Here is a 55,604-nt window from a genome sequence, read left to right on the forward strand (position 1 = left end):
TCAAAACGTCCCGGATCATTGATCATATGCATCGCCGCTGCATCTACTAAATAGGAATATGTCGTAACGTCTGGATAATCTTTTGCGATTTCTTCAAATAACTCATCCCAAAAGACCATAGAATACTGCAAAGCATTTCCTTTACTAATACTCGTTAACGTTTTCTTTTCACGACGCGCTAGTTCAAATGCATAACGCATGACACGCTCTGTTCCGTGACGTGAGAATACTCCTGTTTGTAAAGCGACTTCTTGAGGCTGACCACGATACAACCATTCTCCCGCTCCCGCATACTCACCTTCTGTATTTTCGCGAATAAAGGTCATTTGAATATTATCAACCGTTCCTTCTTTCAATACAGTCGGTGCACCATTCAATAAACGAATCGGGCGTAAATTAATGTATTGGTCAAATTGCTTCCGAATAATTAATAATAAATCCCATAATGAGACGTGATCCGGTACACCAGGATATCCAACTGCACCTAAATAAATAGCGTCAAACTCACGCAATACGTCCATGCCATCTTCAGGCATCATCCGTCCTTCACGTAAATAATATTCACAACCCCACGGTAAATGAACGAATTCAAATTGAATTCCCTTTTCTTGCAGTGTCGTTAAAGCTTCAATTGCCTTAATTCCTTCAGCAATCACCTCAGGACCAATCCCGTCCCCTGCAATTACTGCAATTCGATAAGTCATGTTCTCTCCTCCTTTTCTTTCATCTTGTCACATCAAGCCTTGTTATAAAAGTCTTTTATTTTACGCACCATACAAGAAACAGATAAGCCATATTTCTCTAATAATTGTTCATTAGGAGCCGATTCTGCATTGCGGTCTTCCACACCGATTCGTAACATCTTCGTTGGGTGCTGTTCGCCAAGCACTTCTGCTACTGCGCTTCCAAGCCCACCTAAAATACTATGTTCCTCAGCCGTTACGACGAGATTTGTTTTTTGAGCCGTTGCTAAAATCGCCGCCTCATCTAAAGGTTTAATCGTCGGCATGTGCACAACTTCAACTGAAATTCCTTCATCTGCTAACTGTTTTGCCGCTTCCAACGTACGACTTGTTTGTGTTCCAGTCGCAATAACCGATACATCTGTCCCTTCTTTCAATGTTACCGCTCGGCCAATTTTAAAATCATAATCCTCAGCAAAAAGATAAGGATACTCATCTCGAGCTAAACGAATATAAACTGGTCCATCATAATCATTCGCAGCACGCATCGCTTTCTCCACTTCCACATTATCAGCAGGTGCAATGACGACCATATTTGCTAATGTTCTAAAAATCGCAATATCTTCTAAAGCTTGATGCGTCTTCCCTGTTAATCCTGTCAATAAGCCACTATAAGCGCCAACCATTTTAACATCTAATCGTGGTTGAGCGATTTGTACTTGAATTTGATCCAACGCACGTTTTGATAAAAATGCTGCAAATGTTACAGCCCACGGTTGCAAACCTGTTGAAGCTAAACCTGAACAAACACTTAACATATTTTGCTCCGCAATTCCCATCTGTAAAAATTTTTCTGGTTTTTGATTCGCAACTACATCTGTTTTTGTTGAATTTGCTAAATCTCCGTCTACTGCGTACACCCGTGCATCTTTTTCAGCAAGCTCTAAAATGACTTTACTAAAGCGATCACGCATTGCGCCTTTTTGAATTTTTGTCATCCTTCCATTCCCTCCGTTTCTAATTCAGTTAATGCGAGTTGAAGTTCTTCTTGAGTCGGTACTTTCGAATGCCATAAATAAGCGCCTTCCATGAAACTTACTCCTTTTCCTTTAATCGTATTGGCAATAATGACAGTCGGTTTCCCTTTTGTTTCGCGCGCTTCTTTAAATGCTTGATCTAACGAGTCATAACAATGACCGTCTATAGAAATCACATGCCATCCAAATGCTTTCCAACGGTCTGACGGATCTTCCAGCGGTGCGTTGCGCGTCACTTGATCATCACTCCACCCAAATTGCTGAAGTCGGTTATTATCAACGATACAAACTAAATTATCGACACCATATTTTGAAGCAACATCTGCTGCTTCCCAAATTTGGCCTTCTTGTGATTCACCGTCCCCAATCATGCAGTACGTTCTAAACGATGCATTTTGTGCTTTTGCCCCTAGCGCCATACCTAACCCTGCAGACAAACCTTGTCCTAAAGAACCCGTTGACATATCTAAACCAGGAAGAAGCGTCATATCTGGATGCCCTTGTAAACGTGAATTTAAAGCATCGAAAGTTGTTAACTCTTCCATAGGCAAAAATCCACGATACGCTAATACAGTATATAGTGCGATAGCCGAATGACCTTTCGATAAAATAAAGCGATCTCTATTTTCTTTTCGTCCATCTTTCGAATCAATGTTCATCTCTTTAAAATATAAATAATTCAAAACGTCTACTGCGGATAAAGGACCTCCGATATGTCCCGCTCCTGCATGATGAATCGTTTCAAGAATTGTGCTACGAATTTGCTTTGCTCTCGTTTCCAATTGTTTAATCTCCATTTATACTTCCTCCTCATAAATCGTGTTCATATTTCGCCAAAAAGAATCAAATTGTTCATTCATTTGCAATGTTGAATCATCGTACCAATCTTTTGGAACTTCGTGATCTTTATGAATAACTTGACTTAATGGAACTGTTTGGTAAAGCGCTTTCCCATTTAAAAAATAATTAGAAATCATTTGATTTCTTTTCCCTTTCATCATATGTTGAATGCCATATTGTCCTTGCTTATAAGCTAAGTCGACATCCATTGGAGACAATGATTGAATCGTACACCTTTGAAGTATACCTGGATTTGTATATTTAATATCAATCGTAGAAATTGAAGTTTGTAGTAAACGTTTTAAAGTCTGACCGATTGTTTCATCTCTTTTTTGAGGATAAGCAACGACTCCTTCTGCTACTATGCAAACAATCGATTGCCCTCGCTGAATGGCATATAAAATCTCATTTAATAATTGATCATAAGAAACCGAAACTTCGGGAATTAAAAGAATGGTATGGATTTTTTCATTACTCGCATGAATATATTGTTGGCAACTCGCTGCTAACCATCCGACAGTACGCCCCATCGTTTCCACAATTTCAATGGTTTGACGCTTACGGTAACTCAATATATCGTGCGACATATTGTGCAATGTTTCGGTTAAGTATTTGGCAGAACTTAAATAGCCAGGCGCAATCGTCGTGCCGAATATATCGTTATCGATCGTCTGTGGAAATCCAAAGATGATCGTGTCAGGACAATAATCACCAATCCGCTTTGTCAAACGCATCGTTCCATTGCCACCAATCATACAGACATAACGGATTTCCCACTTTTGAAAAATTGTACAACACCTTTGTAATTGTTCTTCCGATGGGCGATAGCGACTTGTTCCTAAAATAGCTCCTGGCTTTTGTTTAATATGTTGATAAGGGGAAGGAGAAGAAAGAGAAATAATATCTTCATTCAATACTCCTTCAATCCCTCCTAATGCTCCTAAAACATGCATTTCAGAATAATTTGTTTCAATATAATCGACAATGCCTTGTAAAGTCGCATTCATAACTGCTGTTGGCCCGCCAGATTGCACAATGAGTATATTTTTTTTCATAATATGCAGTCCTTTTTATTAAGTAGATTGACGAATCATCAAAGTAGGGTTAAATTTCAAATTTTTATTTTGGACAGGAATCCCTTGAATTTTATTTACGATTAATGAAATACATGCTGCGCCTATTTCTGGAATGGGTTGTGCTACAGATGTTAAAGTTGGCTGAACAATTGTTGCAATCGACGTATCGTCGTATCCGACAATTGCTAAATCTTCCGGAATCTCAAAATCTAAATCTCTTGCAGCTCGAATGGCACCCGCTGCAAGCAAGTCATTACAAGCGAAGATCGCTGTAGGTCGCTTCGCATCACTTAACAAACGACGAGTTTCCTTAATCGCTTCTTCGACATGTTCCACACCTTCAATATATTTAAAATTAGGCCATAATGGAATTTCCTGTTCTTCCAAATAGGTGTTGAAACCACGTATTCTTTCACGGTTTGACCATAAGTCACGTCCGAGTATACCGATATATTGATGCCCCTGTTCCACAAGATGTTGCGCTGCTAAATATCCACCATAGTAATCATCATTTGCTACAGACATAACTGCAAATTCTGGTAGTTCACGTGCTACAATCACAACAGGTATATTCCGTTCAATCAATGTTTCAACAGGTTTCATCTGTTCAAAACCAGATGCTAGTATAAATCCATCCACTTGTTTTTGAATGAGTAAATCAATATACTCGCTTTCTTTTACTGAACTATAATCTGTATTACAAATCACGACATTATAATCAAGATCTTTCGCGCTATCTTCAATGCTTCTTGCGAGTTCAGCAAAGAAAGGGTTTGCTAAATCAGGAATTAATAACCCGAGTGTATTCGTATTTTTACCTGTCAATGCTGTTGCGATAATGCTCGGTCGATAATTTAACTCTTTCATTACCGCCAAAACATTTTCTCGTGTTTCTACACTGATGCGTCCTTTATTATTAATAACTTTCGAAACCGTCGCAATCGACACACCTGCTTTTTCTGCAATGTCATAAATCGTCACTTTCAAAAAACTTACCACCCTTTCACATCACTAGTCGTTCGGTTTCACCACTATCTTAATATCATTATGTGAAAGTGTCGTCGCACGTTGCATCGCTTCTTGCACTTCTTTCATAGGAAATATAGAAGTAATGAGGAGAGAAGCCTCGTGCGGATATTGTTCAAGAATTTTTAAAGCTAACGGGAACGTATGAACATAACGATAAACCGTTTTTAAATCAATTTCCTTTTGAATCATTTGAATAATATCTAATGGCACTTCTTTCGAAGGGAATCCGACTGCTACAATTGTACCACCTTTTTTTGTCACTCGAACAGCTTCATTTAAAGCTACTCCAGATCCAGATGTTTCTATGACGACATCAAATGATTCATCCACACATTTTTCATGGCGAACATTAAGAGCATGCATCGCTCCAATTTTCTTTGCTACTGTTAACCGATCCTCTTGAAAATCTCCTACAGTAATTTCCCCCGCTCCAAAAGCGCGAGCGGCGAGAACAGTCACTAAACCTACAGGCCCCATGCCCGATATATAAACGGTCTGACCAGGTTTCAAATCCGCTCTTCTTAAAGCATGGATTCCTACAGATAAAGGCTCCGCTAAAGTAGCAATTTCAAAATTCAATTCATCTACTATCGGAAATACGACGCGACTTGGCACAGTTACAATTTGCTTTAATAAGCCTGGGTTTGGAGGTGTCGATAAAAAATACATCGCTTCACATAAGTGATATCGTCCTTCTCTACAATAAGAACAAGTTTCGCAATGAATCCCTGGTTCTATGATGACACGATCTCCTACTTGAATAGTCGTTACGGAAGAGTCTACTTCAATCACGACCCCACTTGCTTCATGGCCCTGTACATGTGGAAATTGTACAGAACGCTTGCCAATATGACCATGTTGATAATAGTGCACATCCGAACCACAAATTCCTACCGCTTCAATTCGAATTTTCACTTCTCCTACACCACATACTGGCTCCAATTGTTCTTGCACTTCCACTCGCTCTAAAGCGGTCAATACTGCTGCTTTCAAATCAATCACTCCTTTACTTTAATAGAGAAGGTAACCATGTTGATAATGGTGGGAAATACGTAATAATTAATATATCTAACACTAATATTAAAATTAACGGAATCGCATACCGAGCGATTCGCACGATACTCAAATTGGTTAATTGAGACACGACGAATAAGTCAATCCCAACAGGCGGTGTCACTAATCCTAAAGCTAAATTCACAACCATGATGACGCCAAAGTGAACGGGATCTACACCTAAATTAGTCGCCGTTCCAAACAATAGTGGCACTAATATTAAGATAGCTGCTCCACCTTCTAAAAACATTCCTGTAAAGAATAAAATAATATTAACGACTAGTAAAAATACGTACTTATTCGTAATGAATGAAGAAATTGTGTCGTAAATCATATCCGGTACACTATTGATTCCAATGAAGAAACCAAATAATCCTGCCGCACCGATGACAAGCATAATAATCGAACTACTAATTGCACTATCTTTAAACACGACTGCTAATTGTGGAATTGTAATATCTCGATAAATGAATAAACCGACTACAAGTGCATAAACAACTGCTACGACTGACGCTTCTGTCGGGGTAAAGAAACCAGAATAAATACCTCCTAAAACAATGACAGGCATTAAAATTGCGAAGAAAGCTTCGAAAAATGCTTTCACAATACTTGGAAATGGTTGTTTTTCTGTTCCTTGATAACCGTTTTTCTTAGCGATAAAAAAGGCGCTAATTAATAAAGAAATTGTAATTAAAAATCCTGGTAAAATTCCAGCGATAAATAAATCACTAATAGAAACTTCGGCGGCCACTCCATATAAAATCATCGCGACACTCGGAGGTATAATAATACCTAAAGCGCCTGCAACCGCTTGATTCGCTGCAGCATATTCAATTTTATAGCCTCTTGCTACCATCGCTGGAATTAAAATCGATCCGATGGCTGCAGTAGTTGCAGCGCCTGATCCTGAGATTGCTGCAAAAAACATTGATGTCACAATCGCTACCATCGCTAAGCCACCTGTAAAGTGCCCCACTAAAGAACTTGCAAAATTTACGAGTCGCTTCGACATGCTCCCAGCGCCCATGAGATTCCCCGCTAATATAAAGAACGGAATCGCCATTAAAGGAAATGAGTTTAAAGATACAAAAATACGTTGTGGTACTGTTTCTAAAGGAATCACTTCATGCATCGTAATGCCGAGTACGGTAGAGAGCCCTAATGAAATCGCAATCGGTACTCCTAAAAACATTAAAACGAATAGTGAAATAAAAAATGCGATTAACATGAAGTTTCATCCCCTTTCATCCAATGCTCTATTAAACTCGCGAGAGAATTTAATAACATTAATCCTCCACCAATTGGGAGTGACATATAAATATATTTCATCGAAATGCCTGTTCCAGGTGCAATTTGATTTGTAAAATTAGACGCTAAATTCATGCCGTATACAATTAATACGATAAAAAACACAATCGAAAATAGATGCATCAAATAAAAACTAACTTCTTTCATCCAACCCTTTAATTGTTCAACGACAATTTCTACAGAAATTAATTTGTTTTTCCGATGAGCAATCGCCGCACCTAACATAATCATAAAAATCATTAAAAAACGTGTTAATTCTTCAGACCAACTCAAAGAGGAGCCAATAAAGCGTGAAACAACTTGCCAAAACGTAATCATCGTAGTGAAAAACAAAGACAATGCTAATAAGTAACCGATAATTGTATTCACATGATCCATTAAATTCAAATATACTTTCCCTATTTTTTTCATATATTCCCTCCTCTTGAGTCCTCTGTTCATCATTAATATTCGTAATTTTGAATACGTTCTATTAAATCTTCTCCTAATTTCGGTGCCCACTTATTGTAAACGTCATCTACTTTCGCTTTGAAACTATCCTTATCTGGTTCTGTAATCGTAAGTCCTTCTGCTTCTAAAAATGCACGAGCCTCTTCAATTTTGTCCTGGTTAAATTGTCTTCCTTTTTCTACAGCTATTTGTGCTGCTTCTACTAATGATTTTTGTTGTTCTTCTGTTAAGCGATTAAATGAAGCTGTCCCGATAGAAATTGGCGCTGCACTAAAACGATCTTCTAATAAAGCGACACTTTCTTGCACTTCATAAATCTTTGATGACTTAATCGTCGCTAATGAATTAGAATGACCATCAATGACACCTTGTTGAAGAGCTGTAAACACTTCTGTCCAAGCCATCGGTGTAGGGTCCGCTCCGAATGCTTTCCACGTATCAATTTGAATTTCATTTTCTTGAACACGGATTTTCATTTTAGCGACATCTTCTACTTTTTGAATCGGTTGATTAGATGTCGTCGCAACAAAACCATTTTCAATCCAACCTAAAATTTTAACATTCGCTGCTTCTTCAAACATCGCATTCAATTCATCACCGATTTCACCGTCAAGCACTGCATAAACGTGCTCTCTATTATCAAATAAAAATGGTAAATCTAAAATATTAAATTCTTGATTCCAGTTCCCCATCGGTCCTGCTGACTGAATGGCCATATCGACCGCACCCATTCCCATTGATTCGAACACTTCTCGTTCTCCACCTAATGAGTTATTCGGATGAATTTTCACTGTCATTTGACCATCTGTAATTTTCTCTAACTCTTCTTGAAATGCCTTTGCTGTTAAACCGAACTTCGCATCTTCCGGTTCTGGAATACTCAAATCCAATACGACTTGCTTACCTGTACCTTCTTTTGAACCCGTATCTTTTGGCTTCTCTTCCTTATCCCCTGAACAAGCTGCTAACATAAAAATCACCATTGTCATTAAAAAACCTGATACTATTTTTTTCATTGTAGTGCCTCCCATTTGATTATTCATATTTCAATAACACTTTAGCTTCTTCTTTATTTTCACAAGAAGTAAATGCGTTCTCCCAATTGTCTAACGTTTGAATACTTGTAATAATTGGTTTCAATTGAATTTCATTTTGTTCGTACAAGTTCATCACTTTTTCCCAAGTGGAAAATGAATGAGCCAGCGTTCCAAAGACTTGCAATTGTTTGTACGTAATTAAGTCAAAATCAAAGGAAAAAGCTTCTCCGACAATTCCAACTTGAATATGTTTTCCTAAAGGCTTCAATTGTTCAAAGCATGAACGAATCGCATGAGCAGATCCTGAACAATCAATGGTCACATCCACTCCTGCATTTTGGGTTAAGCGCTTAACCTCTGATGTTAAATCTTGCTTTTCTACATTAATATAATGATGTACTCCCAATTGTTGCGCAATCGTCGTTCTCTTTTCATCAGCGTTCGTGCCAGTCATTATAATACGACAGCCTTTTAACTTTAATAAAGCTAAAGTTAATAAACCAATAGGTCCGGGTCCTGTCACTAACACAGTATCGCTAGCCTGAATTGTCGTTAATTCTTCCACCGCTTGCACAGCGCATGCTAAAGGCTCCGCGAGTGCTCCCTCTTCTAAACTGATATGATCAGGTAGCTTATAAAGGACTTGACTATTAATGGTGACGTATTTTGTAAACCCTCCATCTACACCATGTCCCATCCCTCGCCGCGTTTTACAGAACATATAAAAACCAGTACGACAGTAAGAACAAACTCCACATGTTTGCTCCGTAGATCCTAAAATAGCTACTCGATCGCCGACTTGAATATGTTTAACATCTTCAGCAACACTTTCCACAATTCCTGAACTTTCATGGCCCAAAACGACAGGGGGATAACTTTTAAATGTATCATGAAAAATATGCAAATCGGTTCCACATATACCTGTAAACGCAACTTTCACTTTCGCTTCTCCTAGGTTAAGCGCTTTCTCTTTGATGTTTAAAAGCTTAATATTCCCCTTACCTTCTTGCACTTTTACAATTGCTTTCATGAATTCACTCCTTTTATAGAAAATAAGCACCTATTGGTAAAGCGCTTTCTTTATGTTGAATTCATTTTATCTTTACTTTCTGAAAAATGCAACACTTAATTTCATTTTATTTTAAAAGTGTTTCAAGTAACTATTTTCATGCTTTAAATTTACTTTATTCTACTTCAGTTCTTTGTTATCTACATACAAAAAAACCAGAATGACCGGTATTGGATCATTCTGGTTAAACTTATCGAATCTTGTAGCTGTTACGATTATTCATATTTACGCTGACGTACTACAAACAGTAAACCGATGAACATGAGCGCCAATCCTACATATTTCATCACTACATACAATTCTTCACCCGTCTGTGGTAACTTAGCGACCGTGTTCGTATTCGCTGGTTTTTGTTCATTTTGGATGACTTCTTCTCCACGTTCTTCTTCTGGAGTATTTGGTGTAGTTGGTTGAGAAGGCTGAACTTCTTCATTCTCCTCTTCCTCTTTTGGATCTTCTGGCGTTACAGTTACTGGTTTATCTTCTTCTTCCGGTTGTTCTGGTTCCACAATTTCCGGTTTATCTTCTTCTTCTGGCTCTGTCGGCTCTGTTGGTTCTGTTGGTTCCGTTGGTTCTGTTGGTTCCGTCGGTTCTGTTGGCTCTACAGGTTCAGGTGTTGTTGGAGGAGTTCCACCGCCGCCACCGCCTGAAGAACGTTTCTTGTTTTCTACGGTAAGTTTCGTTACATTTTCTTTATCTGAAATGACAAAGTGTTGTTTTTCTTTATTTAATTGATATCCTTTAGGTGCTTTCGTCTCAAGGAAGTAGTACGTTCCGACAGATAAATTTTTGACAATAATTTTTCCGTCTTCTCCTGTAACAAATGATTTTTCTTCACCAATGATCACTTGAACGTCTTTACCATCCACTACTTGATACAATTCAAATTGCGCACCTGATAAGACACGATCGTGATTTTTCGAATCGACTTTTGTTAATTCCACTTCTGGCTTAGGCTCTTCTGGTTTAACAGGAGTTTCCTCTTTTTTATTTTCAATCGTCACCGTTTTGCCATCTTCAGCAACAACTGGCGCTTGTAACGGTTGATATCCTTCTAACGGAGCGACTTCTACAAAGACATATTCACCTTCTGGTAATTTTGTAAATGTAAGATTACCTGCTGCGTCTGTTTCACCTGTACGCACAACGTCACCATCTGTTGTTTGTAATTGGAATTGAACGCCTTGTAAAGGTTTTTTCGTTTCTGCATCAATCTTATGAACTGCATACGTAAATGTTTTTTCGATTTCTACTACTTTTTCGTTCGTTACTGTGACTTTTCCATTTTGAACGTCATGTTTTTCATCTGATAATTTATAGCCTAGTGGTGCTTTTTTCTCGACGAAATAATACTCGCCTTCTGGTAAATCAGTGATGACAATTTTACCTTCTGCATTCGTCGTATACGTACCTTGACTTTCGTCTTGTTCATTAAACAATTCAAAAACTGCGCCTGCTAAAACAATCGTTTCATCTTTCGCATCTCGCTTTATTAACTCAATCTCATGATTTTGCTTTTGTTCTTCGTATGTGTTCGTAATCGTATAGCCATTTACTTTCGAAGTATAACCTTCTGGCACATTCACTTCTTTAATTGAATATTGGTATGTGTTACCTTTTGCATCATACTTCGGTAATCCGCGAACAATTTTCGTCCAGTTTTCAGACGCTGTTACTTCATGCGCTTTACCAAATGGTTGTCCATTTTGGAATACTTGAACAGAAACTGCTTGAGGACGATGTTCGACTGAATCATTTTTCCACACTTTCGATACTTTAATATCTGTTTTTACTTCATCTTTTAAATGGTTAACAACGGTTAAAACTGTTCCTTTTGTTTCTTCAATGACGAAATAATAACGTTTGTTTGGATCTACATCGTACTTCGCATTATGTTCTCCGAGAATTTCTGTCGCATAGTACACACCCGGCTCTAATTTTTCACCTTTGTCAGGATTCCAAATTGTTGCGACTCCGTTATGGTCTGTCGGATAAAGTGTTGTTGCAACTTCCTTACCTTGCTGGTTGAAAATTTTAAATTCAACGCCTTTAATCCCAGGACCGTTCACGTCCCCTTCAACTTTTACTATTTTCACAGTATTTGGTTTGTCATTTTTACCTCGATCCGCAATTCCTGAGGCCATATTTTTATACTCTGCATCTGAGCCAGCATTATATTTATCATTTGTAGCATCTCCGTGGTTGACCCATTTTGACACATTTTCGTTTGTGATTTTCGTTTTATAATTAATAACTCCACGATATCCACTTAAAGCATCGTTCGAAAATGTTACAGTAAATCTATTTAAATCATCATCTACTGCAATGCTAACTACTCCTTTATCTACACCTACACTACCCTCTTCCAAAATCGATACTTTAATCGACTCTGGAATAATTTCATGACCTGCACCTAACTGGTCTACATAGATTGTTTCTCCAAGGTTTGTTTTTAAATCTCCGTTAATTTCAACAATCCATGGCATCGTACCATCTAAACTCGGCTGACTTTGAGCAGGAAACTTTTGAAGATCTCGATATGTTTGGTGTTGGGATGGTCCACTACCTGGTATTCCAGGGATAATAACTTGTGTATTATTCGTGAAGATATCTCCTTCACTTTCAAATGTAAATGAACCTTCTTCTTCTTGCGGCTCTAAATTTCCGCTATCTTTCGTCGGAAAATACATTGTTTCATACCAAATTTCACCTGAAACTTCTTTCGCATCTTTTACTTTTTGAGTAAATACACAATATAACGTGTAGTTTGATGGAGTACAGACTAAATACTCTCCTGCAAGCGTATTTCTTGGTGCTGATAATTCTTTTGGCAATTGAATTGTAAAAGAGTCACCAGGTTTATAGCTGCCGTCTGAAATAGACCAATTAATATCAACACGCGCTAAACCACCATTACTTAATGGTTCTACTTTCGGATTCAAAGTAATAGAATCGATTGGCTTTTTAGCGTTTGTGCTTTTCGTTTCAATAGTAGCTGTTGTTACAGAAGACGTCATGTCTTCCTCCACAGTTTCTACTGGCACTTGCTTTTCTGGCACAGTCTCAACCTTTTCGGTTTCTTCTTTTTGAGGTGGATCTGTTCCTGAAGTTTGTTCAGGTGTCGGTTCCACTACAATTTCCTCTTCTTTTTGAATCGGTTCAAACACTTCTTCCGATTCCATCATTTCTTCTTCTGGAGGAGTTATCGATTGTTCATCTACTAATTCCTCATCATCTTCTGTAACTTCTTCATTGTCCATCATTTCTAGTTGTTCTACGATCTCTTGCTCTACTGACTCTTCTAATGTCGCAGCAGATACAGTTAGCGCACTTAGTGGGCCTAAAATTAATTGGCCGACTAAAAAGATTGTAAGAATCAACATATTCCCATACTTGTTCATTAGGTTCCTACCTTTCGATATAATATTCAAACAAAGATCAAGTGCATCCCTTCGCTTGCTTGTCTTTCTATATCGTACAACTCATCTAATGAACATTAGGTAAACAAAAATTAAACGATAATTATTGTTTATATCATTCAATAAAATGGGGAATTTACATAATTTATTTTTCTGAAAATTTCTTCTTTATAAGAAGAATCTTGTCATACCAATCTGTTTTATTTTTATTTTAATATTCTGATTATACTTTCTTTTTTGAATCATTCCTTTCGACATTTGACGTTTGGGAATGATTGAAATTATTTTACATAAAACGTTAATTAGAAAACTGATATGTATCGCATTTTGTTCAGCTTTTGTTCATTCAGAAATTTCCTCCTCAATAGAAAGCAAATAAAAAGAGCAATCCCGAAGATTGCTCTTTTTATAAGATTATTCTGTAACTCCAATTTCGTATAATTGAATCTCCGAAGTCGGATCAATGGTATAGTTTGTTACACGTTTATTGACACCGTGAACTGCATAACGGTAAAGTGTCGGTGCGACAGGCACTTCCTCTACCATTAATTCTTGCCACTTGTTATACACATCACGGCGATAGTCTTCATCAAACGCTTCTGGTGAGTTACCCGCTTCTAAAAGCTTATCGTTTTCTTCACTTGCGTAACGTGTATAGTTGAATTTCGCTGTACGTCCGTACAATCCTTCTGGATCTGGGTCCGTACCTGTTCCCCAAGCTCCTTGATAAATATCGATATTCGGATCATCTTTTTCAAGCATGTCGTAGAAAGAGTTAAACTCATGTAAACGGCCGTTCGTTAACTGAACTTTAATCCCGACATCTTCCCAGTTTTGAATATACGCTTGTGCAAGAGGTTCAGCGATATCTCCACCTGACATCGAAGCGAAGTTGACTACAAATTCGTTGCCGTCTGGATCTTCACGGAAGCCGTCTCCATCGACATCGATATATCCTGCGTCATCTAATAATTTCTTCGCTTTTTCCGGATCGTACGCACGTCCTTTATTGCTTGCATCATGGAATGTTTCAAAGAATGGGATAATGAGTGTCGTTGCTGGCGTACGTAATCCATAATAAAATTTCTGTCCGATTGCTTCATTGTTCATCGCATGCCACATTGCTTGGCGTACACGTTTGTCCGCTAATTTTGCATCGGGATCTGGAACGTTTTGTTTCGTTTCTTCATCCCATTTTCCTAATTTAAATCCAACATAGGTATATGAATTTTGAAGTGTCGCAAGCAATTCTGCATTTTCAATATCGATCATACGCTCATATTGGTCTGTCGGTAACTCCGGTGCCACGTCAATGTCACCTCGTTTTAAAGCATCGATCGCGGAAGCTACTGAAACGACTTTCAAGGCTACATTTTTAAGCGCTGGTTCACCTCGCCAATAGTCGTCGTTACGGTCATAAAGCACAGACTCTCCCGGTACGATTTTCGATACTTTGTAAGGGCCAAATCCGATTGGTGACGTGCGAATTTTCTCTGAAGAAACGAGATCTTCCATCGTCAATTCACCTTTCGTTACGTCACCTACGTAATGGCGGGGTGTCGCCGAATCCCAAATCCCTTGAAGCAATGACGGCGCAGGCTCCTTGTACGTAATCGTCAACTCTTTATCGTTAATGATTTCGATACCTGAAATCGTATCTGCTTCACCATTATGGTATTCTTCCATTCCTTCTACATTCGAAATCATAAAGCTATAACGAGTTCCTGTATAGTCTGGGTGACCTAACAATTCATAAGAGTAAAGTAAGTCAGTCGATTTTACAGGTTCACCGTCATGCCAGTTTACACCGTCACGAATTTTGATTGTGATTGTTTTATTATCTTCTGATAACTCGTATTCTGCTGCTCCTGTATTCGTAATCATATAGTCACCGTCACGGTCGAATAAGTTCTCATCGAACCATTTCATAACATCAGCATCCGGCTTCCCTTCATAGAACACTTTATTTAGTGTTCCTTCGAATGGTGAGTCCGAAATTAAACCGACTGTTAATTCACCATCTTTCACTGCCTCGCCATCATTACTTACCGTTTGTGGAAATTGTGCTTCCACATCTTCGACGAACAATTCATCTTTGCCTTTTCCTTTGTCTTGATCCTTGTCTGTTTTTTTCGCTTCATCGTCGCCACTACATGCCGCTAAAAGCAATGTAAGAGCCATCATTAAACTAGCGAAAAGAAGAAACCTTTTCTTTGACATATAATTACCTCCTTTTGATTTTACGCTAAGCGTTGTCTTGCGTCGGATGCACGTTTTACCGCTTGACCGACATAATTTATACTCAACATCATTACTAAAATAAGCAATGCTGCTGGTAACCATACCCACCACTTCGTCGAGATAACATCCGGGTTTTTCGCAAGTGCGATCAATGTTCCAAGTGATGGCGTTCCTGTCGGAAGACCGAACCCAAGGAAGGTAAGCCCTGTTTCAAGCCCGATATTACCTGCAAGTGTTAAAGTCATGTTAACGATGACTAAGGAGCTTAAGTTCGGGAACATTTCGAAGAGCATAATTTTCCAATCCGGTGTGCCGAGCGTTTTCGATGCGTTAATGTAATCGAGTTCGCGCTCTGCAAGCCCTTTCGACCGAATCAACCTAGCTTTCCCAAACCAGGAAAACAAACTCATAATGAAGATGAAACTCGCCACGGAATAGTTCGGTACGATGACGACGAATACGATGATGAACATCAAAGACGGCAAGACCATTAAGAAGTCAATAATCCGCATAATAATGTTATCAACGATTCCACCGTAATACCCCGCAATTAAACCGACCGTCAATCCATAAATCGCTGCGAGTAATGTGACGGCGATTCCGATTGTGAAAGAGTTTCGTGCTCCGAGCATAAGTTGTCCAAATACATCTCGCCCCCCATCATCCGTCCCTAACCAATTGTCCGCAGACGGACTATTATAAATATTGAAAGGATCTACACGTTTCACAGATGCCTCATCGATAAATAACGGTGATATATAAGCTGTCATTAAAATAATGATAAGCAGAATAAATGAGATAAATGCGACTTTATCGCTTTTAATCTCACGCCACACTACTTTCAGAAAAGATGGGTTATTTTTCTTTTCTCTCGCCATGAGCTCTCTTTTTTCTTCGAGTAGCTGTTGTTCTAATTCTTTCATTGTTCATCGTCCCTCCTCTCATCCTATTCATTAATCAATTCGAATACGTGGGTCAACGATACTTAAAATAATGTCTGAAAGCATCGTTCCGACAATAACTGCCGCTCCTGAAATCATCACGAGAGCTGTTACAACTTGGAAGTCACGTAACATAATAGAGTTTAAAAATAGTTGTCCGAGCCCTGGATAACTGAAGATCGTTTCGATAAAGATAGAACCTCCGATTAAGCCAGTAATCTCGTAACCGAGGAATGAAGCGATTGGTAAAAGGGAGTTACGTAAAATGTGACGTGTATACACATGGTTTTCTGGAACTCCTTTCGCCCGTGCTGTTTTGACGAAATCTTTAAACTTCGTATCGATAATGTCGTTACGTAAATATTGAATCGTACTGTACGTCATGAGAAGAGCCCCTGACAATACAGGTAATACTAAATGTTTCACCTTACTGATGTAGTAATCGAACGTTCCTCCTTCTGCTCGTATGTCGACACTCCCTCCGATTGGGAACCAACCGAGTTGAAAGCTGAAGACGAAAAGCATTAAAAGAGCGAAGACGAACATCGGTGTAGCGAATGAAACGTAGTTATAGGTGACGATTAATTTGTCCGCCCAGGAGTCTTGCCATCTTCCCGCAATAATTCCGAGTGGAATCGCGATGAGATAGGTGACGAGCAATGTCACACCTGCAAGTAACAACGTATTCGACAATCGGTCTTTCAACAATACGGTGACTGGTTGCTTATGCGTGTATGACATTCCCAAATCCCCTTGCAAAGCTTTACTCACCCAACGACCGTACTGTTGATACCACGGGTCATTTAAGCCGAATTTTTCACGAATTTTTTCTTCTTGTTCAGGTGAGACGTTCGGATTGTTTTGGAAAGCTCCCGTAACAGCGTCTCCTGGCATTGCAGAGGCAAGGAAGAAAACGATAATACTAAGTAAAATTAATTGCGGAATCATGACGAGCGAACGTCTCAAAATAAATTGAATCATTGTTTCGCACCTCCTTGCAATGCGACAGAATGCGTCTCTGTTAATGACTGTAAATCATACACTCGACCATCTTCACTGTAGTAAGCATCATGTTGTTCACGGTATAAACGGTTCACTTCTTCACGTAAAACCTTTTTATCTATACGTTTTTCGGGTTCCATTTCAGGAATTGCCGCAAGCAAACGTTTCGTATACGGATGTTGCGCATTTTCGAAAATATCGTCACGCGTTCCTTCTTCTACGAGACGGCCATTATGCATAATGCCGAGTCGGTCGCTCATGTGACGAACGATGCCTAAATCGTGAGAAATAAACAAATACGTTAAATCAAATTCTTCTTGAATGTCTTGCATGAAGTTTAGTACTTGCGCTTGAACCGATACGTCAAGAGCAGAAACAGGTTCATCAGCGATAATCAATTTTGGGTTCAGCGTTAAGGCGCGCGCAATTCCGATTCGTTGACGTTGTCCTCCTGAGAACTGATGAGGATATTTATAAATCGATTCCGGCGTCAATCCGACACGCTCGACGAGTTCTTGTACGCGAAGCAGTTCTTCTGTCGGCGATAATCGTTCAAAGTTACGAAGTGGCTCTGCAATGATGTTTAACACATTTTTTCGCGAATTTAATGATGAATACGGATCTTGAAAGACCATTTGAATATCTTGAATATATTTCCGACGGTCGCGATGTTTTAAGCTTACGAGATCTTCACCTTCAAAAATAATTTCTCCTTCTGTAACAGAGTTCAATCCGATGATCGCCCGGCCCGTCGTCGTCTTTCCACATCCGGACTCTCCGACAAGTCCGTAAGTTTCTCCTTTATCAAGTTCGAAACTCACTCCATCGACAGCGCGAACATGATCTTTTACTGTGCGAAAAAAACCACCGCGAATCGGATAATGTACTTTTAAATTATTCACCTTAAGTAGTGACATCGTTCATCTCCCCTTCCTTTTCCTCAGGAAAGTAGAAATGCTGATAGCATGTGCAACGAACGAAATGGTTCGGCTCTACTTCTTCTAATGTTGGATTTTCGTGATGAGCACTTTCTGGAATCCAGGCAATACGCGGAGCAAAACGACAGCCGCTTCGCTCTAAATTTTGCAATGCTGGGACAACACCATCGATGACGTGTAAACGCTCTTTTCCACCCGTATGAGAAGGAAGAGAATTTAATAACGAACGCGTATACGGATGGAGCGGATTTCGTATGAGCTTTGTCACTTCTGCAATTTCAACAATTTGTCCTGCATACATGACCGCTACACGATCCGCCATCTCTGCGACGACACCCAAATCGTGTGTAATTAAAATAATTCCCGAATCCATCTCACTTTGAAGCGCTTTCATTAAATCCATAATTTGTGCCTGAATTGTTACATCAAGCGCAGTCGTCGGTTCGTCTGCGATGAGCAATACGGGATCACAAGCGAGTGCGATGGCAATAACGACACGTTGTCTCATTCCGCCTGATAACTCATGCGGATACTGATTATAAACGCGCTCTTCATTTCGAATACCGACGCGACGCAACAACTCTAATGCATGCAATTTGCGATCGCGTTTCGACAATTCTTTCATATGATATTTCATCGGCTCTTCAATTTGAGCGCCGATCGTTGCAAGCGGATTTAATGCTGTCATAGGATCTTGGAAAATCATTCCGATTTCTTTACCACGAATTTGATTTAATTGTTTCAATGATAAATCTAATAAATTTTGATTTTGGAAATCAATATGCCCTTCAACTTTTGTTTGTTGCATATTATGGAGACCCATGATTGAAAGAGCTAGTGCGCTTTTACCGCTTCCCGATTCTCCTACAATGGCCAACACTTCATTTTTACGTACTTCTAAGTGAACATCGTCAACCGCAGCATAATACTCGCCTTGAATTCTAAACGATGTAGATAAGTTTTGAATCGTTAAAACTGGACGTCCCATCATCCTTCCCCCTCACATTTCAATTTCTTTAAATATGGAATATAGATGTCGCACTTTTCTCAAAACAGCGAAACTATTCATCTACTTGAAAGAAATGACATATTCTTGTTTCAGTTCTCATTCATATGAAAATATATCTCCTTATATATAACAGTATACGTTAGTTACCATTCACGACTTTTTTATAAGAGAAAATTAAATAAATGGTGAATCATTCATGTTAAGAGATCAAATGATAACGCTTTCAAAAAATATGTTAATCTTCTGAAAATAAAGAGCGAAATGCTTTCATACAGTGAATAAGCACTCATTGTAAACTTGTTCCTTAATATACTATACAAAGAAACGATTCACAATACTATTTTTGTGAAATACTAAATCATTCCGAAGACAAAAATCTATTTCCGCTTGTTTCTACCATATTTCGCAAATATATACTTGTAGTTTATCATCGAGATACGTTCTGTTGCAAGACAGAAATTAAAAATAGGTCAAAATTGTCATGTTAAGCTTCCATATATTTTCTTATTCCGAAAAATATTTTGTTTTCTTAATATTATAATTTTTCTTTACATTTTGAATTTTCTTATCTTTTTTAAAAATGAAGCGATGAAAAAAAGCTATCTAAAAAGTGAGAAGTTCCACTTTCCAGATAGCTTTTTCACCATCATTAAATGACAATTTTACTTTTCTTCGCTTTTTCCATAAATCGGTCGCTCGACATGTTGAACAATCGTTTCAATGCAATCCCCGCAATGAAGGATAGGACGATGTACATCGAGATGTAGAACATATTTTTCCAAACGATGGACCATAAAATTCCTCCGACCGCTTCACGCAATAATGTAATCGCATGGGTGAACGGTAAAAATCGGTGAATTTCTTGGAAGAAATCTGGCGCCATTTGGACAGGGAATGTCCCTCCTGATCCCCCGATTTGCATGACGAGGAGAACGATGGAGAACACTTTTCCTGTGTTTCCGAAAATCGACACGAGTGTGTAGACGATTGTAATGAATACTGTACTGATCAGCATTCCAAGTAACACGAACATCAATTTATCGACGACATAGGTGCCCATTATAAAGATGTCTCCAATCGTTACAATAGCTGCTTGGATAATGCCGATTAAGACGAATAAAATCCAACGCCCAAAGTACGCTTCGTAACTCTTATAGTTTTCTTTATCATCGACGTCCACTTTCAATCCTGAAACGAGTAATAGTCCACCTACCCATAATGCGAGCGTCGTATAGAATGGGTTCATTCCAGAACCGTAGTTCGGAATTGGGTACAATTTATGTTCGTCTAGGTTGACAGGTTCTGCGAAAAATTCACTGACCCGCTGTGGATCATTACGTAAAAAGTCAATGAGCTCATCCAAATCTCCTTGGTCTTCCAATTCACGAATCTTGGCGGCGATATCGAGTGTCGCTTGCTTCGCATCTGGGAAGTGCTCTTCCACTTTATCTAATTTTTCACGACCTTTATCAATTGCTTCGTCGACTTTCGTTACCGTATCTCGCATTTTTGGAACGGTTTCATCAACACGGTCGACAATTTTATCGAGTCGATCAACACTCGAATGCGCACTTTCGAACATATCATCAAATTTTTTGCGCATATCTGTATCGACATAGACGGCTGAATCTAATAGAGATTGTTCTAAGTCGTACGCACGACGGTCGATATTGTCAAGCGTCTCTCCAATAGAAGCAGTCGTATCATTTAAACGAGCGATGAAATCATCGATAGACCCTTTAAATTCATCCAAATCTCGTTTTAATTTTTCGATTCGCTCGACTTCCTTATCAAAAAATTCAATATCATCAATACGGTTCATTAAATCTTGAACCGAATCTTGCAAACTCGTTACCGTATCAACGGTATTCCCCACCTGATTAGACAAACGTTCCATTAAACTAATTAAACGTTTCGGGTTTTTCAGTTGGTCTTCAATCGCTTCGACAAGTTTCGTATTGAGTAAAGAAAGCTCGCGCAATTCTTCCATTTTCTTTTCAATATCTTTTTTATGTGACTCTAAATATTCGGTCGTCCGTTTAATACCCTCTATAATTTTATCTTCTTCGTATGTCTTGTTTTCTTCCGGCTCTGCCGCTTTCACTTTTGTACTGAATAAGCTACGAGTATCATTTGCTGCTTGTTCTTCAGTAGGCTTTTCTTCTGTTGGTTTCTCTTCAGGAGCCGGTTCTGGTTTCTCCTCTGGTTGTGAAGGTTCTGGCTTCTCTTCCGGTTTTTCTTCCGGCTTTTCTTCCGGCTTCTCTTCCGGTTTACTTTCTGAAGGTTTTTCCTCCGTCGGTTTCTCTTCAGGATTTGGTTCTGGCTTTTCTTCCGGTGTTTCTATGCCAGGGGTTTCCTCAGGTTTTGTTTCCGGTTTTTCTTCTGGTTTTGGACGTTCTGGTTTCGTCCCTTCCTTCGGACGTATTTCATCTTTGACTAATCCATGAAATTCTCCGATTGAGGCAACGAGCAAGTTCGTCTGTGTAAGCAGACCTTCTTTTTTCGTAATCCAGCCAGTTTCATCTTCAATTTTTTCTTTATTTTCTTTTAGCATGTCTTCTTTTTGTTTGAGTAAAGTTTCTCTATATGCTTTTAAGTCCGCTAACTTTTTCTTATCTTGTTCTAAAGCAATTTGCTTATCCACTGCGATTATTTCATCATTTACTTTATCGAACGTGTGGAGTCGCCCGACTTCACGGCGTAATGTACGCAATTCCGCTAACAAAGCATCCATATCTTTCGCACGTTCCGTTAAATCTGCGATCGGATATACTTCTTTTTCGCCAGGTTTTTTCTCCAATTCGCGCTCATATGCTTTCATAATGAGCAAACGTCGATCTAAATCATTGCGGACACGCGTCGCTTCAATCGTCTTTTCACGTAATAATAATTGCGTCGCTAACAATTCTGATTTTGAAATTTCTTCTGTTTTCCATCGCTCCAATTGTGGAGCTAATGTTGTTTTTAAATAAGGATGAACCGGTTGGTTACGTGGATCTGGTGACTCCACATCTTCGCTATCCTTTTTCAAACGTTGTTTCGTTTTTTCCTGTTCGACAACGGTCGGATCTTCTGGCGTCGACCAAGCGGCTAGATCTTTGTACGTGTCTTTCAATTCTTCCAATAAATCGATGCGGAAATCAACGACGTTCAAAATGATATCTTCTAATGACGTTAAAATACTACCGATCGTTTCATCGATTTTTTCCAATGTTTCTTTCATCGCTTGTATTGTTTTTAAATCGAGTAATTTTCCGTCTTTCAAATCTTGAATATATCCATCGATGTCATACTGCAAGCGCAACAGTCGATCTTTTTGATCATCGAGACGATCCATAACTTTTTGGAGTCGCTCTTTCTCTTTCAAACTCGCATCTGTATCTTGTAAAAACTCGATGAGTTCGTCCAAACGGTCTTTCCCTTCATCGATGCGATCTTGCTGCTTTTCGAGTGAGTCAATCAATCGGTCGACATCTTGTTCACGATCTCGAATTTTGTCTGTCGTATTCGGAATATCACCGACTGTTTCACTCACTTTTATGAAGTTATCGGAAATGCGGTCCAATGTTTCATGTAGTGATTCTTGGCTATCCGTCAAGCGTTCACGTAAGCGTTCATTCGATTCTCTCGCATCTCCCGCTACTTCTCCGACACGGTCTACCGCATCATATGAACGTGTAATCGCCGATTTCGCACGGTCTAAATCACGGTCTGCCGTGTGCATAAGTGATTCGATTTCTGGTAAATTCTCTTCCAGTTCAAAAACAGCATCTCGCACCTTTTGAATGGAATCATAATTATCTTCTAAACTAATGCCTAAATCATTGAACGCACCCATCATCGTTTTATTCACTTCTTCTACGAAATGACTTTGGATATTTTCCACGATGGCACTCGCTCCGGACCCTGCAACTTTCGGAGAAATCGCGTTCACTTTTTCGTTAATGTAATAATCGAGAACAGGTTTTTCAATATCATCTGTAATGACACTCGTCAAATTTTCGGTGAAGTCTTCCGGGATTATAATAGCAGCATAATAATCGCCATGTTTGACACCGTGAATCGCTTCATCTTTTGTTACGAATTTCCATCCGAGTTTATCATTTTTAGCGAGTCCCGAGACAACATCGTCCCCGATATTCAGTTCTTTATCCTCCACGACAGCCCCTACGTCTGTACTGACAACGGCGACAGAAACACCACGTGTATTCGCATACGGATCCCATGATGCAGCAATATTAAGCCAAGCATATAAGGAAGGCAAAAACATCAAAGCGACGATTACAATAATCGACGCTGGGTTTTGCACGATGTTTTTTAAATCCGTTTTAAATATATGGAAAATATTTTTCATATCGATCTCCTCATCTTCACTCATTCCATTACTAAAAAACTTTCCTTCGAGTCTCTTTGAATTGTTCTCATTTTACATGAATTAATGAAGAAAAGCCATTGAACACATATACTCATTCTTTTTATTTATTATTTTGAAATATCAATATGATCAATAATATCCTCATGAAAATTGGCTAGTATGGAGCCCGTGTTACTCTGACTCTATACTAGCCAATTTGCTAAGTACGCTTTTCGTTTTGGAATATTTATGATAAGTATGCTTTTTCTCTCCTATTTATAGGAGGCATTTCATATTATGAATTAAGTAATGTTGGTAAATAAAGTGAAAGACTTGGAATATATGTGATGAGTAATAAGGCGATGAAAGAAGCTAATAAAAATGGCCAAATCGCCTTTATAAGTTTCGGTAAAGGTACATCTGATAACGACGATGCGATATACAAACCTGAACCAACAGGAGGCGTTAATAAACCGATTGTTAAGTTAATACTAATAATAACACCGAAATGAATCGGATTAATTCCATATGTCGCTAAAAGTGGAGTGAAAATTGGAACTAAAATGATGAGTGCTGCAATTCCATCCATAAACATACCGATGAAAAGTAAAAACAAGTTAACAATTAATAAAAAGAGTAATGGATTGTCTGTTAAAGTTACCATCCATTGTGCAATCTTTTGCGGAGCTTGTTCAAACGATAACATCCATCCAAATAAACCAGCCATCGCAATTAATAATGTAATGACTGCTGTTGTCATAACGGTATTAGAAAGTATTTGTGGTATTTTTTTAAAGTTAAGTTCTCGGTAAAAAACACCTCCTACGAAAATAGCGAGAACACAAGCAATGGCCGCTGACTCTGTCGCTGTAAACGTTCCGCTTAAAATACCGAAAATAATCGTAGTCGGTACGAGCAATGCCGGAATGACTTTAATGAAAGATTGTAATACTTCCTTCATTTGTGCACGCTCTTTCACAGGCCAATTCTCTTTCATTCCGATAAGCGTAATGAGTAAAATAAACACGAGCGCTAAAACGAGTCCAGGTAATACTCCAGCCATAAACATCGATCCGATGGAAACACCTGAACCGACACCGTAAATAATAAATAACATACTTGGTGGAATAATCGGGCCTAAAAGTCCTGCTGCTGCTGTTGTCGCTGCACTAAACTCTCTTGAGTATCCTTCTTTTTCCATCGAAGGAACCATCGTGCGACTCATCATCGCAATTTGAGCGGTCGCTGATCCGATAATGGATGCTAGTAACATATTCGCGACGACGTTAACATAAGCGAGTCCACCTTTAAAGTGGCCGATAAACTTTTGAGCGAATTCAATGAGACGTTTCGTGATTCCCCCATTATTCATCAATTCTCCTGCTAACATAAATAAGGGTATCGCAAGTAGTCCGTAGTTTTCCATTGCGGAATATAATCGCTGAGGAGCCGTATCGATTAAACCTGCTGAACCAGATGCAAAAATATAAACAATAGTCGTCATACCGAGCACAAAAGCAATCGGTACATTTAATAGAAGGAATATCGCAAAGGCGATTAAAGCGATCGTCATATTACTTCACCTCCGCTTCATACATCGCGACTTGAATCCATTGAGACAGAACGTGAATAAACATAAAAGTGAAACTGATCGGTATACATAAATAAGCATACACTTTTGGCCATTTTAATGTGCTTAATTGTTGGACGGCAATGTTTGGAGAAGTTAACCATCCAATTGATATCCATAACATAAAGCCAATGAATGCTAACAATAATCCTAAGCTAATCAACTCGACTATTTTTTTCGTTTTTCCATGTAAAGCGTCTGTCAGCATGGATACAGATGGTGACACTTTCTTTTTAATACCCATACTTCCTCCGATAAAAGTAATCCAAGCTAATGAAAATAACGCTAGCTCATCAGACCAAATGAGTGGCTTTTCTAAAATGTAACGGTAGAGTACCCCTAAAGATAATGTCAACAAAATGACTGCTCCAAACAGCATAGCGATCGCCTGTTCAATGCGAAAAACGAAATCGCTTATTTTTTGAACTGCTTTCATCGTCGTTCCACTCCTTTTTAAATCTCTTACTTTACATACAAGAAAAGCGAAGCACATTTCATACTCGAGGCGCTTCGCTTCTCTTTCTTACTACAGCATTTACAAAATCGCTACCGCTGTTTTGTTGGAAATAGCGATCAATTGTTTAATGATTTTTCAATGAATCGTTTAATAATATCTGATTTCTCTGAGTATTGTTCGCGGACAGATGTTGTGGCTTTTTCAAATGTTTCAGGTGAATCGAATGTCGCTACTTCTACGCCAAGCTTTTTCAGTTCCTCTAAATTTGTCGCTTCGCGAGCAACTGCTTCATCCGCTCCCCAGTCAACTGCATTTTTCACTGCCTTCTGAACAATCTTTTGCTCCTCTTCTGATAAACCGTCAAAGATTTTACTGCTCATAACGACAACAGTTGGGAATGTCATATGGTTCGTCAATGTTAAATAGTTTGCATTTTCATAATATTTTTCTGTCATCAATGCGTCTAAATCGATATCCATTCCATCAATGACACCTGTTTGAAGGGATGTATACACTTCTGGAAGTGGCATAGCTGTTGGACCTGCCCCTGTTTCTTCCCAGAAGCTTTGCATTGCTGGGCTACCAATAATACGCATTTTTTTACCTTTTAAATCTTCTTGTGATTCAATAAATCCATCTTTTGATAAAATATGACGATTACCTGCAAAAGCAAAATCTAAACCGACTAATCCTTGTGAGTTTAATTCACTCAACATTTCTTTCACTTCTTCAGATTCGCGCATTTTCACCGCTTCTGTTAAGTCTTCAAAAACAAACGGCATAAACCAACCGTTCAATGATTCTTCTCGTGTACTCATATAAGCATTCGTCAAAAATCCGAAATCGAGTGTTCCTGTTTCTAATTGTTGTACCATATCTGCTTCTAGACCCAATGACGCTGCTGAATAAATAGTAGCCGTCATCTTGCCCTCTGATAACGCTTCCAATTCTTCTTTAAATTTTTCAGCTGTCTTATGCCATACATGTGTTTCTTGAACGACGTGTGAAATTTTAAAATTATGTTCATTGACACCTGTTGCTGGTTCCCCATTTTCTTTACTATTTGTCGCTTCATTTTTATCACCGCATGCAGCTAAAACAAGCATTAAACTAATCATCGCGACGATTAACCAATTTTTCTTCATCATCCATATCCCTCATTTGCTTTATAATTTAACGAATTGCTTTAAATTCGCCTGTTACTTGTTGTTGCCCATTATTTTTTTCCAATTGTTCGCGTTGTTCTAAATCGAAACGCTCCATAATCGGAATATCATTCACAGAGAATAAATAACTGTCTAACATTGCGTGATGCTCTGACCATGCCCAGTTTGGCACAACGAAGTAATCACCTTGTTTCCAGTCGAAACGAATGCCATTAATCACCGTATATCCTTCACCGCGATGGACGTGGTAAATTGTTGAATGTGTATGACGTTGCGCTTTCGTACTAAATCCTTTCGGCAAATGTTGCATACGTGTTCCCATCGTTGGATTCGCTGTTTTTCCAGTGGATGGATTAATATATTCCACTGCATATCCTTCATATTCATCTGGATCGAAATTCATCAATCCTTTAATTGCATCCGTCGTGCGCGACCATTTATAATTCGCTAATGGTGCGACATCAAAACGCTCATCGCCTACTGGACGAACCATCCCTCCACTATAACGAAGTTCCGAGAAATTATCTGGAACATTTGGTTGTTGTAAACCATCTTCATATGGCTCAAAGAACGTCCCACCAATTGAATAAATAGTTGGAATATCTAATGCGTCCATCCAAATCATCGGTTCATCTCCGACATGACCATGTCCGTGCCATAAATTTTTGGGCGTAATTAAAAAGTCTCCTTCTTCCATATAAACACGTTCTCCTTGAACGATTGTATAGGCACCTTTCCCTTCTGAAATGAAACGTAAAGCACTTTGAGTATGACGGTGTGAAGGCGCTTCCTCTCCTGGCAATAAAAGTTGAACTGCTGCATACAATGTTTGAGTCGTCGACGCCCATCCCCACGGTTGGCGATAAGTTAAACCTGGATTTTGGAAATAAATTGCGCGACGTTCTCCCCCACGTTCAGGAGTGAAAATTTCTGAAGCTTCCATTAATTTTTTCTTTAATAATTCTCCACTCCATAAATATGCTTCCGCTTGAGGACGTGGGTTTTTATTCATAATTTCTGGAATCGCTTCCCAAAGTGGTCCTAAGTTATACTGCTGAATGTCTGCAGTAAACTCTTTTACGACATTACTTTTCATAAACTGTTGAACATCTTGCTTATTTTCACTCATTTTATTCTCTCCTTATTTTTATACTCTTTTTTATTTTTATAAGAAGAAGAGAGTAAGTAAGCCTCCAATTTATGAGGCTACTTACTGTCTCGTCTCCATTATTGTTCGTTCCACTTACTAATGTTGCGACGAATTTGTTTCAAATGAGTCGCCGCATGTTCGTCGATGAAATGATCAATAATGAAAGCGACTGGCTTGTTTCCGAAACGTTCGAAATTACGGTGTGGATTTTCTGCCGCTAACTGCTCATCAGTTAAACCGTTAATTTTTTGGGCAACGAGAGTCGGCATCGTTTGTAACTTTTTAAGTTCTGCGCGCCCATTAATGCTTGTCGGGTTTGCCACTGCTTCTAAACGCCCTTCATGTTGAAGTCCACGCCCCCACTTACTACCTGGTGTGGCGATGACATTTTCTACTTCGCTTAACCAGTACGGAATCGCTTCGTTTAAATGAGATAGCACTTGCGCAATGGACCATTCTTCTTCTGAAGGGATGTAGGCAATTACTTTATCATCCAATTTTGAGACGACACCTACAATTTCATTGACATAATTCGTAATCGAATCTATCTTTTTTTGAACGCTCACGCTTAGTTGCCTCCTTGTGCTTTTACACGATTTTCAAGAACACCGACTTTGTCGATTTCGATTGTTACGACGTCTCCATCTTTCAAAAATTGTGGTGGATCCATCGCTACACCGACACCACCTGGTGTGCCTGTTAAGACGACATCTCCCGGTTTTAACGTCATTAAGTTAGAAAGGAAAGCAATGAGTTTTTGAACAGTGAACACTAAGTTTTCTGTATTCGTTTGCTGACGTACCTCACCATTTACTTTCAATGTAACACCGAGTCCTGATGGGTCTGCCAATTCATCACGCGTTACCATCCAAGGTCCAATAGGCGCACTCCCATCTACACTTTTTCCTTGTAACCATTCGAGTGTACGACGCTGAATGTCGCGATAAGTTACGTCGTTGGCGATAGAATAACCAGCTACATAATCAAGCGCATCTTCTTCTTTTACGTTTTTCGCTTCTTTTCCAACGATAAATACGAATTCCGCTTCATAATCTAACTGTTCTGAAATCGGATAAAATGGAATATCATCTTCTGGTCCGATAATTGTGTTTGCAAATTTAGCAAATACGACAGGAAACTCCGGAATTTCTCGTCCCATCTCTAAAATATGCTCACGATAGTTGTGTCCGACACAAATAATTTTTTCTGGGTTGTTAATAGGTGATAAAAATTTCACGGTATCACGTGCATAAATTAATTTTCGTGTCGTTGCATCTTCTTGTTGTTCTGCAAATGCAATGGCTTTTTTTGCTTCTTCTATCGCTTCGTCTCCACCTTGTAAAAACGCTTCCATAGTTGACGGAACGAATGCATTGGCGATTTCTTCATAGCGATATTTATTTTGTGATTGTAAATAAGCTTTATACGATTCATGTAAATCGACGATGATATCCTCTTTTAAAACAGCGCCGATCGCACGATATCCATTCATTTCAAAAGTGATTAGTTTCATAAGAGCAATCCACCTTATCCTTATAATATTTTCCTTAACCACTAATAGTGAATTAAGTTCCTTAATGATATAATACGTTGTTTTATATGTCAATATTCTGAATTTTATTTTTCTTCTACTTTGTAACCATGGAATTGATCGATATACGTAAAGTCTAATGAATCACGACTTTTCATAATCGTATCTCGCAATAAAATTGTTTCAGGCGCTTCCGCATGAATAATCTCTCCCCAAACGCGTGCACTCGTTTGAACGAATGATGCTCTTGGAATCCGTTCTTCTGCATATGCTTCGAAAGCGTCTTGCACTGTCGCTTTTTCTTTCATTTGTTGCGTTAAATAAGCTGCATCTTCGAAAGCTTGACACGCTCCTTGCGCTAAATATTGAAGCATCGGATGTGCTGCATCTCCTAATAAAGCAATATTTCCTTTCGTCCAAGTATCAATCGGATTACGATCATACATCGGCCAACGACGTTGACGCTGAATAAAACTAATGGCATGTTGAACACGATCGCACGTTCCTGTAAATACCGTATCCATCTCTTCTGGTGTCCCCCACTGATCAGTTTGTTCAATTTCTGGTCGATACGATTCACTTTTGAAGACGACGACTTGATTGTACAGTTCTCCTTTACGAACAGGATACTGGACTAAATGTAAGTTAGGCCCAATCCACATGTAAACATCATCTAAATTTCCAATGTCGTTTCCAATTTCTTTTGTAGGAATTGCGCCACGATATGCGACATACTCTGAACACACCGCTTCATCTTGAACGAATTGTTTTCGCACTTCTGACCAAATACCATCGGCCCCGATGATTGATGTTCCTTCATGTACGTCTCCATTAGCACTCGTAACAATAACGCGCTCTCCTTCATCTACAACATTTTTCACTTGTTGATTAGTAACAAGTTCAATATATTCACTTTCAGCACATGCATCATATAAAACCTTGTGCAAATCCGAACGGTGTAGCACTACATAAGGAGCTCCATATCGTTTTTCATAAACTTCTCCTAATTGTAAAGCAGACAATTCTTCGCCTGAAAAAGCATCCATAAGAACGAGACGATTTGGAAATACTCCAATTTCTTTAATTTTGTCCATAACACCGAGATCTTGTAAAACATTGGTTGCATTCGCTGCCAATTGAATTCCCGCTCCTACTTCACCAAACTCAGGGGCTTGCTCTAAAACAATTACGCTCTTTTTCTCTTTTGCTATGCCGAGAGCAATCGTTAATCCACCAATTCCACCGCCGACTACGATTATTTTTTCATTCATCACCATCACTCCTTTTTCTCTTTATAGAGAACTCATTTCTCTATTTAGATAATTATAAAATACTTTTTTTATTTGTCAACTTTCTTTTCGATTGCTTTCTAAATAGTGAGTAGAGTACACTACTGATGGATAGCAAGGAGTGAATCATATGAAAATTGTCAAAGACGGCACAACAATTCAATCTTTAGACATTGGACTACGTGTATTAAACTTAATCGCAACGAGTGATACTCCCCTAAGATTTGTCGACATACAAGAAAAGACGCAAATGACAAAAAGTAATTTATATAAGTATTTAAATACTTTACTTATTTCAGGAGTTGTGACGAAAAGTGAAGAATCGGGATTTTATTACACTGGTCCCAAGTTAATTGAATATGGAGTAGAAGCAATCGCCAATCAAGACGTGCACGAAATCATCTCTCCATATTTACATAAACTAGGAGCTCAATTGAATACTTCAATTTTATTTGCCATTGCGACGTTCAACGGCCCCGTCATCACGAAAATATGGAGTCCAAATCAATCGATTAATATTGGGGCACAACTAGGTACAATCTTGCCACCTCAATCTTCTTCAGGTAAAATTTTTCGAACTTTTTATGAAAATGAAATTTCACCTATTTGGTTTGAGCAAGCTTATGATTTAAGTGCAAAAGAACAAAAAGAAATTTCCGAAAAGAAAGTAGCTTTTTCAAAAGAGCCTTTAATTAAATCAGTCTCTTCTTTTTCATCGCCCATCCTCTCTTTCAATAAAGAATTAATTGGAACATTGATTGCTGTTGGATTCTCAGATCAAATTCCAGACTCAATCGACGATGAAAGAACTGAATTGTTTTTAAATGTTCAACAATCTATATCCAAACAGTTTGGATATCATTCTAAATAATGAAATTAGGTCAAAATCTCTGATAATCCAAGAAACGCATGAAATCAAAAGTTAAAACCTTGATTTCATGCGTTTCTTATTTTGAAAATCTCATATTTGAAAATTAAATCTTATCCTGTGTCTTTGCTTCTTTATCAAAAATACAAATAATTTAATTTTTTTAATATGAAATTAATTCAATAGTCCTTGAATTAGAAGGACTTTAGTTATATAATCTTGGTATCTATAGAACTACTTTAAAGATTATGCCTATTATCCTAATCATAGTAGTCTATAGAAGTCTCTTAATCTCTTTTTTGAACCCTTAACCTGTTTTTAATTTATTTCTTTTCCCGGAAATAAATTCTCCTACTCTGGCAGGTTAAGGGTCTTTTTTTCTTTCTTTCCTTTCCCCTCTTATCCTTTCATTCAAACTTTTCTTCTCTATTCTAATAGCGTGTTGGGCTTCTCTTCTAAACCTTTCTTTTAAATTTCTTTTCCTGCGTATTCTCTATTTCATTTCTATTTTCAAATATAAAAAACTTAAGCTTCAGACCTTTAGTCCTTCACTTAAGTTTTCTTTTTGATTACTATTTTCTTTTTGCTTTCTCTTCGAATGTCGCTTGTTCGATTGTTTCTCTTACAGAAATGGGGGTTTGTACATCGATAGAATGGTAAAACCACAACCATGTTTTCGGGAATAGTAAAAATTGCTGGGACCCGTCTTCATGTTCTACAAGTGCTGGACGGTCCGTTTCATAAACGACTTGTTCTACTTCTAACATTCTTTCTTTTAATTTTTCGAGATCTTGTTGCTTCGTCTTCTCAAAATAGGCAGTTGCCGCTTCTACATCCACAACATCAATTTTTAATTCTCGAAAAAAAGCTACTTGATCATCGTCTCGAATCGTTTGTAAAATAGGATCTCCTGTATGTTTAAATGTCGTAATACTATTCATATAAAAATGTCCTCCTATCATGAAGACAATGATAAATGCGATGATCCAACCGAATTCTCGTTTCACGACTACGCCTCCCTTTCTTTCTACTACCGTTAACATACGAATCGTTTGTGTAGTTTTTGTGTAATTTGTGAAACTGTCAATAGTTGTTCAAATGTCTGTCTTCTCCCTTTTTCTGTAATCGGTATGGGAGATTGAGTTGACCTATGCTATGATAAATAAGTCGAATGATTTTTGACAAATATCGTAAGAAAAGGAGAAAAGAGATGAAGCAATTTTGTACAAATTGTGGGACAGAAGCAAATCCTGACATGAAGTTTTGTTCTACGTGTGGTCAACTGCTTCCGGATCCTCAACTAGAAGAGGTAGCCTCTGACCAAGCTTTGAAAGACGAGGAGGCGCTTCATGATCATGGAGAAGTAGGAGCTCCTGCTGGAATCGGAAACACCCCTTATTCGCATATTCCGAAGCCGCCTCCGTCAACTGAACATGATTCTTCTATCGTTGAAGACCCACAACCTAAACAGCCAAGCAGTCCTCCTCCGATTCCTCCTCAACCATCGCTACCCAAAAAACCGATGTCAAAAGGAGCGAAAATTGGGTGGGGGATTACCGGATTAACGATTGTACTATTGATTATCGCTCACTTTATTATGCAAAGCTTAGTCGACCCGATGAAAAAAATCGATCAAATTGTGACAGCTTATGAAGCAAAAGATGAAGCGATGTTCGATTATTTAACGATTCAACAAGGCATTATTTATGAACCGCAATCATTCTTTCAATATTATGAAAAACAAGGTTTTACGAGCAATGATTTGAAGCGTGAACTTCTTCAAGCACTCAGTATGACAAATGAGGAATTTTACGCGACCGTGAATGATTTAAATGGAGAAACATTCGGATATATCGAACCGAAAAAGTGGCTCATCTACGATACCATTGACGTCGTTCCGAACTCATATGCATGGCAAGCGAATACTGATTTCGCATCATTAAAGCTCGATGTGTACGGAGAAGAGCATACATTAACTGAAGAATTAAAAACGGTCGGTACTTTTTTAGTCGGAGAATATGAAGTGACATTACAAGCGGACGATATTCCGTTTGGCGAAAAAGAAATGCAGTATCCAGTCCAGATCACACCAGCTGGAGAATGGGAAACTACCTTCTCTGCCGAAACATTCGGCATGATCGTTCATACAAATATTCAACACGATTTGTCACCCGGAACACTCACTTTACTCGTCAACGGGGAAAAATCTAAACTGTCTTGGACGTCTATGGATGAACCGTTAACCGTTCCATTTTTTAAAAGCGACAAACCTTTTGAACTTCAACTTCAATTAGAACGTGAAAAGGAAACAATTCAGTCGGCTAAAGTAGTTGTAGACGATAATCATGCTCATTTTATTGAACTACCTTTCGACTCAGCTTTACTTCAAAAAGTATTTCCCGCAAGCTTTACTGCGGAAGAAGCTGAACAACTGATTGTTCATTTCCGAGAAGATTTCGAAAAAGGTTTAAATTTCTCTAGTGGAAATTATATTCAAGAATATTTTCCACCGAATTCGAAAATTCAAAACGAATATATAAAATTCGTCAATGATACGGCAGCGAGTGCTGCCTATCACTTCCATCGTTTCGATACATCTCTATTGTCTGAAACAGACGATACATTCGTCTTCACCTCAGTAGAGGCATTTGATTTCTATGATGGAAAAACGACGCAATACAATCGAACGAAAGAATATACTGTTCAAATAATTGACGGACAGTTATACATCACAGACATTTCAATTAAACAAACGAATAAATCTTAGGAGGCTAACTCATGCAATACTGTTCAAAATGCGGAAATCCGCAACAATCGGGGGCGTTTTGTGGAAAGTGCGGAAATCCGATGGGCGAACAAACCGCTCCAAACACTCCACCACAACAAAACCCACAAGTCGAGGCGTTAAAGCAACAGTCTCAAGTATATTTTCAATTTTTCATGCGCGTATTAAAAAATCCAAGTCTTTCATTTCAAGAGCCTGGGCAACATACGAAACATAGTTTCTTGAATTTGATCGTCCTTTTCTTATCGATGGCATTCGCGATGACGATGCTCATTTATGTGCCAGCAAGTGCTTATTTAGCGTATGTTGGAGAAAGTAAGTTTGCGTTTTTCATTAAAGCATTTTTTGTGTTTTTATTACTGTTTGCTTTATTAGCAGCGCTCGTTCTCGTCGCTGTAGCGTTTGCGACTTTCGTCAGCGGCAAAGGCTTCCAATTTAAAATGATGCTCGAGCATGTCGGCTCTAATGCGTCCTATTTTATTATCACATTTTTAGCGATTGGTCTTTTACGCTTCATCGGCCTGTTACCGACATTTGTCACGATTGTTTTCGTCGCAGCGCTCGCCTTTTTAATGTATATTTTACCTTTCTATTTATTAAATCGTACTATTTTACCGTCACAACCAAAATTAGACCCGGTCATTATGAATATAATATTAATGGTTACTTTATGGATTGTGTATTATGTCTTCCTTCTCATGCTCATCGATCAATCGGTTGCTGGAATTCCAATTAGCGACTTTTTAAATGAATTCAACTATATGTTTTAATTGAACTACCACTAGGCTAAAGCCGTAGTGGATTCCTAAGTACAGAGTTCTAACGAGCTCTAATTGATTAGGCGATCCCCGTAGTCCCTACGGTTAGAAGTCTTTCGGCTTCTTTTTTGAGATTCTGTCCTGCGTTAATATCTCGATTGTGATGTGTATGACATGACGGGCACGTCCACTCACGGAGATTAAGGTTTTTAACGTCTTTGTTTTGGTATCCGCAATTTGAGCATAATTGAGAGCTGGCAAAAGTCTTGGATACAACGATTACTTGTTTTCCGTACCATTCTACTTTGTATTCTAACATCGTTCGGAATTGATACCATGAAACCTCACTAATGGCTTTAGATAGTTTGCGGTTCTTTAGCATATTGGATACATGCAAATCTTCTATTCCGATCACATCGTGGTTTTTGATGATTTCAGTAGAGATTTTATGTAAGTAATCCGTTCGTGCATTGACGATCTTCTCATGTAATCTTGCGACTTTCCATCTTTGTTTTTGATAGTTTTTAGCTTCGCTTAATTGACATTTTCGTTTTATTGCTAAATCTCGTCTTCTGGATAATATACGCTGTTCTTTTGCTAATTTTTCTTCTAGCTTACGAAACCATTTGGGATTACTAAATACTTCACCGTTCGAAAGAATCGCAAAGTCTTTTAATCCAAGATCTACCCCTATGGAAGAATTCGTTTTTGGTAGTTTTTCTACTTGGGTTTCCGCAAGTATAGATATGAAGTATTTTCCACTAGGGTTACGTCTAATTGTAGCGTTTAAAATACGTCCTTCTACTTCTCTACTTTTAGCGAATTTCACTAAACCTAACTTAGGTAATTTAATCTTATTACCTACTATAGCGATGTTCCCATTTGTATGTTTTGTAACATACGACTGAACTCTATTCTTTTTAGACTTAAATCGTGGTGCTTTATTTTGCTTCTTGAAAAATCTACCATATGCGTCAGCAAGGTTTTTAAGGGAAGATTGTAAAGCGATACTGTCTACTTCTTTTAGCCATTCCAATTCTTTCTTTAATTGTGTTAATTGAGAAGAACAAGTCGAATAGGTTAACCCTTTGCCTGTCTCTTCGTACGCCTCTTTCCATTTAGCTAAAAAGTGATTAAATACAAAACGAGAGCAACCGATTGTTTTAGCAATTAAGACTTCTTGGTTTTTGTTAGGGTAAATACGAAATTTATACGCTTTGTGAATAAGCATTGCTTTTCACCTCCTTCATAGCATATACTAAATATATTTCGGGCATACAGTGTATGTCAAGCATATATTTTAAAAAGGGGTGAGGCCGATGAAACGTGTAGCCAAGTTGATTAAGTTTCCGGTAGATTTAGTAGTAGAAATCGAAAAGTACCAAAAAGAAAATTACATTTCAAGTTTCTCTGGTGCTGTATATGAGTTAATACGAAAAGGCTTGAATAAGTGATGAAATACGTTTCTCAACATTTCTGGAAGGAACAAACCTTTTGGAGTGATGGATACTTCTCATGCAGCATTAGAAATGCTAGCAAAGAGACTATTCAACAGTACATTCAAACATAAGGTAGTCAGGGCTTACATCCCCTAGCCTAAAGGCATAGGGGTTTTACGCCCAACCCAATAAAATAACAGACGCCCTCTTCTCTTCCGTAACTTTTGGAGAAAAGGGCGTCTGTTTGTTTTTTTACACAATTTCGGTTATTCATGTGAAGCTACCCAGTGGAGGACAGGCTCACGTAACTTTACTTCCACTTTATTATAAAATACATTATATTTACTAACGTGAACGTCTAAAACGGCACTACCGTCTTCGTGATGGACATATGTATTTTTATTATCACGTTTTGCCCGAGCTGTAATGCGGGTCGTTCGCTTTTTAAACTCGGTTAATGACTGGTTCTTCATATAATCGAGCACATGTTGTTGCGCTTGCTCTTCCAGTTCGAGAGGTGCTCCCACCGCTTCTGCAAACATCGCATAATTATCTTGTTCTAACCCCATGATCATTTGATCAATTTGTTTCGTTGAAGATGTAACTTTATCCATATATACATGAATGAAAATCGGTGCAATTAAAAGAAGTAAAATCACAAAACCCATTCCCCAATACATCCGACGTTTCCATGATTTTAAGGAAGCATTACAATAAGGACATATTTTCTCCGTACGTTTCACCCCTGCTTGACATGTTGGACATACTTTCATTTTCTCTCCTCCTCCTTTGGTTAAAATTTGAAGTTATCCTCTATACTATAACATTTTCCTACTTTTACAAATGCTTTCCTTGTTTTTTATCTGAAAATTTACGTTATTCAATTATATTTTTCATTCTTTAGACGAAATATTGTCAAAATATTTCCGATTGCGGAGAAGCTTTTTTATTTTGAAATCTTATAGAACATTTAAAATTTCACCACTATTTCAAAAGGATGGTCTATTAAAATCGAAGCATAATGAACGTAATCGCAGCACTATCGTTACACAGAACCAAAACAATAAAAAAACATCTGAACGGATTTTATTTCCCATTCAGACGTTTTCTTTATTGTTTATGGCACACGACATGCTTCAATGAATGCTTCAAATAGACGATTCGACTGTTCTCCGTCCGCATTAATCGTCAATTCAGGATGCCATTGCACCCCTAGTGCGAACTTATAATTCGCACTTTCAATCGCTTCGATAATTCCATCCGATGCCCAAGCTGTCGCATAAAAACCGTCCCCTAGCTCTTTCACCGCTTGATGGTGGAAGCTGTTCACACGTACGGCTTCTTTCTCCAAAGTTGTTCCGAGCTTCGATTGTTCTAATAAACGAATGCTATGAATCGGATAGTCTGGCTTCGTCGTTTGGACATGTTGAATCGCATCGGGCACCGCACTAGGGATATCTTGAATGAGCGTACCTCCTGCTGCCACATTCAACATTTGACTCCCACGACAAATGCCAAACACTGGTTTATTTTTCGCTAACATAAGCTGCGTCAAAGCAAGTTCAAACGCATCACGTGTTGGCGTTAATTCTGAAATTTTTTCATGAGGTTCCTCGCCGTAATAGTAAGGATCCACATCATGGCCACCTGTCAATAATAGACCGTCAATCATCTCGGCATAACGTTCGACATGCTCACATTCATGAGGCAACATGATCGGTACGCCCCCTGCTTGTTGAATCGCTTCATTGTTCTTTTTATTTAAAACGAAACGCTCGTCTTCAATCATTAATGTCGTAATCCCGATAATCGGTTTTGTCATCTTATCTTCCTCCCATTCATCTCTTTCACTATTATACAATGTGGAAGAAGAAAAAGGGATTTTCCATGAATATTTACACAAAAAAAGCGCTGAAATATTTTTCAGCGCTTTTTGGATTATTGTACTTTGAATGTTTGAGGTTGAACTCCAAATTTGTTATCGTCACGCAAATATTTTCCTTCATTCGTCACTTCCACGATGAGATTGTCACGGTCAAGAACGCGATTCAATTGAATCGTCACTTGATTACCTGAAACCGACATACTTGTCGCTTCTGCATTTTTGATGGTAAAGATGTCTGAAACTTCGACGTCTTTTTTCACATCTTGACCATTTTCTTTTACAGTCTTCTGTAATAAAAGTAAATCTTCATCGAATGTTAACGTTAATGTTGAATGATTCGGAGCGAGCTCTGCTTTCGTAATCTTCGCTGACGTATTGTCGCGAATAATCGTTGGAATGCGATTTTCTACTAATAATTTTCCTTGTTGGCTCTTCAAGTTCATAACGTCCAACATTGTCGGAGAACCATTGTCAGCATCGCCTATATTAAATGACCCTTCAGGAAACTTAATACTCACTTTCGTTTGTTGCGCATCTTGGAACGCAATAAGTGCTGATTGTGGCAATTTTTCATCATTTAATTCATATGTTGAAAGATTTGCTGCGTCTGTACTCATGCTAGTAGAGTACGTAATAATATATTCTAAGCTGTTCGTATTCGCTACTGTACCTGAATAAATATTGACAACTTTTGGAGCTTCTTTTTCTTCTGGCTTTTCAATACCAGGTGGCAACGTTTCGCCTGGCTTTAATGCTACTTCAAATTTTTCTTCAGAACGTACCATTGCGTTACCATATAAATCTGAAACATATCCTTCTACTAAAGTAATTTTATAAGGCTTTGGAATTAATGGAGTTTCGAAACTAAAAATCAATGATTCTTCATCTTCACCCACTTTAATTCCTGTAACCAACTGACTAATATGATTATGGTCTACAAATTGAAGTAACGCCTCTTGTGTTTTGTCAACTTTAATACGCTCATCGAAATGTAATGTCACTGTTTTGCGATCTTCTGACACCGTCTTATCGATCACTTTCGGAGCTACTGTATCTTTTTTAATCGTAACTGCTTTGACGATACGTTCGTTTTTCAAATCTGTTGTCGATGTCATGACTTTTGGTTCCACGATAATTTGAGCTTTCATTTCATCACGTGTACCGAAGTATTTTTGATCGATGAATGCTTCGTACACATTCGTCGTACCGATACGTTTGAATGATAACTTCGTATTATTTACCGTATTCACTTCTTGTAAATGCGCTTCGAAAGTATCAGACATTAATGGAGTGTTTAATGTTACTTTCACTTTATCTTGACCGACGACTTCTACTTCGTTGAAGTTTGGTTGTACTTTTTGAATGACAGGCGCTGTTACTTTTCCTTTGTATGCACCGTTCATTAAGTTACCTACGACGTCTTTCGCACCATCCACTGAAAGGTCAACCACTTCTCCTGAAGTCAAGACGACTGGAATCAATACTTGCTTGTGATCTTTCGGATTGATTGTCGCCGTTACCGCTTTGTTTTTAACGTAGACGGCATTCGGTGCTGTTCCTAATTTTTCGTTAAATGTTACAATGATTTGACCATCTTCATAAGCTGCTTCAACAACTTTCGGGGCTTCTTTATCGCTATAGCTTACGACATGTCGGTAGCGTTCCGTCTGTTGTACTTTACCTGCGCTATCTTTTGCGACTGCTGTCATCGGCTCGACGATGACCACTTTTTCTGACATTTCAATTGAACTTGCAAATTGAAGAACGACTGATTTACCGTCTGCTGCTCCAAATATTGCCACAGGATGTTGGCCGTCGAATGAATAGTTTTTATACGTTTCGAGCGATTGTTTCGTCATCGCTTGGTTAAATGTCACTTCCGCTTCGACCGAGCTGTTGAAGTTCACTTTTTCAATTTTTGGCGCTACTGCAGTTGGCGCATCGCTACGGAAAAGGAAAATCGCGAAGTCACCGCGCTTTACATTTTGATCTGTGCCGAATTTTGTCGTGGATACACCGTTTGTAATATTGTTCGCAACCATCGCTTGAACCGCTTCAGCGTAGCGTTTGTTAACATCGGTAAATTTCAATTCGGGGCTTCCTTTTAAGTCGTATGCCTTTTGAAGAATGAGTGCCATCTCGCCACGTTTAATCGGATCTTGTGCACCGAAACGTGTTGCTGATTTACCGCCGATAATGCCTGCTGCTTTTAAAGCATTTACTTCTGCACTACGATTTTTAGGCACGTCTGTAAAGCCTGATGCTGGAGCATTTTTCGTATCTAAGTTTAACATTTTCGCAAGCATAACCGCTGCGTCTAAACGTGTAATCGATTTGTCTGTGCCGAATTTTTTATTGCCGATCCCTTGCGTGACATTATTTTGTACTAAGTAATCCACTGCGTCCGCATATTGCTTCGGTACGTCGGTGAAATCTGACGCCGCCATAACCGGTGATACAGCTGATGCGACTAATGCTGTCGTGACAGCGGAGGCTAAAAATTTATTCTGTTTCTTCATCTTCCAATCGCTCCTTCAATAAGCATGCTATTTTTGATACTTCTTTTTCCAACATTCCCGTATTTTCGCTTTATAAAACGTCTAAGGTCATAAGAAGTTATACTCATTATACTTATATCATTTCCTGAATTTCCTAATAATTGAGCATATATTTTATTATATCTATCTCTAAAACCTTACACAAGCAACAGTAAAAAATCTTCTCACTTTTCTCGCTTTCTATCCATACTGTCAGTATAATTATTGGAAAGGAGGTTTTACCCATGATGAAAAAAATATTGTTATCGACTATGTTGAGTGCTTCTCTACTGCTGCCTCAACTCACATATGCAGCCGAGGCTCCGAAAGCACCGATGTTTGAAGATATTTCGCCCGAGTATCGCTTTTTTGAAGATATTCAACTACTGCTCAATCAATTCGTCATCGATCCTGCTTCGAACTTTTATCCGTTCCGTCCGATGAATCGGCTCGATGTAGCGATTGGAATCGCTCGTGCAAAAAATTTACCACCGTCCAAACAGCCGTCCCAATTTAAAGATATTGACGTGACGACGCTAGAAGGACAACTCGTTCAAGCCGTGGCGGATGCCGGATTAATTTCTGGATTCCCTGATGGCACATTTAAGCCGACGAAGACGGTAACACGTGGGGAAATGGCGCTCTTTTTACAACGTTCTTTCCAATTGATTGAGGGAAAACGCATCCACTTTACAGACATGTCTCCACGTGTCGCATCGTATGAAGCGGTACAATCGCTCATCCATGCAGGATATACGACAGGTTTTCCAGACGGAACCTTCCGACCAAGCGCTCCGCTACAACGTGGGGAAGCCGCACACTTTTTAGCGAAAGCAGTACAAGATTCTTTAACAGGCTTCTACTTACCAGGAATTTATATCGCAGCACAAAAGATTCCAGCGGGTGAATATTTATATGTTTCCATTGAAGAGGAAGGGAAATTCACATTGCGTCAACGTTCAGGACAGACGTATACGCGCATGACGCCTGCGAATGCTCCTTATTACGTCACAGTTAAACAAGGGGAACAAATTGAATTTGTGAACGGCTTTTTATACCGCTCGGGATTCATTCGCCATCAACCAAAATTGATTCAAACGACCGGCACATACAAAGTTGGATACGATTTACCGATTGGTACGTACCGCGCTCACGTTGCACCTAACTATAAAGAAGGGACATTACGTATTTTGAATGATTCGACAGTCGAAGCACCGGTTAAATTTCAAACGACACTACAAGATTTCATCATCTTCTCTGTTGAACGAGGAGACTATGTTGAACTCGAACACGTCACGATGGAACCGTATAAAGGAAAATAAAAATCCTTGCATCGTATTGAAACGATGCAAGGATTTTTTATTGTTCAGCCATCCAATCGTCGATTGTTTGACGAACGTCTCGTAAATGCTCATCGACATTTTCTCGCGTCACGCGAACTCCGAACGAACCGTCCAACTCTTCTCCTCGAATAACTGCCTCTAATTGTTTCGCAATCGCATCCCCAACATGCGGATAGAAATGATGCCCGTCCAAATAATTAAGGGAATTGTTCGTATACTCATTCGGATACATGAAGTTCACCACTTCTCCGTTCACGTCTACTAACTCGCGAATCCAACGCTCATAATCGGGATAGTTCCCTTCCTCGACTAATACCGCAAACAATTGGGTCGAAATCGGTGTCGTGAAAAATGTGAACTGTTGATCCTTAAAATTGTTGATGACTTTATTTAATATTTCCGAGTACGCTTCATAAAAGACGAAATTTTCGCCGTAAAACTCCTCTTTAAAACGTTCGATTTTCAGCGATAATTCTTTTGCGCGCGTCTCATCATCTAATTCACGCGCAAAAGCTTCTAATTGTCGATTGTACAGACGATCTTGGGTAATCGAATCTTTCCAAGACAGACGGAAGTTACCCACAGCATAATCAAATACTTTCAATGACAATGCATTTTTCGATTTGTAAAACGAACCTTCGATTTTTTTCTCATAATTCATAATCGAACTCGGCAGTCCCGCTTCTTGCTCACTCGCTTTGAAGAAGTCGACACCTAATAAGACATGCTCAAATTCCGGATGCACTTGTACGCCGTATCGAATCATACTGTCGTATGCACGCATCGACAAATTAGCCACCGAAAAATTAAAAACATCTAACATTTCAAAAGCTGAAGGATGAATGTATGTCGAGCGACTACTTCCAATCAGTAGCGTATCTTCGTTTTGAATCCCATCTCGTAAACGAACAATTTTTTGTTCACGTTCGTCGATCACTTGTTGTACATCATTAAAAGTGTGCGCATGACCATAATGCCACATCGGATCAATCCAAATATTAAACGCTACGACGAACGACGTTAATAAAGCGAAAACAGTGAACGTTACAATCGTAAACTTTTTGTCAGACATGCGACCCCTCCTTAGAAGTTAAAGTATAAAAACTCCGACACTTGCTGCAACTGCATCACACTATAAAACAATATTCCTGCAATAAAGAGCGCAAACGCTACTGTTTTGCGATGCCCTTTTAAAATTTCGATCGAATTGCGCATCCATAAGACGATGAACATTCCAATCAACATGTAAATGAATAAAATGAGTGACGTTTCATTAAATAACGTCATCGCTCCCGTCACTTCGATACCGTTCAATCCGATCATCGCACGGAACACATCCATCGCTTGTTCCATCGACGTCGCTCGGAAAATGACGAACGCTGCGTTAACGAACTGGAACGTAATGAACCATGCGAGCCATTTCGGCAATCGATACGGTGTTTTTTTCCACATGCGCGCTATCATACTCGCTACACCGTGTAACGCTCCCCATATGATGAAAGTCCACCCTGCACCGTGCCAAATTCCGCTAATTAAAAAGATAATTAAAATGTTCACATAAGTGCGTGCTTCCCCTTTACGATTTCCACCGAGCGGAATGTACACATACTTCGTCAAAAATCCAGACAACGTCATATGCCAACGACGCCAAAAATCTTGAATATCTAACGCTTTATATGGAGAGTTAAAGTTGATCGGCAAACGAATATTGAAGAGAAACGCTAATCCAATTGCCATATCCGAATAACCACTAAAGTCGAAATACAACTGCAAACTGTACGCAAGTGACGCATACCAACCGCTGAAAAATGTCAGTGCCTCACTTGCATTAAATCCCGCATTCGCATACACCGCGAATTGGTCGGCGATGACAACTTTTTTAAACAGTCCGATTGCAAAAATGATGAGCCCTTTTGAAATGTTTTCGTATTGAATGCGGTACGTTTTTCGCTCTCCGAACTGCGGCATCATATCGCCATGATGGACGATAGGACCCGCAATTAATTGCGGGAAAAACGAAACGAACAAACCGTAACTGAAAAAGTTGTACTCTTTCGTCTCTAAGCGATACGAATCAACTAAATACGCAATTTGTTGGAACGTATAAAAACTGATCGCTAACGGAAGCAACAACTCTTTTAACGCAAACTCTGTACCGAAAATCCAGTTGACGTTTTCGATAAAGAAATCATAATATTTAAAATAACTAATTAAACCGACGTTAAATAAAATACCGACTGTCAAAATCGACTTCCGATACGTTTTTATTTTATTTTTTGCTAAAATCGATCCGACCGTATAGTTCACGACCATCGAAATTAAAATTAACGGCAAATAGCTTGGATTCCAATAGCCGTAAAAAAATAAAGACGCTAAGAAAAGCCACATGCGCGCAAATGGGATATTTAGTCTACCGACAATGAAGAACACACTCCATACGATAGGTAAAAATAAAAAGATAAATTCAAACGAGTTAAAAATCACTGGCTTCCCTCCGTATCTATTTGACACTCCTTCACAAATAATACCACATATTCTCTATGGCGAAATGACTAAAAAACACCTTCTTTCCGATATGAAAGAAGGTGTTTCTTTTAACGGCTTTCCGAAAGAAGTCTCCCATCCTCAAGGAATGTGAAGGTGCGAATAGCACCAATGAGTAGGTGGGAGATGAATTTCGGTTGGCTTTAGCCAAAGCTATCTTTCTAAGCCTTTTCTCAATAATTCAAGAATAGTCGCTGTTCTTGTAGAGAGTCCATTCTCTTTTTGGTATTGATCTAATTTCTCGATAATTGTTTTGGGCATACGAACTTCTACACGCACTTTATCATTTTTCAAAATTATCACCTCTCACTTGATTGTACGGCATTTCTACGATATAATCAATATATACGATATTACCCCGTACAAAGTGAGGTGAATAGATATGACTAAGCAAAATAAAGCCTTCAAATTTCGTTTGCTACCAAATAAAGAACAGGAAGTATTATTAGCCAAAACTTTTGGTTGTGTTCGTTTTGTCTATAACAAGATGTTAGCGGAACGTAAGGAAACCTATGAAAAGTTCAAGGATGATAAAGAAACTCTTAAAAAGCAAAAGTTTCCGACTCCTGCAAAATATAAAGATGAATTTCCGTTTCTAAAAGAAGTGGATTCTTTAGCTTTGGCCAATGCACAGTTGAACTTGCAAAAAGCCTATAAAAACTTTTTTGAAGGTCGTGCTGAGTTTCCGAAATTCAAAAGTCGTAAACATAAACAGTCTTACACGACCAATCGAGTAAATGGAAATATTGAATTGCAAGACGGTCATATCAAATTACCTAAACTAAAATTAGTAAAAATCAAACAACATAGAGAAATCCCTGCTGATTATAAATTGAAATCTTGCACTATTTCTAAAACAAAGACAGGAAAATACTATGTTTCGATTTTGACAGAATACGAGAAAGATATTCAGCTAGTAAAAATTCAGAAAGTTGTCGGCTTGGATTTTGCTATGGATGGTCTATATGTTGAAAGTGAACAGGGTGAGAAAGCCAATTACCCACGTTTTTATCGACAATCATTAGACAAACTAGCAAAAGAACAGCGCATCTTATCTCGCAAAAAAAAGGGTTCTGCACGTTGGGAGAAACAGCGTTTGAAAGTAGCTAAGTTACATGAAAAAGTAGCCAATCAACGAATGAATTTCCTTCACCATCAATCAAAAGAATTAGTGTCAACCTATGATGCTGTTGTAATTGAGGACTTAGACATGAAAGGAATGTCTCAAGCCCTCAGCTTCGGTAAAAGCGTCCATGACAACGGTTGGGGAATGTTCACTACATTCTTATCGTACAAGCTAAAAGAACAAGGAAAACAGCTTGTCAAAATCGATAAATGGTTTCCTTCTACTAAAAAATGCTCTTGTTGTGGTGCAGAAAAACCAATGAAATTATCTGAACGCACTTACCGTTGTTCATGCGGTTATGTGGCAGATCGTGACTACAATTCAGCAATCAATATCAAAAATGAAGGCATTCGCTTATTAGCGTTATCATAAGTAACAAAAACTTGTGGAACACGAGGGTTAGCTCGGTCAATTTTCGTTGGCTAGTAAAAGCAACGACAAGTCGAGAAGCCCCCACTTCAAGTAGACCGGAAGGTTAACTAAGTGGCGGGTAGTTCACGAATTCACTTTGAAATATAAGACGTGGTCGTCCTTCATCGGTTTCCCTTTCGCGTTCGTAACTGCCGCTGTAATGACGAGAGAATATTCTCCTGCTGGTAAAGCGGTCGTCGCTTGGACACCGACTGTACGATCGTCTTGCTTCGTTAAACGAACAGGGTAGCGCATCCCTTCTCGATTCTCGATATACGTATACTTCGCATCTGTCAATACTGCCATATCCATCGGTTGTGTGAAGCGGACGTTAAATACTTTATTTGCGGGTACCGTCATCGACACTGCGCTCGAACTCCACGTACGTGGCAACGTTTCTGACGCACTCGGATATAAGATAAGCTCATCGAAGCGGACCGAACCGTTCTTCTTATTCGCCCCGTCTGTTTCGACGACGTAAATCGACTCTAATACGGCAGGTTGTGCAATCGTACTTGGCAATGTCGCCTTCACACGCTTCCAACCGTGCCAATTCAACCCTTTCGGCTCAGTGAAGTCGATTGAATGTATTTTTCCATTCGCATCTTTCACTTGACCGCGCACCCAATGATTACCGCCATTACCGTAAATTGCGACACCGACTGCTTCAAAATTCCCTTGCATCGGATAACCTGACTGCCAATCGATATACGCGGCAGACGTCGTTTCATTTTTCGTGAACTGATAATCGAGTTGGACAGAACCTTGGCGATCATACGCATGTTGTTTCGTATTCGCCGTTAACTTTCCTGTCGCATTCGCCGCTCTAAATACTAACCCGTTCGTCGACTCAAATGAACCGACTAATTGTGGTGTGTTCGTAACTGTTACTTTCAATTTCTTTTGCACTGTACCGAACTTCGCTGTAATTTCTCCGACACCTTCAGTCGTGGCTGCTGTGAAGCGACCGTTTTCCCACGTACCGAGTTCAGCCGGAACATTCATTTCAATTGTCGCATTGTTAACGATGACAGGTTTCCCACTCGGCATCGTAAAGTCTGCCGTTAACGCTACTGTCTTGCCTGGCGCTAACGTCAACTCATTTGATGAAAACTTCAGTGCCGTCGGATTCACCACTTCAACAGGTACTTCTTGACGTACGCCACCGTATTCTACAACGACTGAGCCTTTTCCAGCCTTCGTTGCGACGAATTGATTGTCGCGAATTTCTCCGACACCGCCACGCACTTCAATCGGTGTCGCTGTCGCCGTCTGTTGTGGTAAGACGTTCAAATACTCATCCATCATCGCAGAAGCGCGATACCCGACAGATGAACCGACCGCTATGGCTCCTTGTTGCGCTTGTTCGAGCTTCGCGTACTTCGGTTCTCCATAAGGAGCGGTACTTACTGCCGCAAGCGCTGCGTGCACACGTCTTTCACTTCCGGGACGACTCGACTTGTCAGGATATTTATTCCCGACAGGACGGTGTACCATCGTCGTTGAACCGCCACCATCTAAGTTAATTGCTTGCGCTAAACCGAGCTTCGATAAATAGTTCGCAAACTGTGGGAGTGACATCCCTTTTCCACCATTTTGACGACCGACCGTGACGAACATAACGCGCTTACCATCTGCCGTCACACCGACTGCTGAACGGTCCGTCACTTGCTTCGCTCGATCGCTCGTCGTATCGATTGTTAAATGAGGGCGACCGTTTTGAACGAGGAGCGGGCCTGTAGCTAACATGAAGTTCGCATCTTGCCAACGCTCATCGACCGTATACGATAATTCCACTTCTTCACCTTTCTGCATAGCGCGAACGAATTGCGGAATTTCTTTCCCATGAACTGAAATGACGAACCCACGACCGTTCGTCGGAATCGCTGCACTCGTCTTTTGACCGTACGGACGAATGCCTGTAATTTGCCCTTTCACTCGCTCACCTAAAACGACATTTTGTTCGACAGAACGCGGTGTCGACACGACGACTTCAATGCCGAATTGATTCGTACGTGTATGCGTATATGCCCAACTTGACGTATACAAGACACTGTCATCGTCGCTACGTTCTTTATTGTAATTTTTCATCGCATACGATTGTCCTTTATAATGAATCGTCGGCGTTAACTCATACGGCGCAATTTGAGCTTCACCGTTCGCCTTCACACCGAATGCTGCAGGTGTATGCATGAAGTCATTCCGATTCGACGAAACTGAACCTAAATGCGCAATCTTGCCATCCTTCACTAATAAATAACCAGGTAATCCATTATTAAAATGGAAAAACGACGCATTCATCGCACCAACAACGTGATATTGTTCACGCGTTGAACTTTTCGCGATCGAACTGACCGTATGCAATGAGTTGATTGGACTCGGCACTAACATATCGACTGTCGTATACGGCTTATCTAAATTAATCGACATTTGTTCAAAATGACGCCCATCTACTTTTTTCGTCTCATAGTAGACACCATTCGACAAACTTTGCGCCCCGGCAGGTTGTGCTGCCAAAACGACTGTCCATAAACAAACGACAACGAAAACTTTCCAAATCCGCTTCACTCTGAACCGCTCCTTCATCATGTAATACTTTCAACTTCTGGCGCATCTGTCCAATCTTCGCCGTTTTCAAAGTCTTCATCGACTTGAACTAACTTATGCAAAAACAACGCAAATTCTCCACGTTTTAATGTTTCCTCTGCTCCAAAACGTGTCGACGTCTTCCCTGCTGCTACGTTCAATTCGTATAGAGCAGACACATCTTTCACAAAACGTGGACTGACATCGGTAAACGGAATCGGTCGATCGCTTTCCGCTACATTGAACGTAAGGCGCAACAAACGTGTCATTTCTGCACGCGTTATCGCATCGTTCGAACCGAAACGTGTCGCAGTTTTCCCTTGCGTTACTCCGGCATCGACTAACGCCTTCACTGCCCACGCACGATCAGCAGGCACATCGGTAAATGGTACACTTGCCCCTTTACTTTCCGCCCCTAGCACTTTCGCTAAAATAACAGCCGCATCTAAACGTTTCATCGGCGCATCGACACCAAACTGCGTCGCGTTAATTCCATTCGTATAACCTTCTGATACCATATAATCAACCGCCTCTTGATAGCGCGCATTCACATCCGTGAACGCTTGTGCCGACAAAGGCGCCATAGTCAAACTTCCAACGACAAGCAACGAACTAAGCCACATTTTCATAGTACCCTCTCCTTTCGTTTCGTACTTCTCTAGTATAACGCATTCTGAAACATGAAAAAGCACTCTATCAATATTTGTATCTTTTTTCCTTTCGCTCAGGTATGTTTACAGGCGATTAGACAGGGTATAAAAATAATGTGGAACCTTTTTAAAATGAGATCGTTCTATTATGTAATAAACTTTTTTCTAATCACGAGATGAGGTCAGACTTCTGAACTTATTCATCTGAAACATCAATTAGGTGATGATAGATAAAGAAGTGATGAAAAATAATAGTATCGTTCAGTAGCATTTTTATGAAAAAGGTTTATAATTAACTTATGACTAACGATAATAATTTGTTAGTCGCCTTTACAGATTTAACTTTTATTTCGCCATAAAAGTAATCCACTCTCTTTCGCCGGAGAGTGGCATACATAGTATCCCTCCTTCTCTATTCAGAAGGGGGGATTTTTTAGGTTGATCGAGCTGAATGAGTAAATAATGAGCTCAGCCACCATTCTTTCCCATTCAGTCAAACTCTACACATTGGCCTATCTTCCCTGTCCAATGGCGCACACCTAAATAATCGAAGAACTCTGGGAATGAAAAAGCATTATAGATTATCGTAAAAATCTAAAAATTCATACGACAACTTACATGATTTGTCAATAGATTTTTGAAATACTGTTAGGATAAGGTTCTCCTTAACTCTCTCTACACACTTTTAATGAAAAACATGGAGTTATTTTCAACCCCTTAACATTTTCCTATATATAATGTTATACAAAGAGGTATACATTTCTTCTAATTCTTTTCCAATGGATAGACTGATGAACTACACAATTTCATCCAATTGATAAGAGATATAGAACAGATGAAATACTTTAAAAATAATAGTATTGCTCGATACTATTGAAGTAATAAAAAGCTATAATAGAAATACGGCTAACCAATGAGTTAGTCGCCTTTACAGATTTAACTTTTACTTCGCCGTAAAAGTGACCCTCGCTCCCTTTCGCCGGGGAGCGAGCTACATACGAATTGCCTCTTTCCGAACTTTCGGAAAGAGGCGATTTTTTTGAAATAGAAAAACGGTTAAAATTAAATTAATAAACTCAAAATCTATTTCAACATTGGGGAAGCCCAAAAGTATTTAGAACAGATTACTCAGAAACTGAACAATCATAAGCATTATCAAAAGAAAATACCTCATCGCCAATGACTTGTAGAAGAGCAACGGGCGCGAAAAGAATTGAACTAGCCTGCACCTTATTAATAAATGGCTCACTTTTCAGTTGCGAAATACAATGAAAACTCGAATAGATACAATGAATCTATTCAATACTGAAATGGATTAAATACAGATTAGATACAACGGATCTTAATCCGATCGCAAACGATAATAAGCGCCTCTTCCATGACCAACACTTTCAACTAAACCTTGTTCCCTCAACTTCAACATTTCCCGATAGACACGTTGTTGATTCCATCCTCTCATTTGTTGAATATCGGCTCGCGTCATTTTTCCTTGCTCCTTCATCACATTCATAATGAGGATGTTGATCCTTTCAACATCTAACGATACATTGCGCTCATAGGTAAAGTCAGACTGTAAACGTTCGGATGTTTGTTGCGACAAAATATAACCCTTTCCTGCTTCTACTTGTTCTAAGATGCCTAATCGTACTAATTCACTCAATTGATTTTTCGCTGATTCTTTTGCACTTTGTGTAATATAGCCAATACCCTCTACGTTTGCTTTGGAATGCTTCAATAGATAATGAAGAATTAGTAACTGATCGACTGAAAACACAACACTTTGTTCATTTTGTTCTTCGATATAAGCTTTCAATTCAGGTGTAACGATCGACGCAAACATCGTCAATTGAATTTGAATCCCACTATCTTCATAGACAGGTGGTTCCTTTCCCTCTTTCAATAATTCTGTATAAATACGAGAGACTTCTAAATTCGTACGATTCACTAAACGAACACGATCTAATAAAGTCATCAAATGAGGATTTCTCGGAGTAGAGGCATGGTGCAAAATATTGTCAGGATGAATTCCTTCCAAAAATGTGCCAGGATTGCTGATTTCAAGGCGAGACAACTGAGCAAGTTAGTGCTCTTCATCGATAGCACGATTCGTCTTTTCCATTCGGTCACGCTTCAACTGTTCGACGATGGCGCGTTCAATAAATTCATCCGCTGTATATCCTTGTCGCTCACAATAATTCAACATCTCATGTCGAATCGTAGCTGTCAGTTGAACAGGAAACGCTCCTTGTAACATTTTTCGCATCATGCCGAGATGCTCTTCTAAACCATGAAACAGTTCGTTTTCATTCAAGCGTTGGTGAGTAGGAGGTTGATCGAATTCAAACGCGGAGAAATCTAACTTGTCCACTCGCTCATACCGATGCTCCTCGACATTCCATCGGAAAGACTGCTGCGCCATCCACTCGCCTAAGGCCGAGACATTTTCAAATCCGTGTTCTTCTAAAATGAGAGCTAACGAAATTCCTTCTTCAAACTGTCGCGCGATACGCCAAGCAGTTTGCTGCAAACTCATCGCCCCACTCCTTCATAATCGACTTGTTGAATCGCGTCAATTAAATCTTGTTGATCCACATGCAAATATGTAGAAGTCGTCCGCAAATTCGCATGACCTAATAATTTTTGAATAATGGCGACATGGACGCCCTTCGTAATTAAATAACTTGCAAATGAGTGTCTCAACATGTGGCTCGTCACATCTTTATCAATGCCTGCTCGCTCTCTCGCACGCTTTAAGTGATTATTTATCGACTGCCGACTCACTTGCCCAGTCCGACGAAAGGCGAAGACATATGGGGTCGACACAAGCGGACGCACATAATTCAAGTAATAGTGTAAATCTTCTGTAATTTCATCATTGAGAGGGATACGACGACTTTTTCCACCCTTTCCTTGATAAACGAGTAAGGATTGCTTTTCTAAATCTAAATGTTCTAATTTCAAATACATACACTCACTGACCCGCATTCCCGTAAAAGCCATCGTGCGCAAAAAATAATAGACAACCGGATGATCGACATGACGCAATAAGCGATCCACCTCTTCCGCTGTCAAATACGTTCGCTCATCTTCTACAACCTTCAAACGCGTCACTTTCTCCATCGGATTGTGCGTCATCCAATCTTTCAAAATTAAACATTCAAAAAAAGTGGAAAGTGCGTTCAACTTCCGATTGACCGAACGTGGCTGACAGGCTCGCTCCTCCATTAAATAGGCAATGTACCCTTCAAAATGACGGCTCTCCAACGCGCATACATTAATCGGCGCATTCCACTTTTTCGAACGCCACTCATAAAATTGCCTCACATCAATTCCATATCCCCTCACAGTTTCTGGACTTAATTGACGCAACTGTAACCACTTTTCAAAAATTTCAATCGCCTCTCGATAACATAACACTTTCACTTTCCATCACCTCTTCAGTATCGTAACAAAAAGCAATGAAAAAGAACCTAAACGATTAAAAGAACATTTGTTCTAATTATAAAAAGACAAAAAAAGAAATGCAATGAGAAAACACCACATTCCAAAAACTCTTCCCAAAACCAAAAATTCACTCAAAAAACCCCCACTTTTCACGATTTTCTAACCAACACCGAATTTTCAAAGTATTCGATCTGATTTTTATAAAGGCAATTAACGATACTCGTTATGAAGTAACATTTGGTAAAGCTCTTGATGCAGACCTTGCACGTGAAATTGAAAAGAATCCAGGGCACTTTGTCGCTTATGATGCAGGAACTTCATCAAAAAATCCGAATTTCGTAGCAACATATGTTAGCTTTAGTAATGATTATAAAAAAGCTGAAATTATTTTAAACGAAGCACCACGTACAGATATTAAATATACGGTTGCTTTATTAGATAGTGACAACGCTACTACTGCAGATGTTAAATATTCATCTAATCCAACGATTCTAAATGTAGGAGCAGAAAAGCCAACACTAGAAGTGAATGCTGATCAAGAAAAATTCTTCTTGAACTTTAAAGAAGAAATGAAGTCAGACACACTTGAAAAATTAGATAAAATTAAAATCTTTAATGAGCAAGGGCAAGAACTTGCAAATGGTGTAACTACACTGAAGGATGTACTTGCTGAAAGTGCCTCTGCTGAGTGGGTAGACGCTACAACTAAAAAAGAAATCAAATTTGATATTAAACCAGGCACTTTAGAAGCTGGAAAAAAATATAAAGTTGTGATTGATGAAACGGTAGTTAATAAAGAAGGAGAAGCACTATCTGATTCAAAACGATCTATTACAGTGTCTATGCCTTCTATCAAAGACGCAGAACCTAAAGCTGTTCTTGCACGTGTAGTCAATGATAGTGTTGTAATTACTTTTGATAAAGATTTAGAAGAGACTAATGTTTCAACTAAATTATTCACTGTAAAAACTTCTACTGGTAAAGAAGTAGCTTTAGAGGCAAATGCAGAAGTATCTGGTAAAAACATTACCTTACAACAAAATCCAAGTTCTGCTAACAAATTAGATGAGGAACTTACTTACACTGTTGAAGTACCAGCTAACGTGGTTGCTAACAAAGTATTCACAAATGCTACAAACCCAGCAGCTTCTTCATTAAAAGCGCAAGCTCAAAAAGATGTTGCTGTAAAATCTATGTCTGCTAAATTTGACCGAGACGTTAAAGATAATAAAAAAGCAGATTTATTATTAACATTTGACCAGCGTGTTAAAGATGAATTAGCAAGTGGCGGAGAAATCGTTATTGAAGAGTCTGGTAAGAAATTCACATTTAAAGGTAGCGAAGTTGAGTATGATGTTAAAGATGCTACAGGAAAAACACTCCGTATTAAAGATGTTGAAGAAAATTTTGTAAATAAATCTGATAATGATAAAAAATTCACAGTTAAATCATCGAAGTCTTATACTGTTAAAGTAGTGAAAGAAACTGTACAAACAGACTCTACAAATGCTCCAAAAAATAAAACAGATCTCAAGTCAACAATTAATGGTATCGATGTTTCAGCTCCGAAACTAGATGAAATCACTTTAGATTCAGCTGAAAAAATCATCGTTGAGTTTAATAAAGATATTGTAGCATCTGATTTAAAAGCAGCAGATGTAAAAGTTAAAGGTTACCAAATTAATAATGATGGAAGTTTTAACAAAGCTGGAGAAATGTTACAAGGTTCTAATCAAATTAAAGTGAGTGTAAGTGGAAATGCTATTACAATCACGCCAGCAAATGATAAAATCAAGTTTGTAACTTCTGAGACAGACTTTGATTTATGGCTTGCTAACGATAAAATTAAAGGTAAAAACGACGTTGTAGCTTCTGAGGAAGATTTGAAATACGATACTAATATTGATGTAATCGATAACGCAGCACCAGTAATGGTAGGAGCAATTGCAACAAAAGCTAATGAATTAGAAATCACCTACTCTGAAGCAATTGAATTCAAAGATAACACAGATGAAAAAGCTGCTAAACAGTTTACTGTGGAAGGTGCAGAATATAAAAATTATGCAACAACAGCAGCAACAGCAACAGGAAAATCAGTGACACTGACATTTGATAAAGATTTATTTGAAAAAGATAAAGACTATTCAACTGTTTCTGTTAAATATTTAAAACAAGATACTTACCGTGTACAGGAAACAGAAAATGATAAAAAAGCAGCAGCTAATCAAACACTCAAAGGTGTAAAAAATACTGTTAACTAAAAAAACGAAACGAAACGTTGCTCTATAAGTCGTAGTATGAAATGAGCGGGAGTAAGGGAAAGGCTAGTCTTTTCCCTTACCTTCTAACTGTTCAAAAGAGATAAATTGGGGAAGGTCCAATTCAAGTACAACAGTCTAGCGTACTTGCGCCTAATCCTCCTGCGTCCAATGCGTAATTTACCTTTACAAAGGGGCGAAGTCAGGTGAAGTCGTATGCTGGTGAAAGTCCAGTGGCGGGGCTCTTTAAAAGTAAACTAC

At 38.9% G+C, this 55,604-nt stretch carries 45 protein-coding genes (1 of these 45 running past the window's edge); 8 read left to right on the top strand and 37 right to left on the bottom strand.

Annotated features, from left to right (window positions below; all coding sequences use genetic code 11):
* From IRY55_RS08290 to IRY55_RS08405, 24 genes are all read right to left on the bottom strand, one after another.
* Positions 1 to 704 carry the 5' portion of a tartrate dehydrogenase gene (locus IRY55_RS08290; RefSeq protein ID WP_194562836.1) on the bottom strand. Its footprint begins 376 nt before the window's first position, so only the first 704 of its 1,080 coding nucleotides appear in the window; the start codon lies at positions 702 to 704; its stop codon lies off the left edge, out of view.
* 32 nt (positions 705 to 736) lie between these two features.
* A complete protein-coding gene (locus IRY55_RS08295) occupies positions 737 to 1,681 on the bottom strand; it encodes a transketolase family protein (RefSeq protein WP_194562837.1) in 945 nt (314 codons plus the stop codon).
* Positions 1,678 to 2,517 carry a transketolase gene (locus IRY55_RS08300; RefSeq protein WP_194562838.1) on the bottom strand — a complete coding sequence of 280 codons (840 nt, stop codon included), beginning with the start codon at positions 2,515 to 2,517 and terminating at the stop codon, positions 1,678 to 1,680. Before IRY55_RS08300 ends, IRY55_RS08295 begins: the two co-directional genes overlap by 4 nt.
* Positions 2,518 to 3,615, bottom strand: a complete 1,098-nt coding sequence (locus IRY55_RS08305) for a 6-phosphofructokinase (RefSeq protein ID WP_194562839.1) — start codon at positions 3,613 to 3,615, stop codon at positions 2,518 to 2,520. It abuts the gene before it with no gap.
* Between the two features lie 18 nt (positions 3,616 to 3,633).
* Entirely contained in the window at positions 3,634 to 4,617 is a 984-nt protein-coding gene (locus tag IRY55_RS08310) for a LacI family DNA-binding transcriptional regulator (protein ID WP_328799641.1), read from the bottom strand.
* Between the two features lie 30 nt (positions 4,618 to 4,647).
* Positions 4,648 to 5,658, bottom strand: a complete 1,011-nt coding sequence (locus IRY55_RS08315; protein ID WP_194562841.1) for an NAD(P)-dependent alcohol dehydrogenase — start codon at positions 5,656 to 5,658, stop codon at positions 4,648 to 4,650.
* 13 nt (positions 5,659 to 5,671) lie between these two features.
* Positions 5,672 to 6,946: a TRAP transporter large permease gene (locus tag IRY55_RS08320; protein WP_194562842.1), complete on the bottom strand. Its 1,275-nt coding sequence runs from the start codon at positions 6,944 to 6,946 to the stop codon at positions 5,672 to 5,674.
* Complete coding sequence (locus tag IRY55_RS08325) at positions 6,940 to 7,437, bottom strand: TRAP transporter small permease (protein ID WP_194562843.1); 498 nt, start codon at positions 7,435 to 7,437, stop codon at positions 6,940 to 6,942. The genes IRY55_RS08320 and IRY55_RS08325 overlap by 7 nt, the downstream gene beginning before the upstream one ends.
* A 32-nt stretch (positions 7,438 to 7,469) precedes the next feature.
* On the bottom strand, positions 7,470 to 8,492 hold the full coding sequence (gene dctP / locus IRY55_RS08330; protein ID WP_235961093.1) for a TRAP transporter substrate-binding protein DctP: 1,023 nt from the start codon (positions 8,490 to 8,492) through the stop codon (positions 7,470 to 7,472).
* A gap of 19 nt (positions 8,493 to 8,511) precedes the next feature.
* Positions 8,512 to 9,543: a zinc-dependent alcohol dehydrogenase gene (locus IRY55_RS08335; RefSeq protein ID WP_194562844.1), complete on the bottom strand. Its 1,032-nt coding sequence runs from the start codon at positions 9,541 to 9,543 to the stop codon at positions 8,512 to 8,514.
* Positions 9,544 to 9,797: 254 nt separating this feature from the next.
* Complete coding sequence (locus IRY55_RS08340; RefSeq protein WP_194562845.1) at positions 9,798 to 12,983, bottom strand: SpaA isopeptide-forming pilin-related protein; 3,186 nt, start codon at positions 12,981 to 12,983, stop codon at positions 9,798 to 9,800.
* Between the two features lie 432 nt (positions 12,984 to 13,415).
* Positions 13,416 to 15,221: an oligopeptide ABC transporter substrate-binding protein gene (opp4A, locus tag IRY55_RS08345; RefSeq protein ID WP_194562846.1), complete on the bottom strand. Its 1,806-nt coding sequence runs from the start codon at positions 15,219 to 15,221 to the stop codon at positions 13,416 to 13,418.
* A gap of 20 nt (positions 15,222 to 15,241) precedes the next feature.
* The gene (locus IRY55_RS08350; protein WP_235961094.1) at positions 15,242 to 16,165 is read right to left on the bottom strand and encodes an ABC transporter permease; all 924 of its coding nucleotides are present in this window, start codon (positions 16,163 to 16,165) and stop codon (positions 15,242 to 15,244) included.
* A 30-nt stretch (positions 16,166 to 16,195) separates the two neighbouring features.
* Positions 16,196 to 17,164 carry an oligopeptide ABC transporter permease gene (gene opp4B, locus IRY55_RS08355; RefSeq protein WP_194562847.1) on the bottom strand — a complete coding sequence of 323 codons (969 nt, stop codon included), beginning with the start codon at positions 17,162 to 17,164 and terminating at the stop codon, positions 16,196 to 16,198.
* Positions 17,161 to 18,102, bottom strand: coding sequence for an ABC transporter ATP-binding protein (locus IRY55_RS08360; RefSeq protein ID WP_194562848.1), 942 nt, complete (start codon positions 18,100 to 18,102; stop codon positions 17,161 to 17,163). Before IRY55_RS08360 ends, opp4B begins: the two co-directional genes overlap by 4 nt.
* Positions 18,089 to 19,114: an ABC transporter ATP-binding protein gene (locus IRY55_RS08365; RefSeq protein ID WP_194562849.1), complete on the bottom strand. Its 1,026-nt coding sequence runs from the start codon at positions 19,112 to 19,114 to the stop codon at positions 18,089 to 18,091. The genes IRY55_RS08360 and IRY55_RS08365 overlap by 14 nt, the downstream gene beginning before the upstream one ends.
* A 667-nt stretch (positions 19,115 to 19,781) precedes the next feature.
* Positions 19,782 to 23,486: a YhgE/Pip family protein gene (locus IRY55_RS08370; protein WP_194562850.1), complete on the bottom strand. Its 3,705-nt coding sequence runs from the start codon at positions 23,484 to 23,486 to the stop codon at positions 19,782 to 19,784.
* Positions 23,487 to 23,781: 295 nt separating this feature from the next.
* Entirely contained in the window at positions 23,782 to 25,059 is a 1,278-nt protein-coding gene (locus IRY55_RS08375) for a TRAP transporter large permease (protein ID WP_194562851.1), read from the bottom strand.
* Position 25,060: 1 nt separating this feature from the next.
* Positions 25,061 to 25,552: a TRAP transporter small permease gene (locus IRY55_RS08380; protein ID WP_194562852.1), complete on the bottom strand. Its 492-nt coding sequence runs from the start codon at positions 25,550 to 25,552 to the stop codon at positions 25,061 to 25,063.
* Positions 25,553 to 25,689: 137 nt separating this feature from the next.
* Positions 25,690 to 26,721: a TRAP transporter substrate-binding protein gene (dctP, locus tag IRY55_RS08385; RefSeq protein WP_194562853.1), complete on the bottom strand. Its 1,032-nt coding sequence runs from the start codon at positions 26,719 to 26,721 to the stop codon at positions 25,690 to 25,692.
* Positions 26,722 to 26,746: 25 nt separating this feature from the next.
* Entirely contained in the window at positions 26,747 to 27,868 is a 1,122-nt protein-coding gene (locus IRY55_RS08390) for a cupin domain-containing protein (RefSeq protein WP_194562854.1), read from the bottom strand.
* A gap of 98 nt (positions 27,869 to 27,966) precedes the next feature.
* A complete protein-coding gene (locus IRY55_RS08395) occupies positions 27,967 to 28,455 on the bottom strand; it encodes a DinB family protein (RefSeq protein ID WP_194562855.1) in 489 nt (162 codons plus the stop codon).
* Positions 28,456 to 28,457: 2 nt separating this feature from the next.
* Complete coding sequence (locus tag IRY55_RS08400) at positions 28,458 to 29,402, bottom strand: fumarylacetoacetate hydrolase family protein (RefSeq protein WP_194562856.1); 945 nt, start codon at positions 29,400 to 29,402, stop codon at positions 28,458 to 28,460.
* 104 nt (positions 29,403 to 29,506) lie between these two features.
* Positions 29,507 to 30,691 carry an FAD-dependent monooxygenase gene (locus IRY55_RS08405; RefSeq protein WP_235961095.1) on the bottom strand — a complete coding sequence of 395 codons (1,185 nt, stop codon included), beginning with the start codon at positions 30,689 to 30,691 and terminating at the stop codon, positions 29,507 to 29,509.
* Positions 30,692 to 30,839: 148 nt separating this feature from the next.
* Here IRY55_RS08405 and IRY55_RS08410 point away from each other — a divergent pair, with 148 nt between their 5' ends.
* Complete coding sequence (locus IRY55_RS08410; protein WP_194562858.1) at positions 30,840 to 31,580, top strand: IclR family transcriptional regulator; 741 nt, start codon at positions 30,840 to 30,842, stop codon at positions 31,578 to 31,580.
* Between the two features lie 569 nt (positions 31,581 to 32,149).
* Here the strand turns inward: IRY55_RS08410 and IRY55_RS08415 are convergent.
* Complete coding sequence (locus tag IRY55_RS08415) at positions 32,150 to 32,584, bottom strand: hypothetical protein (protein ID WP_194562859.1); 435 nt, start codon at positions 32,582 to 32,584, stop codon at positions 32,150 to 32,152.
* Between the two features lie 203 nt (positions 32,585 to 32,787).
* On the opposite strand from IRY55_RS08415, the gene IRY55_RS08420 reads away from it, so the two are divergent.
* Positions 32,788 to 34,344, top strand: coding sequence for a TcaA NTF2-like domain-containing protein (locus tag IRY55_RS08420; RefSeq protein ID WP_194562860.1), 1,557 nt, complete (start codon positions 32,788 to 32,790; stop codon positions 34,342 to 34,344).
* Between the two features lie 11 nt (positions 34,345 to 34,355).
* Complete coding sequence (locus IRY55_RS08425; protein WP_194562861.1) at positions 34,356 to 35,132, top strand: zinc ribbon domain-containing protein; 777 nt, start codon at positions 34,356 to 34,358, stop codon at positions 35,130 to 35,132.
* Positions 35,133 to 35,199: 67 nt separating this feature from the next.
* Here the strand turns inward: IRY55_RS08425 and tnpB are convergent, their stop codons facing one another.
* Positions 35,200 to 36,351, bottom strand: coding sequence for an IS200/IS605 family element RNA-guided endonuclease TnpB (gene tnpB / locus IRY55_RS08430; protein ID WP_194562862.1), 1,152 nt, complete (start codon positions 36,349 to 36,351; stop codon positions 35,200 to 35,202).
* An 88-nt stretch (positions 36,352 to 36,439) separates the two neighbouring features.
* Between tnpB and IRY55_RS13550 the strand changes: the two genes are divergently transcribed.
* Together IRY55_RS13550 and IRY55_RS08435 are read left to right on the top strand one after the other, a co-directional pair.
* Positions 36,440 to 36,574 (top strand): hypothetical protein, encoded by a 135-nt coding sequence (locus tag IRY55_RS13550; protein WP_268920781.1) that lies wholly within the window; start codon positions 36,440 to 36,442, stop codon positions 36,572 to 36,574.
* Entirely contained in the window at positions 36,574 to 36,690 is a 117-nt protein-coding gene (locus IRY55_RS08435; protein WP_235961101.1) for a transposase, read from the top strand. The genes IRY55_RS13550 and IRY55_RS08435 overlap by 1 nt, the downstream gene beginning before the upstream one ends.
* A 135-nt stretch (positions 36,691 to 36,825) precedes the next feature.
* Here IRY55_RS08435 and IRY55_RS08440 read toward each other — a convergent pair whose 3' ends face one another.
* The 3 genes from IRY55_RS08440 to IRY55_RS08450 all read right to left on the bottom strand — a co-directional run bounded on the left by IRY55_RS08440 (position 36,826) and on the right by IRY55_RS08450 (position 40,963).
* Positions 36,826 to 37,332, bottom strand: coding sequence for a zinc ribbon domain-containing protein (locus IRY55_RS08440; RefSeq protein ID WP_194562863.1), 507 nt, complete (start codon positions 37,330 to 37,332; stop codon positions 36,826 to 36,828).
* Positions 37,333 to 37,676: 344 nt separating this feature from the next.
* Entirely contained in the window at positions 37,677 to 38,381 is a 705-nt protein-coding gene (locus IRY55_RS08445) for a gamma-glutamyl-gamma-aminobutyrate hydrolase family protein (RefSeq protein ID WP_194562864.1), read from the bottom strand.
* A gap of 116 nt (positions 38,382 to 38,497) precedes the next feature.
* Complete coding sequence (locus IRY55_RS08450; protein WP_194562865.1) at positions 38,498 to 40,963, bottom strand: S-layer homology domain-containing protein; 2,466 nt, start codon at positions 40,961 to 40,963, stop codon at positions 38,498 to 38,500.
* A gap of 263 nt (positions 40,964 to 41,226) precedes the next feature.
* Between IRY55_RS08450 and IRY55_RS08455 the strand changes: the two genes are divergently transcribed.
* A complete protein-coding gene (locus IRY55_RS08455) occupies positions 41,227 to 42,303 on the top strand; it encodes an S-layer homology domain-containing protein (protein WP_194562866.1) in 1,077 nt (358 codons plus the stop codon).
* A 37-nt stretch (positions 42,304 to 42,340) separates the two neighbouring features.
* Here IRY55_RS08455 and IRY55_RS08460 read toward each other — a convergent pair whose 3' ends face one another.
* From IRY55_RS08460 to IRY55_RS08470, 3 genes are all read right to left on the bottom strand, one after another.
* Positions 42,341 to 43,396 (bottom strand): hypothetical protein, encoded by a 1,056-nt coding sequence (locus IRY55_RS08460; protein WP_194562867.1) that lies wholly within the window; start codon positions 43,394 to 43,396, stop codon positions 42,341 to 42,343.
* Positions 43,397 to 43,407: 11 nt separating this feature from the next.
* Positions 43,408 to 44,808, bottom strand: coding sequence for an MBOAT family O-acyltransferase (locus tag IRY55_RS08465; protein ID WP_194562868.1), 1,401 nt, complete (start codon positions 44,806 to 44,808; stop codon positions 43,408 to 43,410).
* A gap of 213 nt (positions 44,809 to 45,021) precedes the next feature.
* Complete coding sequence (locus IRY55_RS08470) at positions 45,022 to 45,162, bottom strand: ribbon-helix-helix domain-containing protein (RefSeq protein WP_194562869.1); 141 nt, start codon at positions 45,160 to 45,162, stop codon at positions 45,022 to 45,024.
* An 88-nt stretch (positions 45,163 to 45,250) separates the two neighbouring features.
* Here IRY55_RS08470 and IRY55_RS08475 point away from each other — a divergent pair, with 88 nt between their 5' ends.
* Complete coding sequence (locus IRY55_RS08475; protein WP_194562870.1) at positions 45,251 to 46,366, top strand: RNA-guided endonuclease TnpB family protein; 1,116 nt, start codon at positions 45,251 to 45,253, stop codon at positions 46,364 to 46,366.
* Positions 46,367 to 46,489: 123 nt separating this feature from the next.
* Here IRY55_RS08475 and IRY55_RS08480 read toward each other — a convergent pair whose 3' ends face one another.
* The 5 genes from IRY55_RS08480 to IRY55_RS08500 all read right to left on the bottom strand — a co-directional run bounded on the left by IRY55_RS08480 (position 46,490) and on the right by IRY55_RS08500 (position 53,064).
* A complete protein-coding gene (locus tag IRY55_RS08480) occupies positions 46,490 to 48,973 on the bottom strand; it encodes a phosphodiester glycosidase family protein (RefSeq protein WP_194562871.1) in 2,484 nt (827 codons plus the stop codon).
* 17 nt (positions 48,974 to 48,990) lie between these two features.
* Positions 48,991 to 49,620 (bottom strand): S-layer homology domain-containing protein, encoded by a 630-nt coding sequence (locus IRY55_RS08485; protein WP_194562872.1) that lies wholly within the window; start codon positions 49,618 to 49,620, stop codon positions 48,991 to 48,993.
* 1,363 nt (positions 49,621 to 50,983) lie between these two features.
* Positions 50,984 to 51,712: an ATP-binding protein gene (locus IRY55_RS08490; RefSeq protein ID WP_194562873.1), complete on the bottom strand. Its 729-nt coding sequence runs from the start codon at positions 51,710 to 51,712 to the stop codon at positions 50,984 to 50,986.
* A gap of 9 nt (positions 51,713 to 51,721) precedes the next feature.
* Complete coding sequence (locus IRY55_RS08495; protein WP_194562874.1) at positions 51,722 to 52,174, bottom strand: hypothetical protein; 453 nt, start codon at positions 52,172 to 52,174, stop codon at positions 51,722 to 51,724.
* Positions 52,171 to 53,064, bottom strand: a complete 894-nt coding sequence (locus IRY55_RS08500) for a tyrosine-type recombinase/integrase (RefSeq protein WP_194562875.1) — start codon at positions 53,062 to 53,064, stop codon at positions 52,171 to 52,173. The genes IRY55_RS08495 and IRY55_RS08500 overlap by 4 nt, the downstream gene beginning before the upstream one ends.
* 545 nt (positions 53,065 to 53,609) lie before the next feature.
* Between IRY55_RS08500 and IRY55_RS08505 the strand changes: the two genes are divergently transcribed.
* Positions 53,610 to 55,346, top strand: coding sequence for an Ig-like domain-containing protein (locus tag IRY55_RS08505; RefSeq protein ID WP_194562876.1), 1,737 nt, complete (start codon positions 53,610 to 53,612; stop codon positions 55,344 to 55,346).
* Positions 55,347 to 55,604 lie beyond the last annotated feature (258 nt).

Source organism: Savagea serpentis (assembly GCF_015351395.1).
GTDB lineage: Bacteria > Bacillota > Bacilli > Bacillales_A > Planococcaceae > Savagea > Savagea serpentis.

Coding starts and splice junctions, on each gene's coding strand:
- IRY55_RS08295 (WP_194562837.1), bottom strand. CDS start 1,681: ATGACAAAAATTCAAAAAGGCGCAATGCGTGATCGCTTTAGTAAAGTC.
- IRY55_RS08300 (WP_194562838.1), bottom strand. CDS start 2,517: ATGGAGATTAAACAATTGGAAACGAGAGCAAAGCAAATTCGTAGCACA.
- IRY55_RS08305 (WP_194562839.1), bottom strand. CDS start 3,615: ATGAAAAAAAATATACTCATTGTGCAATCTGGCGGGCCAACAGCAGTT.
- IRY55_RS08320 (WP_194562842.1), bottom strand. CDS start 6,946: ATGTTAATCGCATTTTTTATTTCACTATTCGTTTTAATGTTTTTAGGA.
- IRY55_RS08325 (WP_194562843.1), bottom strand. CDS start 7,437: ATGAAAAAAATAGGGAAAGTATATTTGAATTTAATGGATCATGTGAAT.
- dctP (WP_235961093.1), bottom strand. CDS start 8,492: ATGAAAAAAATAGTATCAGGTTTTTTAATGACAATGGTGATTTTTATG.
- IRY55_RS08335 (WP_194562844.1), bottom strand. CDS start 9,543: ATGAAAGCAATTGTAAAAGTGCAAGAAGGTAAGGGGAATATTAAGCTT.
- IRY55_RS08340 (WP_194562845.1), bottom strand. CDS start 12,983: ATGAACAAGTATGGGAATATGTTGATTCTTACAATCTTTTTAGTCGGC.
- opp4A (WP_194562846.1), bottom strand. CDS start 15,221: ATGTCAAAGAAAAGGTTTCTTCTTTTCGCTAGTTTAATGATGGCTCTT.
- IRY55_RS08350 (WP_235961094.1), bottom strand. CDS start 16,165: ATGAAAGAATTAGAACAACAGCTACTCGAAGAAAAAAGAGAGCTCATG.
- opp4B (WP_194562847.1), bottom strand. CDS start 17,164: ATGATTCAATTTATTTTGAGACGTTCGCTCGTCATGATTCCGCAATTA.
- IRY55_RS08360 (WP_194562848.1), bottom strand. CDS start 18,102: ATGTCACTACTTAAGGTGAATAATTTAAAAGTACATTATCCGATTCGC.
- IRY55_RS08365 (WP_194562849.1), bottom strand. CDS start 19,114: ATGATGGGACGTCCAGTTTTAACGATTCAAAACTTATCTACATCGTTT.
- IRY55_RS08370 (WP_194562850.1), bottom strand. CDS start 23,486: ATGAAAAATATTTTCCATATATTTAAAACGGATTTAAAAAACATCGTG.
- IRY55_RS08375 (WP_194562851.1), bottom strand. CDS start 25,059: ATGACGATCGCTTTAATCGCCTTTGCGATATTCCTTCTATTAAATGTA.
- IRY55_RS08380 (WP_194562852.1), bottom strand. CDS start 25,552: ATGAAAGCAGTTCAAAAAATAAGCGATTTCGTTTTTCGCATTGAACAG.
- dctP (WP_194562853.1), bottom strand. CDS start 26,721: ATGATGAAGAAAAATTGGTTAATCGTCGCGATGATTAGTTTAATGCTT.
- IRY55_RS08390 (WP_194562854.1), bottom strand. CDS start 27,868: ATGAGTGAAAATAAGCAAGATGTTCAACAGTTTATGAAAAGTAATGTC.
- IRY55_RS08400 (WP_194562856.1), bottom strand. CDS start 29,402: ATGAAACTAATCACTTTTGAAATGAATGGATATCGTGCGATCGGCGCT.
- IRY55_RS08405 (WP_235961095.1), bottom strand. CDS start 30,691: ATGAATGAAAAAATAATCGTAGTCGGCGGTGGAATTGGTGGATTAACG.
- IRY55_RS08410 (WP_194562858.1), top strand. CDS start 30,840: ATGAAAATTGTCAAAGACGGCACAACAATTCAATCTTTAGACATTGGA.
- IRY55_RS08420 (WP_194562860.1), top strand. CDS start 32,788: ATGAAGCAATTTTGTACAAATTGTGGGACAGAAGCAAATCCTGACATG.
- IRY55_RS08425 (WP_194562861.1), top strand. CDS start 34,356: ATGCAATACTGTTCAAAATGCGGAAATCCGCAACAATCGGGGGCGTTT.
- tnpB (WP_194562862.1), bottom strand. CDS start 36,351: ATGCTTATTCACAAAGCGTATAAATTTCGTATTTACCCTAACAAAAAC.
- IRY55_RS13550 (WP_268920781.1), top strand. CDS start 36,440: ATGAAACGTGTAGCCAAGTTGATTAAGTTTCCGGTAGATTTAGTAGTA.
- IRY55_RS08435 (WP_235961101.1), top strand. CDS start 36,574: ATGAAATACGTTTCTCAACATTTCTGGAAGGAACAAACCTTTTGGAGT.
- IRY55_RS08440 (WP_194562863.1), bottom strand. CDS start 37,332: ATGAAAGTATGTCCAACATGTCAAGCAGGGGTGAAACGTACGGAGAAA.
- IRY55_RS08445 (WP_194562864.1), bottom strand. CDS start 38,381: ATGACAAAACCGATTATCGGGATTACGACATTAATGATTGAAGACGAG.
- IRY55_RS08450 (WP_194562865.1), bottom strand. CDS start 40,963: ATGAAGAAACAGAATAAATTTTTAGCCTCCGCTGTCACGACAGCATTA.
- IRY55_RS08455 (WP_194562866.1), top strand. CDS start 41,227: ATGATGAAAAAAATATTGTTATCGACTATGTTGAGTGCTTCTCTACTG.
- IRY55_RS08460 (WP_194562867.1), bottom strand. CDS start 43,396: ATGTCTGACAAAAAGTTTACGATTGTAACGTTCACTGTTTTCGCTTTA.
- IRY55_RS08475 (WP_194562870.1), top strand. CDS start 45,251: ATGACTAAGCAAAATAAAGCCTTCAAATTTCGTTTGCTACCAAATAAA.
- IRY55_RS08485 (WP_194562872.1), bottom strand. CDS start 49,620: ATGAAAATGTGGCTTAGTTCGTTGCTTGTCGTTGGAAGTTTGACTATG.
- IRY55_RS08495 (WP_194562874.1), bottom strand. CDS start 52,174: ATGAGTTTGCAGCAAACTGCTTGGCGTATCGCGCGACAGTTTGAAGAA.